Genomic DNA, 57,671 nt, shown 5'->3' on the forward strand with positions numbered 1-57,671 from the left:
CCAGTAGCACCGGTAGCGCCAGTAGCGCCAGTGTTACCTTGAGGTCCAGTAGCACCGGTAGCGCCAGTAGCACCAGTGGCACCAGTAGCACCAGTAGCGCCAGTGGCACCAGTAGCACCAGTGGCACCAGTAGCACCAGTGGCACCAGTAGCACCAGTAGCACCGGTAGCGCCAGTGGCACCAGTAGCACCGGTAGCACCAGTAGCACCAGTAGCGCCAGTGGCACCAGTAGCACCAGTAGCACCGGTAGCGCCAGTGGCACCAGTAGCACCGGTAGCACCAGTAGCACCGGTAGCACCAGTAGCACCAGTGGCACCAGTAGCACCGGTAGCGCCAGTAGCACCCGTGTTACCTCGAGGTCCAGTAGGTCCAGTAGGCCCGGTAGGACCTCTGCCGAACGAAGCCGAATTAACTAGAGTAGTTTGTAACTCTGCAATTAATTTAAGGAGTTCTTGGAGTGTACAATGATCGATTCGGAATAACTTTGTGATGTAAAGTAAATAATTAATTAAAATTTGGAGTTCAACAAATACAGCACTTGCTATGAAGGTTGGGTTTCTTAATATAGTTATTAAGTTTTTTATAATAGCTAATCCTTGCGCTTTCAGGGAGGAAGTAGCGTCTAGCGAACAAATAAATTTACTTAGTAGGTTCAATGTATCAATTAAATCTTCAATGTTTTGGGGAGATGGATTTGCGAAAAGTTTTGGGATTATTTTTGTTAAGTCGATAATGATTGCGCGAAATGTTCTAAGTTGTGCCTTAGTAATTGGGATTGATGGGGTATTTGGAATTCGCCCAGCGCTACTTGGAAAGCATGGTTTGGAGAATTTGTTTTGACTGTCGTCATAACGAGACATTAAATCTCTCCTTTCTAATGAGAATGTGAATGAAACTCATCATAGTAGATGCAAAAATTAGTTAAATGGTCATAGTAAAATCGTTTGTTTGAAGAAAAAATAGAAAAAACGCCTTATCATAAGGCGTTTTTTCTATTTTCTGCGTATTGATAATAGCGTTTTAGTGAAATTTTCGATTTGAACCCAGCTAGTTTTATAATTTCTGACTCCGGAGTTTCTTTTTTTATTAAGTTTAAAATATAGGTGTTACGAAAGTGTTGTCCTGAGATTCCTTTGCGTAAATTAGCTCTAGATACCTCAAGGCGAATCATTTTTTGGATAGCGATTTCTGTTAATCCCTTTGGTGCATCATTTTCGTATACCCATCTGTATGTTCCGCGATTAAAATCAAATGCGATAAATAATGGATCATTACTATGGTATTTTGGACGAACGGGTTCAGGGATACTTTTGTAATAAGTATATAGTTGTTTTTTGTCTTCGCTGGTTAATGTAATTGTTCTTTCTACCCCTGCGGTTGCTGGGATAGATAATGTGTTAGTTTCAAAGTGGACGTGATTCATAGTTAATGCTGTAAGTTCCTGTAAGGATAATCCATAGTCAATTAATAAGTTTAAAATAGCGATATTACGATCCATCAATAAAGGGCGCACAGGACGTTGTTTTTCTGAAAGTCCTTCTAATGAAGTGACTATATGTTTTAATCTTTTTTCTTCATCAGATGAAATGAAATCTTCATTGCGAAGTGTGCGATCTGGTTGAATAGAAATTTCCATGTTCTTTAATGGGTTAGGGATGTTTAGAAAGTGATGCATTCTATTCAATACAATAAATACACGGTGCATCGTTTTCTCTGAGTAATGTCGATTCTTTTTTAAGTCGGAAAAGTAATCTTCGTAGTCTTTTGTACAAAGTGTAGCCCATATATTACTGGAAGGGAGCTTTTTGTTTTTTTCTAACCAATGTCCGAAATCTTCAATGTCATAAACGTAACGTTTAATGGTTGAAGGTTTTCGGCCTTTATTCAATAAAAAAATAGAAAAGGCTTGTATTGTATCATGGAATTCCGTTGTCTCCATAGTCCCACCACCTTCATTATTTCTTATATTATAGCAAACTTTTCTGAAAATAGTCATTTGCAAGGGAGGCAGGAATAATAATATTTGGTGAGTGGATAAAATGAGGTGATTGTATGGAACAATCGATGCGAAAGAAAAATAATAATCAAATTAACATTGTGTTAAATCATCGAAAGAAAATTTCTTTACCGGCCGCAGAAAATAAAACAGTAATTTCAAATGAAACTACTACGAAACATGAGATGCTGCAAAGAATTGAAGAAGAGATGGGGAAGCTCGTTGGGATGGATGATATAAAAAAGATAATAAAAGAAATATATGCTTGGATTTATGTAAATAAAAAAAGACAAGAAATAGGGTTGAAGTCTGAGAAGCAAGTACTCCATATGTTGTTTAAAGGGAATCCAGGTACAGGGAAGACAACTGTTGCTAGAATGATAGGGAAGTTATTGTTTGAGATGAATATTCTATCAAAAGGGCACTTAGTTGAAGCTGAACGTGCGGATCTTGTAGGAGAGTACATCGGTCATACAGCTCAAAAAACAAGGGATTTAATAAAAAAAGCAATGGGAGGTATTTTGTTTATTGATGAGGCGTATTCATTAGCCCGAGGGGGAGAAAAAGATTTTGGGAAAGAGGCAATTGATACGCTCGTAAAACATATGGAAGATAAACAACACGGTTTTGTATTGATTTTAGCTGGATATTCAAGAGAGATGAATCACTTTCTTTCATTAAATCCAGGACTACAATCCCGTTTTCCGTTTATAATTGAATTTGCGGATTACTCAGTAAATCAGCTGTTAGAAATTGGGAAGAGGATGTATGAAGAGCGTGAATACCAGTTATCGAAAGAGGCTGAATGGAAATTTAGAGATCATTTACATGCTGTAAAGTACTCGTCGCAAATTACATCGTTTAGTAATGGACGATATGTACGGAATATAGTTGAAAAATCGATTCGTACACAGGCTATGCGGTTGTTACAAGAAGATACGTATGATAAATATGATTTAATAGGGATATCAAGTAGCGATTTGATGCTTGAAGAGGAGACGCACAGTACGTAAACTGTGCGTCTGTTTTTTCTGTATAAGTGCTTTTACTATTTTTTTGCTTTTTCTTGATAAGATTTATGGAATCGTTCCATTTTAGCACTTTTTTCGTGTGCAGAATTAGGATCGTGTCCAATTTGACCTACTGAGCTTTTTTGAGCACCTTTATTCACATGGTTTGTCATTTGTATTCACCTCGCTTTGAGAATTAGTATAAACATTATGTAAGGAAAAACTCATTAGAAAAGAAAAACCCCTTTACCATATGTAAAGAGGTTGGATTGTTATTTGTGCATTGAACGTTCGTTTGTGTCGATGCGCCTATGCGGTAAGTGCCATTTGTAATGAATAGAAACCATGCGGAAGCAAACAATTAAAATGAATAAGGTGTATAGAGCCCAATCGCTAACAATAATTTGAGCGCCAATTAAGAAACCTGCTAAAATCGTCCAAAAAGCATATACATCAGCTCGAAGAACGAGAGGTTTTCTGCGGGCTAAAAGATCGCGGATGATACCACCGCCAATGCCAGTTAAAACAGCTGCTACGATTGTAGCGCTAATTGGTAAATTTAATTTCTGAGCATATAGTGCTCCTTGTACGGCAAATGCTGATAAGCCGATAGCATCAGTGATATTTTCCCACTTTTTCCAGTGTCTAATTAATTTATTTGGAAAAAGAAAAATAATTGTCATTGATAAAAGTGCGATTTGGAATAACATGTCTTGTTGCCAAAACGCGACAATCGGATAACCGATTAATAAATTACGAAGGGCACCTCCCCCAAATGCGGTTGCCATTCCTAAAATATACACCCCGAAAATATCATAATCCTCTTCCATTGCAACAATGGCTCCGCTTAGCGCGAAAGCAATTGTGCCTATGATGCTAAAAATCTCCCATGCCATGAATTTTCTCCCCCGCTAACTAGATGAAATGTGCTTCCTCTGCTATTATATTAGAAGGTTTAAATTTCGAAAAGGATGAGTGAACATATTTGATGGAAGAAAAAGAAAAAGTCATATTAGTGGGCTGTCAATTGCCGCAAGATGATGATGAAAAATTTATGCATTCCATGAAAGAACTTGCATCACTAGCGAAGACTGCACGAGCAGAATTGTTAGTGTCTACAACACAAAAACGACCGAAGTTTCATCCGGCGACTTATATAGGTAAAGGTAAATTAGAAGAGCTTACAATGTTAACTGAAGAATTAGCACCGGATGTTATCGTATTTAATAACGAATTAACGCCGAGTCAAATTCGGAATTTATCCTCAGTATTAGATGCGAGGGTAATTGATCGAACGCAACTTATATTAGATATTTTTGCGCAACGTGCGAAGTCGAGGGAAGGTAAGCTTCAAGTAGAATTAGCTCAGTTGCAATATACAATGCCACGTCTTATGGGACAAGGATTGTCTTTATCACGTCTTGGTGGTGGTATTGGAACGAGAGGGCCGGGTGAGACGAAACTTGAGACGGATCGTCGTCATATTCGATCGCGCATTGATGAAATAAAGAAGCAACTTGCAGTTGTTGTGGAACATCGAAAAAGATATCGTGAAAGAAGAAAAGATAATAAAGTATTTCAAGTTTCATTAATAGGGTATACGAATGCGGGGAAATCTACACTGTTTAATAGATTAACGGAAGCTGATACGTTTGAAGAAAACTTGTTGTTTGCAACGTTAGATCCGACAACAAGGAAGATGCCGTTACCTTCTGGATATACAGTATTACTAACTGATACAGTTGGTTTTATACAAGATTTACCTACGTCATTAATTGCTGCTTTTCGTTCGACATTAGAAGAAGCTGGTGAAGCAGACGTTATTTTACATGTAGTTGATTCTGCAGATCCGAATTATGTAGGGCATGAGGAAACAGTAAAACAATTATTGTCAGAACTTGGAATTAATCATATTCCTATTATTACGTTATATAATAAAAAAGATGAATTACATCAAAACTTTATTCCGTTTCCGAAAAGTGATTTCTTAATGACTAGTGCTTTTGAAGAAATAGATCTATTACATATAAAAGAAGCAATAGAAACGAAAATGAAGGAAGAAATGAATCGTTATCAAGTGGAAATTCCTCCGAGTGAAGGTAAGTTGTTAACGCTATTAAAGACGGAGACACTATTAACAAAGATGGAGTTTTTGGAAGATAAATTTGTATATGATTGCGCAGGGTATATTTTTGCTCATTCATCGCTTAATGTGCAATTAAAGAGATTTTTAGTAGAAGAAGGAGAAAATAAAAATGTTTGATCGTTTGAAAAATGGAGAAAAAATTGCTCCAATCGTAAAAGAAGTAGAAAGCCAAATTACAGAAGTACATAAACGTGCGGATGAAGTGATTGAAAGTAATCAGTTTCGTGTATTAGAAAGTTTTCGTAAACATAAAATTAGTGATTCGCACTTTATTCCAACGACAGGTTACGGTTATGATGATATTGGTCGTGATACGTTAGAAAAAGTGTATGCGGATGTATTTGGAGCGGAAGCAGGTCTTGTTCGTCCGCAAATTATTTCAGGTACGCACGCTATTTCTACAGCGTTATTCGGTATTTTACGTCCAGGAGATGAGTTATTGTACATCACTGGCAAGCCGTATGATACGTTAGAAGAAATCGTTGGTGTACGCGGAAAAGGTGTAGGTTCATTTAAAGAATATAATATTGGTTATAATGCAGTTCCGCTTACTGAAGAGGGGCTTGTTGATTTTGGAGCTGTTGCGGCTGCAATTCAAAGTAATACGAAAATGATTGGTATTCAGCGCTCAAAAGGTTATGCTACTCGTCCGTCGTTTACTATTTCTCAAATTAAAGAGATGATAGCGTTTGTTAAAGAAATTAAACCGGATGTTGTTGTGTTTGTAGATAACTGTTATGGCGAGTTTATTGAAGAGCAAGAGCCATGTCATGTTGGTGCAGATTTAATGGCAGGTTCGCTTATTAAAAACCCAGGTGGTGGAATTGTTAAAACTGGTGGTTATATTGTTGGTAAAGAACAGTATGTTGAAGCGTGTGCATATCGTTTGACATCTCCAGGAATCGGTGCGGAAGCAGGTGCATCTTTATACAGTCTGCAAGAAATGTATCAAGGTTTCTTCTTAGCGCCGCATGTAGCGGGACAAGCGCTAAAAGGTGCGATTTTTACAGCTGCATTTTTAGAAAAATTAGGAATGAATACATCACCAGCATGGAATGCACCAAGAACAGATTTAATTCAGTCTGTTCAATTTGATGATAAAGATCGTATGATTGCGTTTTGCCAAGCGATTCAATATGCATCTCCAATTAATTCTCACTTCACTCCATATGCCAACTATATGCCGGGTTATGAAGATGATGTCATTATGGCTGCGGGAACGTTTATTCAAGGTGCGAGTATTGAATTGTCGGCCGATGGTCCAATTCGTCCGCCTTATGTTGCTTACGTGCAAGGTGGGTTAACTTATTCACATGTGAAGATTGCGATTTGTTCTGCAATTGATGCATTAATTGAAAAGGAATTATTAACAATTTCTTAAAGGGAAGCTGTCGATTTCGACAGCTTTTTTCGCGTGAAAGTAATGATTTGTTTCATTAGAAAAAAGAATGAAAAAATTTATAAAAAAATCATGTAAGAAAAGCTAACATCTATTGACACTAAACATAACATGGTATAGAATGAGAAGCAGTTAAGGCGAAGGAGGAACTGAAACAATGAAAGAAGATAGACGTTCTGCTCCGCTGTTTCCTATTGGTATTGTTATGGATTTAACACAATTATCTGCACGTCAAATTCGCTACTATGAAGAGCATAATCTTGTTTCTCCAACCCGTACAAAGGGGAATCGTAGATTATTTTCATTTAACGATGTAGATAAGTTGTTAGAGATTAAAGATTTATTAGATCAAGGCTTGAATATGGCTGGTATTAAACAAGTGTTACTAATGAAAGAAAATCAAACAGAAGCAGTGAAAGTAAAAGAAGAAACGAAAGAAATTTCAAAAACTGAGCTTCGCAAAATACTTCGAGACGAACTACAACATACAGGTAGATTTAATCGAACTTCATTGCGACAAGGTGATATTTCAAGGTTTTTTCACTAAAGAGAACTGATTCTGAAGGTGTTTAGAGGGACTAAGGAGGAATTTATAATGGCTAGGTACACAAAAGAAGATATTTTCCGTTTGGCGGAAGAAGAGAATGTAAAGTATGTCCGTTTACAATTTACAGACCTTTTAGGAGTAATTAAAAACGTAGAGATTCCAGTGAGACAATTAACGAAAGCTCTTGACAACAAAATGATGTTTGATGGATCTTCGATTGAAGGTTTCGTACGTATTGAAGAATCTGATATGTATTTATATCCTGACTTAGATACTTGGGTAATTTTCCCATGGACTGCCGAAAAAGGTAAAGTTGCTCGTCTAATTTGTGACATTTACAATGCGGATGGCACTCCATTTGATGGAGACCCACGTAACAATTTAAAACGTGTGTTAAAAGAAATGGAAGCTTTAGGATTCTCAGATTTCAATCTTGGACCAGAGCCGGAATTCTTCCTATTTAAAGTAGATGAAAAAGGAAATCCAACATTAGAATTAAACGATAACGGTGGATACTTCGACCTTGCGCCGATGGATCTAGGGGAAAACTGTCGTCGTGATATCGTTCTTGAACTAGAAGAGATGGGCTTTGAAATTGAAGCGTCTCACCATGAAGTTGCACCAGGTCAACACGAAATTGACTTTAAATATGCAAGTGCAATTCGCTCATGTGATGACATTCAAACATTCAAACTTGTTGTAAAAACAATTGCTCGTAAACACGGTTTACACGCAACATTTATGCCGAAACCATTATACGGTGTGAACGGTTCAGGTATGCACTGTAACTTATCACTATTTAAAAATGGTGAGAACGTATTCTTCGATCAAAATGGTGACTTACAATTAAGTGATGATGCTCGTCACTTCATCGCAGGTATTTTAAAACACGCACCAGCATTTACAGCGGTAGCAAATCCAACTGTAAACTCTTACAAGCGTTTAGTACCTGGATACGAAGCTCCTTGTTACGTAGCATGGTCTGCACAAAACCGTAGCCCATTAGTACGTATCCCTGCATCTCGTGGTATTAGTACACGCGTAGAAGTACGTAGTGTTGACCCAGCTGCAAACCCATATTTAGTAATGGCTACATTATTAGCAGCAGGTCTTGACGGAATTAAAAACAAATTAACTCCACCAGCTGCAGTAGACCGTAACATCTATGTAATGACAAAAGAAGAGCGTGAAGAAGCAGGTATCGTTGACTTACCAGCAACATTAGCGCAAGCATTAGTTACATTACAATCTAACGAAGTAGTATGTGGTGCACTAGGTGAGCATTTACTTGAGCACTTCATCGAAGCGAAAGAGATTGAGTGGGATATCTTTAGAACGCAAGTTCACCAATGGGAACGCGATCAATATATGTCTCTATACTAAGAGCTAAAAGGCCTTGATACTACGGTATCAGGGCTTTTTTTATTTGTAGAAAACATAGAGGTTAGTGAAATGCCTGAAAAAAGTGCTCGCAAAATGCCTGGAAAAATCAGGGGGATTATTTAAAAAGCGCGCTAGCTATGAATATAAATGTGAAAATTGTAATAGTATGCTGTGCTCAGTGTGTCATGATGCGGATGTATGTAATGCTAAAATTAAGTATTGGAACATACAGTACCTTGCAATAAATAGTACTAAGTGGTATATTATGGATAAGAAAGGTACCGTGTATTGAACAGTACTGAAATGAGAAAGGGGGACTATCCTTGAACGTTCAGTTTAAAAAAGGTGTGTTAGAACTGTGTGTTTTGGCACTTGTGAAACGTAAGGATTGCTACGGTTATGAACTTGTTCAGCAAATCTCAAATGAATTTTTAATATCGGAAGGGTCAGTGTACCCTTTATTACGTCGTTTAACGAAAGAAGGATATTTTCAAACATATTTAAAAGAATCTACGGAGGGGCCGCCTCGTAAATATTATCAACTAACTGAGCAAGGGGAAACGCAACTGAATTTGTTAGTAACAGAGTGGCGTGATTTTGCAAAAGGCGTACAAGAAATTATTGAAGGGGTGGAATGGGATGAGTAAAGAACAGTTTCTTAAAGAATTATCAAGTCATCTTAGAAATTTACCGGACGAAGAGCGGAAAGATATTTTATTTGATTATGAAGAGCATTTTCAGTTTGGGATAGAAGAGGGGAAAACTGAATCGGAAATAATAAAGGGGCTTGGCTCTCCGAAAGTAATTGCAAAAGAATTACTTGCGATGTATCGCTTCGATGAAATGAAAAAAGACCCATCAACTTCAAATGTGACAAGAGCTGTCATGGCAGCGATTGGACTTAGTTTATTTAATTTTATTATTGTGTTAGGCCCGTTAGTTGCAATTATCGCTTTTATATTTTCCTTTTGGGTCGGTGGAATTGCTAGTGTAGTAACACCATTTTCCGTTATTGGAAAAGTATTTATGGGTACTTTTATATGGTTGGATTTATTCGTTAGTATAACGTTTGTTGGCGTAGGTTTGTTGTTATGTATTATCGCTTATTATAGTACGAAGTGGTTTAAAAGGCTATGCGTACGTTATGTAATATGGAACTTCAAAATGATAAAAGGGGAGTAGATGATGAAAAAAATATTGTTAGTAGCAATCGCTTGTATCATTATTGGAGTAATTGGGATTTCACAAACATATAAAAAAGCAGTACAAACTGCAGAAAAAGGAAACAAAGAAGATATAATCAAAAACGAAACACTAAAAAATATAGAAGTTAAATTAGATGCTGGGGATATTGTTGTCCAAAAATCGCCTGACTCTTCTTTTTATGTAAAGCAATCAGGAGATACACGTAAACAAGAGGTTCGTATTGCTGAAGATGGTGACACATTAAAAATCATTGGGGAAAGAGAAAAAGGTGCTTCATTTGATTTTTCCTTTTACGATTTTAGGTTTCAAACGTCTACATTGACTCTCCTTGTGCCTGAACGCTCTTACCGAGATGTAAAAGTAAATTCATCTGCTGGACAAATCGAAATAAGTGATGTGAAAAGTGACCGTGTAAGTGTTGAGACACTTGCTGGTGAAGTGGATTTGAAACGTGTAACGGCTAAGAATGTGGAGGGATCTACAAAAGCTGGTGAGCTGAACTTTAAAAAAGTAATAGGGAAAGTGACTGCAAAAACGACCAGTGGGGAAATAAATATTCTAGATCATGATTCTAAGTATAATCTAGAAGCGAGTTCAACTGCGGGAGATGTAGATATTGTTTTATCGGAAAAACCACAAGATGCGGTAATCACCGGGCAAAGTGCTGCGGGAGATGTAACAATTTTTAATGAAGAAAATAAAAACGTAACAATTGGTAATGGGAGTACAAAGATTAGCGGTAAAACTGCTGCGGGAGATGTGACGATTGAAACGCGTTCATAAGAAATAGAATGTATGAAAATCTATCAAAATACAAAAAGAAGATAATTACCGTATATAAATAAGGTAATTATCTTCTTTTATATTCTTAATGTAAATCACGATATACGCCAATTACTTTACCAATAACTGACACTTGTTTTAAAATGATAGGTTCTAATGAAGAGTTTTCCGGTTGTAGACGGAAATGGTCTTTTTCTTTATAGAAACGTTTAACAGTTGCCTCGTTATCTTCTGTTAAAGCGACTACAATTTCACCATTATATGCAGACTGTTGTTGGCGAACAACAACTAGATCTCCATCGAAAATACCAGCTTCAATCATACTATCTCCAGAAATACGTAACATAAACACTTGATCTGCTCCAGCAACAATGCTAGCTGGAAGTGGGAAGTGATCTTCTACACTTTCAACTGCTGTAATTGGTAATCCAGCAGTAACTTTTCCGATGATTGGAACTTGAATAACAGATTGTGTTTCTGTATCCATTCGGTCATCACCTAAAATTTCGATTGCTCGTGGTTTTGTTGGATCGCGTCGAATGTATCCTTTTTCTTCTAATCTTGATAAATGTCCGTGCACTGTAGAACTAGAAGCGAGGCCGACTGCTTGACCGATTTCACGTACGGAAGGTGGATATCCTTTTTCTTGTACTTTTAGCTTAATAAAGTCGAGAATGTCTTGCTGGCGTTTCGTTAACTTTTCCATGTTTTCTAACACCTCGTTTTCTTTCATTTTTCTTATTAATAAGTATAACATGTGAAAAAACATTCTACAAACATAAGTTCGAACAAAAGGCGAATTTATGTTACACTGAAGGGAAATAATAGTGAGAAAGAGGGGTTCATAATGAATGCAATTATTTATGCACGTGTGAGTACAACAAAAGAAGCGCAAGAAACATCATTATTACGTCAAAAAGATGAATTATTGCATTTAGCGGAGCGCTATCAAATGAATGTTACTAAGGTGATTGAAGAGCAGGCTAGTGGTTATACAATTGAACGTGATGGAATATTAGAAGTGCTAGATACAATTCGAGACGAACAAATTGATGTGCTACTCATACAAGATGAAACGCGCCTTGGTAGGGGAAATGCAAAGATTGCATTAATGCACTGTTTACATAAAGAGGGAATAAAAGTATACACGCATACGCATAATGGAGAATTACAATTGTCGGATTCGGATTCGATGGTATTAGATATTATTGGTATTGTTGAAGAGTATCAAAGAAAGATTCATAATTTGAAAATTAAACGTGGTATGCAACGCGCGGTAGAAAAGGGCTATCGCCCAGAAAATAATTTAAAGAATCGTCATTTAAGCGTAGGACGAGAGAAGAAAGAAGTGCCAATTGAGGAAATTGTGCGTTTGCGCAAGAATGAACTTACTTTCGAAGAAATTGCAGCAACGCTTCGCGGCTTTGGTCATAATGTTTCAAAAGCGACGGTACATCGTAGATATGTAGAGTATACAAAGCAATTGCTTGATAAAGAAGAGTAACTATTGTATGATAATAATCAGTTTTGATTAGAAGGGGGATTCGAGATGCTTAGTCACGAACTCGTTGAACGCATTAACTTCTTAGCGAAAAAAGCAAAAGCTGAAGGTTTAACTGAAGAAGAACAACGTGAGCGTCAATCGCTACGTGAACAATATTTAAAAGGATTTCGTCAAAATATGTTAAACGAACTTAAAGGAATTAAAGTCGTTAACGAACAAGGTACTGATGTTACACCGGCGAAATTAAAAGCTTTAAAAAAGCAAGATAATGCAAAATTAAACTAAAAGATGGGCAAAGCCCATCTTTTTTTATTTATTATATTCGCTAGTTAATAACTTTCCAGTTGTTATTGATTGTTGCTTCTATTTTTTTGTGCTTCAATATATAGTCAGCAATAAGTTCAGACATATCTGTTGGTATGTCTTTTATTACAGGCTTATTTTGAAACATAAAGAAGTTCCCTCCGCCGCTTGCACGATAACTATTCATAACGACGTCATATTCTTCATCCATATTAAGAGGAGTGCCTTTATACTGTAAAGATTCTACTCTCTCGCCAATTGGTTTGGAAATGTTTAATACGTACGAAATTCCTTCCCACATATCGTAATTATAGTGTTGCGGTTTTGGTTCTATGTAGCTAGGGTTTACGATGATGGTTCCATCTGCTTTTAATATGAAATAAGAAGCAGAGAGTTCGAGAGCATCTTTTATATCCGCTCCAGTTATTCTAAGTACTTTTAATGTATTTGGATAAATATAATTAGAAACGATGTCACGCATTGTTACACGATTAGGGAAACCTGGAGATGTATTATGGAATAAGCTTGTACAAGAAATGGAAACATTAGCTATATCCATCTGTATTTTATTTATGAATTCAATAAAAGGATGGTCTTGCAAACGAGTTTGCATAGCATCTGAAATTCGCATGTCCCCATAGATTAGTCCAATAGGTTGATCGAGCCAATTTTGTGTTTTTTCTTCATAATCGGTAACCAAGGAAAGAATATCCTGGTCCGTCGCAATTCCTCGCACGGGCAATAATTGTGAACAACTCTCTTTTTTTACCCATTTTTGTTTTGTTTTTTCTAATGTTATTGTTACTTTTCCAATGAAGTGTCCATTGCATCCGGTTTGTAAAACTGTTACACCATTTATTGCGGCTTGAGCAATTTCACGGTGTTGGTGGCCTGTTAGTAAAATATCTATGCCTTCAATTTCATGGCACATTGCATATCCTTGGTTTTCACCTGTTAAAACTTCAGTCGGTACCCCGGTTTGTAAATCGCGTTCAAATCCCCCATGATACGCTACGACTAGTAAATCTGGTTTCTCATGTTCGCGAATGTAAGAAACCCAATTTTTTGTAGTTTCTAATGCATCTTCAAATTGTAAGTCTTTAATGTGATGGGGTTGTTCCCAATTGGGAATGTAATGCGTTGTCACCCCTAAAATAGCAATTTTTATATTTGATTCAATGTGTTTTATTATATATGGTTTCCCGAAATAAGGTTCTTTACTGTTTTTGTTTAAAATATTTGCTGATAGATACGGGAAGTTTGCAGTAGAAATAGCATTGTTTAATACATCCATTCCATAATTAAATTCATGATTCCCGATAACTGCAGCATCATAACGTAAATAGTTCGCTAATAAAGACATTGGATTTTCCTTATCTTTTTCGTATGTAGCGTAATGGTAAGTAAATGGTGTTCCTTGTATGAAGTCACCGTTATCAATTAAAAGAACGTTTGTATTTTCGGAACGTTCTTTTTTTATAAGAGTAGAAACTTTAGCTAAACCAATTTCCGATTGAGAATTATCTTGGTAGTGAATTGGATAAACAGTACCATGTATATCACTTGTTAATAGGATGTTTAAAGTTACAATTTGATTTGGATTCAATATTATTCACCTTTTCTATTGTTATCTACAAATTAAGCATATCAAATATATGAAGAGAATTTTAATGTGAGTGTATAGAATGTGTAAAGATTCTGTAAATAATCAATTATTTGTAAAAATGTGTGATATATTTCTTCATGTTTATGAAAGGTTATTTTATAACAATGAAAAATGGAGGCATTAACATGTTGAAAAAAGTTTTTGCAATGAGCACAACAGTTGTACTAGCAGCGGGATTATTAAGTGGGTGTGGAACGAAGGAATCAAGCGCAAGTAAAAATGCAGATACGAAAAAAGGGTATGTACCGAAGACTTTAAATGTTCAATTTGTTCCTTCTCAAAATGCAGATACGTTAGAGGCGAAGGCAAAACCATTGGAAAAGCTATTAAGTGATAAATTAAATATTCCAGTAAAAGTTAGTATTTCAACGAATTACAATACAATTGTAGAAGCGATGGCATCTAAGCAAGTAGATGTAGGATTTTTACCCCCAACAGCTTATGTGCTAGCTCATGAGAAAAAGGCTGCAAACGTAATTTTACAAGCACAACGTTTTGGAGTGGACGATGAAACGGGAGCTCCTACAAAGGATTTAGTAGACTTTTATAAATCTGAGTTTGTTGTTAAGAAAGATTCAAATATTAATAGTGTAAAAGATTTAAAAGGTAAAAAAATTGGTTATCAAGATGTAACGTCATCAGCGGGATATGTATGGCCTGCGGCTGTACTATTAAAAGAGGGTGTTGATCCGTTAAAAGATGTGAAACCTGTTACATTAAAAGGTCACGATCAGTCGCTTATTGCTCTTTTAAATGGTGATGTAGATGCAGCTGTTGTATTCCAAGATGCTCGTAATATTGTAAAAAAAGATTATCCGAATATATTCGATCAAACGAAAATAGTGAAATTTACGGAGAAAATTCCAAACGATACGATTTCGGTACGCTCTGATTTAGATGAAGAGTGGAGCAAGAAATTACAGGATGCTTTCATTGAAATAGGAAAGAATGAGGAAGGTCACAAAATCATAAAAGAAGTATATTCACATGAAGGATATGTTAAATCTGATGATAGTAAATTTGATATCGTTCGTGAATATGGGAAGAAAGTAAAAACGCAATAATACATATGGAAATGGTAGCTAACTGGAAAGGTATGTTTTCAGTTAGTTTGCCGTTTTGAATTCATAGAAGGTAGGTAAGATGTGTGATAGAGTTTCGAAATGTTTCCAAAGTATATCCGAATGGTACAAAAGGATTGAATAATATAAACTTGAAAATTGAAAAAGGTGAATTTGTTGTAATGGTGGGGCTGTCCGGGGCTGGAAAGTCCACACTTCTCAGATCGGTAAATCGTCTTCATGAGATTACAGAAGGCGAAATCATGATTGAAGGTGAGTCTATTACTGCTGCGAATGGAAAAGGATTACGCCGCATGCGCCGGGATATTGGTATGATTTTTCAAAGTTTTAACCTGGTAAAGAGATCAACGGTATTGAAGAACGTATTAGCTGGCCGTGTTGGGTATCATTCGACATTGCGTACAACGTTAGGTCTATTTCCAAAGGAGGATTTGGAGCTTGCCTTTCAATCGTTAAAAAGGGTAAATATTTTAGAAAAAGCATATGCGCGAGCTGATGAATTATCAGGAGGACAACAGCAACGTGTATCGATTGCTAGAGCGTTGGCGCAAGAAGCGAAAATTATATTGGCAGATGAACCTGTTGCGTCGTTAGATCCGCTAACAACAAAGCAAGTATTAGATGATTTGAAAAAAATTAATGAAGATTTTGGAATTACAACAATTGTAAACTTACATTCTATTGATTTAGCTAGGCAATATGCGACACGCATTATTGGATTACATGCAGGCGAAATTGTTTTTGATGGTCTAGTAGAAGAGGCAACGGACGAAAAATTTGCTGAAATTTATGGTGACGTAGCGCAGCAAAGTGAATTGTTAGAGGTGGCAGTTAAATGAATGACGTGATGATACATTCGAAATCGATACCGAAGCCGTCGAGTAAGTTAAAACATATGTTAACGTTAATTCTAGTCATTTTACTGTTGTGGGGAAGTAGTGTACAGGTCGATGCATCATTTTCAAAACTAGTAGTTGGTTTTCCTAATATGCTGGATTTGTTGAAAGAGATGGTACCGCCAGATTGGAGTTATTTTCAAGTTATTACAACAGCGATGTTAGATACAATACGTATGGCGATTATTGGGACGACTTTAGGAGCGATTTTAGCCATTCCACTTGCATTATTTGCAGCAAGTAATGTGTTTACTAACACATTTTTATACAGTCTAGCTCGAATGATTTTAAATTTTATCCGAACGATACCAGATTTATTATTGGCGGCTATTTTCGTAGCGATTTTTGGAATAGGACCACTTCCAGGTATTTTGGCTCTTACTTTTTTCTCAATTGGGCTCGTGGCGAAATTGTTGTATGAGTCAATTGAATCGATTGACCCAGGTCCATTAGAGGCGATGACAGCAGTAGGAGCAAATAAAGTGCAATGGATTGTTTATGGGGTAATTCCGCAAGTGAAAGCACATTTTGTCTCCTATGTTCTTTATACATTTGAGGTGAACGTACGTGCAGCAGCTGTTTTAGGTTTAGTAGGAGCAGGTGGTATTGGATTATATTATGACCGTACACTTGGTTTTTTACAATATCAACAAACTGCATCTATTATTATCTATACCCTTGTTGTTGTATTGTTAATTGATTATGTAAGTACATTGTTGCGGGAGAAATTATAATGAGTAAAACGACGATAATCGTACCAAAACCGAAGAAATCGAGTGTATATCGCTGGTTTATTTTTATAGCACTTACATTTGTTTATGTATGGGCTTTTTCAGGAGTACCACTAGAGGGAATCAAGGATACAGCAGGAGAAATTACAAAAGCAATTATGACAGGTGTATTGAATCCAGATTGGGCGTATGTATCTTTGCCAGATGGTGAAGATTTATTACATGGTTTAATTGATACGTTGGCAATTGCAATATTAGGTACATTTATTTCTGCTTTTTTATCTGTTCCATTCGCTTTTTGGGCGGCAACGAATATGAGCAGTGGAAGATTAACTTCAGGAACTGGGAAATTTGTGCTTAGTTTTGTTCGTACATTTCCTGAATTAGTTATGGCCCTTTTATTTATAAAAGCTGTTGGACCAGGCTCTTTTGCCGGAGTTCTAGCTTTAGGATTACACTCTATTGGGATGTTAGGAAAACTATATTCAGAAGGAATCGAAAATATAGATAAGGGACCGACAGAAGCGTTAATAGCAACAGGGGCAAATCGATTTCAAACACTTTGGTATGCAGTGTTACCACAAGTGTTACCGGATTTTCTATCGTATACGTTATACAGATTTGAAATTAATGTACGATCCGCTGCGATATTAGGTGTTATTGGAGCAGGAGGGATTGGTACACCGTTAATTTTTGCGCTGAGTTCACGGAATTGGTCTCGTGTTGGAATTATTTTGTTAGGTATCATTTTAATGGTAATTATAATTGATTTGATTTCAAGTTCGATTCGGAAACGGATTGTTTAACTTATTTGAAAAGCATCGAAGTTAGATGCTTTTTTGTGTTTTGTAAAATGTATTGAAAAAAGTAAGTATAGAAGAATTTTGTATATATGTATAAATATACAGATAATTCCCTTTCTTTTTAAAATAAAAATAATGAAAAAGTATGTCATATTGGATACCCATACATTCCCGAAATCATTGATTTTTTTATAAAAAATCAAAAAAACATCAACATATTTGTCGATACATGTTGTATAATCTTGCGTGGGAAGCTATCATATAAATGTATAAAACGTTTACTAATATAAGCGAAGGGAAGAATAGCATGTCACATTCAATCGAACAACTTTCTATCAACACGATTCGCACATTATCCATCGATGCGATTGAAAAAGCAAACTCTGGTCACCCAGGAATGCCAATGGGTGCAGCACCAATGGCTTATACATTATGGACTCAATTTATGAAACACAATCCAAATAACCCAACGTGGTTTAACCGTGATCGTTTCGTATTATCTGCAGGTCATGGTTCAATGTTATTATACAGCCTACTTCACCTATCTGGTTATGATGTAACAATGGATGACTTAAAGAACTTCCGTCAATGGGGAAGCAAAACTCCAGGACATCCTGAGTACGGTCATACAGCTGGTGTAGATGCAACTACTGGTCCACTTGGACAAGGTATTGCAACTGCGGTAGGTATGGCGATGGCTGAAAGACATTTAGCTGCTAAATATAACCGTGATGCGTATAATGTAGTAGATCATCATACATACGCTATTTGTGGTGATGGAGATTTAATGGAAGGCGTTTCAGCTGAAGCATCTTCATTAGCTGCTCATTTACAATTAGGTCGTCTTGTTGTGTTATACGATTCAAACGATATTTCATTAGATGGCGATTTAAATCGTTCATTCTCTGAAAGTGTAGAAGATCGTTACAAAGCATACGGATGGCAAGTAATCCGTGTTGAGGATGGAAACGATATTGAAGCAATCGCGAAAGCAATTGAAGAAGCGAAAGCTGACGAAAAACGCCCAACGCTAATTGAAGTAAGAACGACAATTGGTTTCGGTTCTCCAAACAAATCAGGAAAATCAGCTTCACATGGTTCTCCACTTGGTGTAGACGAAACGAAATTAACAAAAGAAGCATATGCTTGGACTGCTGAGCAAGACTTCCATGTTGCAGAAGAAGTATATGACAACTTCCGCAAAACAGTACAAGATGTTGGTGAAACTGCGCAAGCAGCTTGGAATACAATGTTAGGCGAATATGCGCAAGCATATCCAGAATTAGCAAACGAATTGCAAGCAGCAATGAACGGTCAACTTCCAGAAGGTTGGGAGCAAAACTTACCAACTTATGAATTAGGATCTAAAGCAGCAACTCGTAATTCTTCAGGTGCTGTAATTAATGCAATTGCAGAGTCTGTACCATCATTCTTCGGTGGATCTGCTGACCTTGCTGGTTCTAACAAAACATACATGAATAACGAAAAAGACTTTACAAGAGATGATTACAGCGGTAAAAACATTTGGTACGGTGTACGTGAGTTCGCAATGGGTGCAGCAATGAACGGTATTGCACTACATGGTGGTTTAAAAACTTACGGTGGTACGTTCTTCGTATTCTCTGACTACTTACGTCCAGCAATTCGTCTTGCAGCATTAATGCAATTGCCAGTAACGTATGTATTCACACACGACAGTATCGCTGTTGGTGAAGACGGTCCAACGCATGAACCAGTTGAGCAATTAGCAGCGCTTCGTGCAATGCCAAATGTATCTGTTATTCGTCCGGCTGATGGTAACGAATCTGTTGCGGCTTGGAGATTAGCTTTAGAATCTACAAAAACACCAACTGCTTTAGTATTAACTCGTCAAGACCTTCCAACATTAGAAGGTGCAAAAGACGATACGTATGAAAAAGTAGCAAAAGGTGCATATGTAGTTTCTGCAAGCAAGAAAGAAACAGCTGATGTAATTTTACTTGCATCTGGATCTGAAGTAAGTCTAGCTGTTGAAGCACAAAAAGCTCTAGCAGTAGACGGCGTTGACGCAGCTGTTGTCAGCATGCCATCTATGGATCGCTTTGAAGCTCAAACAGCTGAGTACAAAGAATCTGTATTACCAAAAGCAGTAACAAAACGTTTCGCGATTGAAATGGGTGCTACATTCGGATGGCACCGTTACGTAGGTCTTGAAGGAGATGTGTTAGGTATCGATACATTCGGTGCTTCTGCTCCTGGTGAGAAGATTATGGAAGAGTATGGATTTACTGTAGAGAACGTTGTTCGTAAAGTAAAAGAAATGCTTTAATGATTTTAGAAAAATCTCTCCGGCATGGAGAGGTTTTTCTATGTAAATGAGTTTTTTCGACAGAAAAAGTTTTTTATCTCTCCGCAGTCAGACAATCATTGCAAATTTTCTTCTATATAATGAAGAGAAAAGGTTGTCCAGATTGGGAGGCGAAAGATGAAAACGTATGAATTGTATTTAATTCAAGAGGATATTGCGAAAGCTTACTTTGGTCGTGAATATTTGTTTTTTGATTTATTTGCTCGATTTTCAGAATCTGGGTCCCTTTCGGAGAAAAAAGTGTTATATAAACAAATGATGTATATAACGATGCCATTACAAGTAATGAAAATTCATCATAAATTAGAACAAGCTTTGCGCGTTCTTGGTAAATATGATCGAACACATCATACACATACACTTTATACAGGGGCGGAATATGGCGAAATAATGGTGAAACCACACTATATTCGTATGAATACCTCTGGAAATGTTTCTATGGAAACGACTTTCTTTGAGGTGTTGAGAAAGTGTGAATTAACATTTTTAGCTATGGATTATGAAAATACAAAGTACGGATGGCTGAATCCTCTAAAACAAGTACGAACATATGTGTAAAAAATGTCGAATTGTATCTTGTCTTATTGAAAAGGTTTTAGTACACTGTAAGGTAGACAACATGAAGGAGGAAAATATATGCCAATTTGGTTAGGTATTCTAGTGGGCGTAGTAGCACTAGTAGCAGGCGTGGCGTTAGGATTTTTCATTGCCCGCAAATACATGATGAATTACTTACAAAAAAATCCACCAATTAACGAACAAATGTTAAAAATGATGATGATGCAAATGGGACAAAAACCTTCCCAAAAGAAAATCAATCAAATGATGAGCGCGATGAACAAGCAACAAATGAAATAAGCGCTAAAAGACACTCGCTAAGGGTGTCTTTTCTTTTTGTTAGTTACAGTGTTTAAAACTTTTAAAAATTCTGTATTTTTGATAAACTGAAAACATCGCTCATTTTAAGGGAGGAGGAAAAAAATGAAAGTGTTTATGAATTTAGCGTGGTTTTTTAAACAAGAAAAACGAGCGTACATAATCGGAATTATTTTATTATTTGGCGTTGCACTTTTAGAACTTGTAGCACCAAAAGTGATTGGGATTGTTGTAGATGAAATTAATAATGGAACATTAACGACTGATAATTTACTAAAATGGGTTGTACTCTTAGTAATTGTAGGTATTACGATGTACATATTACGTTACGTATGGCGTATTATGATTTTTGGGTCTTCGTTAAAGTTGGCTCGCCAATTACGGAAAAATTTGTATGAACATTTTACAAAGATGAGTCCATCGTTTTATCAGTCAAATCGCACAGGTGATTTAATGGCACATGCGACCAATGATATTCAAGCGATTCAGCAAACTGCTGGAGCAGGTGTTTTAACACTGGTTGACTCTTTAGCTGTTGGGGGATGTGTACTCGTAGCGATGGGTTTTACAATTAGTTGGAAGTTAACATTGTTAAGCTTAATTCCGATGCCGATTGTAGCAATATCGACAAATTATTACGGCACTTTATTACATAAAAGGTTTCATAAAGCGCAGCAATCGTTTTCGGAAATCAATGATAAAGTGCAAGAGAGTATGAGTGGGATGAAGGTAATTCGATCGCTTGGACAGGAGAAAGAAGATTTACAAGCGTTTCGAAAAAAATCAGAAGATGTCGTACATAAAAATATGTTAGTCGCACGTATTGATGCATTATTTGATCCAACAATCGCTCTTATCGTAGGATTTTCATTTTTAATCGCAGTATGTTATGGGTCAGTATTAGTTGTGAGAGGTGAATTAACAGTAGGTGATCTCGTTACATTTACGACGTATTTAGGTACCCTCGTTTGGCCAATGTTAGCGTTTGGATGGTTGTTTAATATTATGGAGCGTGGGCGTGCTTCATATGACCGTGTAGAAAAAATCCTCTCGCAAAAATCAGATGTAGTAAATAGAGAAAATGCTGTGCACACAATAGCGAGCGGTGATGTTTCATTTGCGGTCGATTCGTTTTCGTATAAGAAAAATGAACTGTTACATTTAACAGATATTCACTTTGATTTGAAGAAGGGAGAAACGCTTGGGGTTGTAGGACGTACAGGTGCAGGGAAAACGACTTTATTAAAATGTTTAATCCGTGAGTATGATCATTTTAATGGTGAATTAAAAGTTGGAGAGCGGGATATTCGAGATGTAACACTCTACAGTGTTCGTTCTGCCATTTCATATGTGCCGCAAGACCATTTTTTATTTTCAGCGAGTATTGGGGAGAATATTGCCTTTGGAAAGGCGGATGCTACATATAATGAAATTACCCGTGCTGCAGAGATTGCTTGTATTCACAATGACATCCTTCAATTTTCAGAAGGGTATGAAACAGTAGTTGGGGAAAGAGGTGTTTCTTTATCTGGAGGTCAAAAACAGAGAATTTCTATTGCACGTGCTTTATTAACGAATGCTGAAATTTTAATTTTAGATGATTGTTTATCAGCAGTTGATGCAAAAACAGAAGAAACAATTTTAAATGCTTTGAAGAGGGAAAGAGCAGGGAAAACAACGATTATTACTGCTCATCGTTTAAGTGCAATTCAGCATGCCAACCTCATTCTTGTTGTGGATGAAGGCAGAATTGTGCAACGAGGTACACATGAACAATTAATGGAAGAACGTGGTTGGTATAAAGAAATGTATGAGAGCCAGCAATTAGAAGCATTAGTCGAGAAAGGAGGCGTATGATGGCTGAGAAAAAACGGAGTGATTTAAGTAGATTGCTTTCTTATATGAAACCATATAAAGGGTTGTTATCTTTAGCATTTATCTTTTTAGTTGGTGCAACTGTAACTGAAATGATGGGGCCTTTTTTAATTAAACAATTTCTTGATGAACATTTAGTACCACGTAACTTTGATCAATCAGCACTTGTTACTCTATTTGTAGTGTATATTGTTGCTCACTTATTAAAAGTATTATTTACTTATTTAGACTTATTATATTTTCAAAATATCGCTTTTAAAATTGTTCAAGATATGCGTGTTGAAGTATATGAGCATGTTCAAAAGTTGTCATTAAGTTTCTTTGATCGTACGCCGATTGGTACACTCGTATCGCGCATAACGAATGATACGGAAGCAATTAAAGATTTTTATGTTAGTGTATTATCAACATTTGTTAAAAATATCGTGTTTTTAGTAGGTATTTTAGTAGCGATGTTTTTATTAAATGTAAAATTAGCGCTATTTTCTCTCGTATTAATTCCGATAATGTTTGCGATTATGGTGCTATATCGCCGGAAAAGTGCAGCTTTTTATTTAGAAGTGCGTAATCAATTAAGCGTGTTAAATGCAAAGTTAAATGAGTCCATTCAAGGGATGAATATTGTTCAAGTGTTTAGACAAGAAAAGCGTATGAGAAGAGAGTTTGAAGAAGTGAACAATAAACATTATAGTGCAGGGCGACGTACGTTAAAGTTAGATGCATTGCTTTTACGTCCAGCTACGGATTTAGTACATATTGTAGCGATTGCGTTAGTACTTGGTTTATTTGGAATTGATGCTTTGAAAAGTCCTGTTGAAGTAGGCGTTTTATATGCGTTTGTTAACTATATACATCGTTTCTTCCAGCCGGTAAATGAGATGATGATGAAGTTGTCATTTTTCCAACAAGCACTTGTTTCATCATCACGTGTATTTCATTTAATGGATGAGAAAGATTTAGCACCAGTTCAACAAGGGGGTGGAAATCCTCAAGTCGTTAATGGAGATATTGAATTTAAAAATGTTACTTTTTCTTATGATGGAAAACGTGATGTTTTAAAAAATGTATCTTTTCACGTGAAACAAGGGCAAACGGTTGCTTTCGTTGGGCATACTGGTAGCGGAAAAAGTACCATTATGAATTTGTTAATGCGATTTTATAATATTAAGTCCGGAAATATTGTAATAGACGGTGTAGATTTAGAGAAATTTGAAGAACAAGAAATTAGAAAGAAAATAGGACTCGTATTGCAAGATGCATTTTTATTTGCAGGAAATGTAAAACAAAATATTCGTATGTACAATGAAGAAATTACGGATGAAGAAGTAAAAGAAGCGGCACAATTTGTGCAAGCCAATACGTTTATTGAAAAATTACCAGAGCAGTATGAAACGGAAGTAGTAGAAAGAGGAGCTGCATTTTCTAGTGGTCAACGACAATTAATTGCTTTTGCTAGAACGATAGCAACGAATCCGAAAATATTAGTATTGGATGAAGCAACAGCTAATATTGATACAGAAACTGAAGATGCGATCCAAACAGCGTTACAGCAAATGCGAAAAGGAAGAACGACTATAGCCATTGCGCACAGATTATCTACAATTCAAGATGCAGATCAAATTTTCGTTATGCATAATGGAGAGATAGTAGAAAGAGGAACACACCAAGAATTACTGAGTGAACAAGGATTATATTATAATATGTATTTACTACAAAATAAAGGAAGTTTGCAAAAGGCCTTGTAGAATTACAAGGTCTTTTGACTGCGTGTGAAATTTTTACAAAAAATATAGGAATAACATAGTATAATGTAGTAGAAATGTGAATGGAAAATAGTAGGGAATGAAATAAAGGAGAAAAAATATGGATTATGTGCTAATAGGTGTGATTTTATTATTATTAGCTGCAGTATTCATGCTGTTTTATAAAAATAAACAGTTAGAATCAGAGAGTCAGCAAGTAGAATTTGAAAAGAAACAAGTAATTGAAACGTATGAAAATGAAATTGCAGCCACGGTTACAGAGCATAAAGAACAACAAAATACATTGAAAAATATGGAACAGAAGAAATACAGTGATTTACAAATAAGTGCAGCTCGAGAACTTGAAAATATGCGTATGATGAAAAATCAATTAGCTGTACAGCATAGTAAAGAACGTAGTGAAATGCAAGAAAAACATAGTAATGAAATACATATGTTTCAAAATTTAATTGCAAATTTGCGAGAGTATACAAAAAATAGAGCTGAAGTGAATACACACGAAACATTACATTATATGAAGCGTAGCTTCGTAGAGCAAGGCGTAATACTAGATAATGAATTTCATATTATGCCGAATGTTTTTATGAGAAATCAGCATAGAGGAAATGATTTTCGAATTCATCATCTTGTCTTAAGTAAAACGGGTATGTATCTACTTGAGACGAAAGAATGGACCGGGAAATTAATTCATGGCTTAACGAAAGAAAATGCTAGTATATATGCATTTATGATTGATGAAATTGGCAAGTATCAACAAGAGATAGAGAAAGAAGAGACGTTTGAATATATTACAGGTGAAGATTCATTAACGATACAAGTGAAAAATGAAGGGAATCCAGTATATAGAGCGAAGAAACTATCTCATATTCTATACAATTGTTTGAAAGAAATGCAAGTTGATATTGTAAAGGAAAACGTAAAACCGATTGTATATTTTTCTAATGAGAGTGGGAAAGAAGTGCTAGATCTTTCTGAAGAAAAAACGCCGAGATTAAAGGATAGAGAGCAAATTGTAACGTTTTTCAGAAATGAAATCTTAACGGGGAAAGTAATATATACAGGTCAAGAATTAGAAAAACTTCGAGAAATCATTAGTCGGATGAATTATAGAATGAATTAAAAAAGGGGTGGGCATTCTGAGTGCAATATTAAGGGGTATTTTGTATGTTTATATTTGTTTGTATATACTAATGTATTTTGCGTTTATTTTTGTGATTGATGCAATTCACATGTTATTAAGTGTAAAAGGTATGTTTGTAGTAATCATGCCATTTGTTTTATTAGTCGTGATTCAAAAGTTCGTCTTACGTACTTCTGTAAATCGTAATACAGAAAAGAAGATGCTAGGTGTAATGATAGTAGGTGGCATTCTATTGTTAGTGTGTACTGCACAATTAAGTATGAATACATACACTTCCAAGTTTAATCAAGATCGGTGGTTAAATGTTGAAGAAAAACGGGTACATATGGTAGATGATCTACTACAAAAATATAAATTAACAGGGAAATCAAATGAGGAAATTATAAAATTATTAGGAGAGCCTACTCAAACAAGAAATGGAGAAGACGGGGTTATCACTTTGTACTATCTTGGAAATGAACGTGGTTTTATTTCGATAGATAGTGAACAGCTTGTTTTACAATTTGATAGAGATGGTAAAGTTGCAGAATATAAGGTGCAAAGGGACTAAAGAAACGTAGAGAGAAGCTATATATTATAGCTTCTTTTTTATATTCCAATATAGTAAATATAGGCAAATAGTAGTCATTCCTATCTATACGAACCGGAATGAGTCTGTTATATTGTAAATAGTTATGTTGCTTAATAGTTTAGTAGATAACCTATATTTTGGTTGAGGAGGGGAAATTTAACACGAATTTAATTATATGCGTGTTAAGTATTATGATGAAAAAAGGATTTTATAATGTTTTAGCTGCATCAATTGTATTTAGTATGGTAACGATTCCAAATTATTCCTATGCTAATGAGTTTGAAAAAACTGTTACAGTTTCACCTGAAGAACAAGCTTTAAAAAGTATTGAAAACCATATGAAAGATGAAGATGGTAGAGGAGAAGATAAAGGAGTAAGAAATGAAGTGCAAGGTGAGTTTCTTGTACATATAGTTAAAGAAGTATCTTTATACGATTCTAGTAATTTTCAAAAAGAGACAGGGATTCGTATTTCGAATCAAGTCGTAAAAGCTGAGAAGAGAAAAGGAAACGCTTACTATGTTCAAACTTCATCTGGAGCTGGATGGATACAAAATAGTGAGGGGAATGTAGAAGTTAAAGAAATTCATTCGTTATTAAGTGAAAAGTTAGTTGTAAATGAAGAAACCTCTACATACTCTGAACCATTTGCATCATACAAAGAAGAAAATGTACTGGAGCCACAAACTATTCAAGCAATTGGACAGGCGGGAGAATGGTTCCAAGTAAAAATAAATAATGAGATAAAATGGATTCATTCACCTTCAGCAAAATTTGAAGGAACAAAAGCGTCGCTTATTCAAGACGCAGCACCAACACGTACAAAACGTGCAGCAGTTATGTATGCCGCACCATTAGAAGAGAAAACAACAGATATTTATGGTGTACCTTTAAAAGAAATGATTGTACCGAAAGGAAATGAAAATATTCGTCCAGGTTATGCGATGAATCCGAAGTATATTACGATTCATGAGACAGATAATTACAGTGTTGGGGCAAATGCTAGAAACCATGCGCTATATTTATATAACCAAGCAACGGGAACGGAAGATCGTTCAGCGTCTTGGCATTTTACGGTAGACGATAAAGAGATTTATCAACACCTTCCATTAAACGAAAATGCTTGGCATGCAGGAGATGGAGCAGAAGGAACTGGAAATCGAGAATCAATTGCGATTGAAATTGCTGTAAACGAAGATGGTGATTATAATAAAGCTGTTGAAAATGCTCGTAAACTAGCAGCTTATTTAATGGGGGAATTAAATATCCCTTTAGAAAATGTGAAGAAGCATCAATTTTGGAGTGGTAAAAATTGTCCTGCTATTATGATTAAAAACAATGCGTGGGAACCATTCTTACAAGGAACAAAAGTTTATTATGATGCGAACCATAAAGATGATATAACGGGTGGCTGGTACGAAGCAGACATTCGTGAATTAGATAAACTTGGCATTATGGTTGGGGATGGAAAAGGTTCTTATTGGCCAGAACGTCTCGTAACACGTGGTGAATTTGCGAACTTCATTTCAAGATCATTGCAGTTGCCTGAAGGAACATCGAATTTTAATGATTTAAATACAGCACATCCATCGCTAATAGATGGTATTAATCGTGCAGCAAGTGCCGAAATAATAAGTGGTAGAGGAAATGGTATATTTGCTCCAAATGATACGATTAAACGAGATGAAGCTGTTATTATGATTGACCGTGCACTGCAATATAAAAAAATTAAAGGTAACTTAGCTCCGCTACCATTCTCGGATCAAGATTTAGCATATGATAAACAAGCTGTACAACGTGTTTATGGATTAGGTATTGTAAAAGGAAATGACAATAATGAATTTATGCCGAAAGGTTCTGCAACGCGTGGGGAATCGGCAGCATTTATTAATAGAATGTTAAAAGTAATAGAAAGTAAATAATGAAATAGCATTCGCTTTGGCGAGTGCTTTTTTATTTTTCAATATGTTACGGAAGGGAGTGAAGGTTTTGAGTGGAATAAGGAATGAAAGCGGAGGTGATGCATATATATAGATGCGTTGGGTTATTTTTAATGCGTATTAACGAACAGCCTAATTATAATCAGTGTGAAATGGACCAAATCTCTACTGATTAAAGTTTCACTTTATCATATTGTATAAATGAAAAGGAGGTAAGACGGTGAAAGCAATACCGACTGATGTCCTGAGTAAAGAATTGATGGAAAGAGAAGGCGTTATATCTATTACAGTAAAGGAATTTGAAAAGATAGAAGTAGCTGGAGTAGTAGTTGCTGGCCCCGCTGTTATTTTGATTAATCAAGATTAAGTACATATTATCAATTTTGAAAAGTACGAAAAGCATCCGTCCAGGGTGCTTTTTATTTGTATGCAAGGAAGAATATGGTGGATAATTGGATTACTGGAGGGAGAGTTTGTGGCAATTATTATAACGATGTTAGTAATGGGAGTTTTATTAGGATTTGTTGGAGCAGGGGGAGCTGGTTTTATTATCGCAATACTCACTTTAGTATTCCACATTCCTATTCACGTTGCGCTTGCAACGTCTTTAACTGCCATGGCATTTACGACATTATCTGGGGTTATAAGTCATTATCGCGAAGGAAATGTTGTATTTACTATAGGCGGGATTGTTGGTGGATGTGGAGCACTGGGTTCTTATATCGGTTCAAAAATTGGTTCACTTATACCACCGCATCTTCTTCATTGGTTTACAGCTGGGATGTTATTTTTATCTGCAATTTTTATGTGTATTAAATTAATTAAGTTTCAAAATAGGGAAGAATTACTTTTAGCAGAAATTAAAGATTTTTCGAAAGAAAACATAATGAAATGTATATGCCTTGGATTAGTCACTGGAATTATGGCTGGTTCATTTGGGATTGGTTCTGCACCATTTATTCAACTTGGATTAATGGTTCTATTAGGATTAACGATTCAGCAATCTGTAGGAACAACAATGCTTGTTATATTGCCGATTGCGATTGGAGGTGGGCTGGGATATAGTTCAGAAGGGTACCTAGATTATATATTATTATTGCAAGTATTAATTGGGACGATGTTAGGAGCGTATATCGGGGCGAAGTTTACAAATTATGCACCACGTATGCTTTTGAAGCTTTCAATGATTATGACACCAGTTTTAGCGGGATGTATGTTATTGATAGAGTGAAAATAATATAGCAAACTAATATGTTTTACGAATGAATTATGTAAGTAATTCATATTTCCCATATAAAAGGATTTGCTTTAATATAATGAGTGTAAAGTTCGAGTATTCGAAGTACTACTTGAATTATATCCCTATCCCTTTTCTAAAAATGCGAACAAGTTTTGCCCTATTCTATTCAATATTTAATTGCATAGAAATATATTGTTCGATGACCATTATGGAACGTACATAATGGGAAAATCCCGATCCTTAAAGAGGATGCCCCTAATCTTCATGTGAAAATATGATCGGATATGAAAGCTGACCAATTTATGGTCAGCTTTCTTTTTGTTCAAAAACTATTTCTTCTTTAATTTCTGTTTGTAATAATAAAGCTTTTCCGAAACGACGTTTACATTCCATACGCACTTTTTCAATGGCTAGTAGCTGAGTAGTGGCGGGAACTGTGACGATAGCTTGACGAGGTTTTCGATTTTCTTCACAAAAGACACATTCCACAACATATTTAGAAATCATATTTTCATCCTTCCATTTTTAATTTCTAAGAAGGGATTGTCTATGAAGTTCATGTAAACTTTCGTCATCGTTTGACTTTTTTCCTTTTTTTTCAAGGAGAAAATAATAAAGAAGGTGAATGTTTGTAGGGGAGGGATTTACAATGGAGAGATGGATAGGTGCAGCAGCTATATGTGGAAATGAAAGAAATGAAGTTTTAATGGTATTGCAAGGACAAAAGGGAGAAGAAAAAAGGTGGTCTATCCCAAGTGGAGGACTTGAAAAAGGAGAAACATTAGAAGAATGTTGTATCCGAGAGGTTTGGGAAGAAACAGGCTACAATGTGGAAATTATAAATAAAATATATGAAAAAGAAGGTATTACATATGGAATTCCCGTGTATGTTCATTATTACTTTGTAGAAAAAGTAGGGGGTAATATGAAAATACAAGATCCTGATGAGTTAATACATGAAATTGCTTGGAAAGGAATACATGAAGTTGAAACATTATCATTAGCGTTTCTGGAGGATTACGAGTTAATATGCCAATATATAAATAAAAAAGCAAGTATTTAAATACTTGCTTTTTAATGTATCCACGATAAGAAAAGCGGAACGATAACTAAACTAGCTCCTGCTGTTAAAAGCATGGATAAACTGGCGATTGTTCCTTCTACAGGACCGATTTCAAATGCTTTTGATGTACCGGTGCCATTTGCGCTCGTGCCTAACATAATGCCTTTTGCGAGCGCTGTTTTAATACGACATATACGTATGAGAGAAGGACCGAGCAATGCTCCTGTTAATGCAGTTAAAACAACAAATACAGCTGTTAATTGTGACATACCACCAATCATTTCTGAAATGGCCATTGCAATTGGTGTTGTTACAATATGAGGCGCTAAACTATGTTCTAACGATGAATCAATTTGAAAATAATTTGCTAGTAGTGCTGAAGTAATAACTGATAAAAACGAACCGACAATGACATTAAGTAAAATAGCCATTCCATGTTTCTTGAGTAAATCAAAGTATTTATAGATTGGCCATGCAAAAGCAACTGTTGCAGGCTTTAATAATTCTGTTAACCATTGGCCGCCAGTTTCATATGTTTCATAAGGTGTGTCTAGTCCGAGTAATAAAGCAATTAAAATAATAGGACAGACGAGAAGAGGAGAAAGTAAGCTCCAATTCCAGCGTTGATACATTTTCTTCGATATCCAATATGTGAATAGTGTTAATAATAAACAAAGAAAGCCAATCATTGTACGGATCCTTTCCGTTTTAGTAGCAATTCTGTTAAGAGTCCTGTAACGAGAGTGACGCAAAGTGTACTAATCATAATAATTAAGATGAGATCGATTCCATATTGTGATAGTGTATCTTTGTAGCGTATAACAGCGACTGCAGAAGGAATGAAAAATAAAATAAGTTCTTTTAATAAAAAGTCTGCTCCGTCCTGTATCCACTCTTTTTTCACTAGGTTAAATTTTAACGAAATTAACAATAGAAAAATACCGATTATACTTCCTGGAACTGGGAGGTGTGCCTGTTTTGCAATCCATTCACCTGTCCAAGCGAAACAAAATAATAGTAAAATTTGTCCGCTTAATTTCCACCATTTCATACAGTAACCACCTCTTTCTTTTTTTACATAAAAATTGTAAAAAAGAATTAACAATTTCTACTATACGTTCATTCAAAAAATTTGTCTAATATATAAATTATATGTTATTAATATATTAGACGTATTAATTGAAATGGAAAAGGGTGTCCAAAATGGAATTACGGCATTTGCAATATTTTGTTGTAGTGGCAGAGGAGTTACACTTTGGACGAGCAGCTGCTCGTTTACAAATGACACAACCACCGCTTAGTCAACAAATTCAGCAATTAGAAAAAGAAATGGGAGTTATGTTATTTTCAAGAACGAAGAGAAAGGTTGAATTAACAGAAGCTGGAGAAATGTTTTTGAAAGAAGTAAAAAAAGCGTTCGAACAAATTGAAAAAGCGGTAGAGATTGCACAAAGTGCCCAAAGGGGAGAAGTGGGCTCACTTTCAATTGGTTTTGTAGGTGCGGCGATATATGATATTTTACCATCTATCGTAAGGGAGTATAGAAAGAAATTTCCGAGGGTATCTGTTGCATTACATGAATTATCTACTCCAGATCAAGTGCATGCACTTCATGATAATCGTATTGATATTGGATTTTTGCGTCCACCAATCCCAACACAATTATTAGAATTAGAGCCAATTCAAAAACTATCTTGTACTTTATGTTTACCGAAGGCTCATCCACTTGCAGAGAAAGATGAAATACATATAGAAGATTTACGGGATGAACCGTTTGTATTTATTACGAGACCAGTATGGCCAGCTTTGTATGATACAATTTTATCCCTTTGTAGAGAAGTCGGATTTAGCCCGCGTATTGTGCAAGAAGCAACGGAATATCAAACAGTTATGGGACTTGTAGCAGCAGGGATTGGAATTACAGTAATACCCGTATCGGCAAATAAATTATATAAAACAGAAGTTGTATATAAAGAGCTATATGATTCTAATTTTGTTGCAGAAATGTCAGTAGCTTACAAAAAAATGAACAGCAATCCCGAGCTTTTGGAGTTTTTAAAAATTGCAAGAGAGAAGAAAAGAATAGAAGTTGAGGATGAGAATAATTAATTAATTTAAAAGTACACCTCATTAAACAATAAAGCGGAAATGCAATGAAGCGCATTTCCGCTTTATTGTGCTTTTTTTAGCTCTATACTAAAGAGATAAACATGTTCATTTTCTTGTAATAATTGATCAATAGCTTTTTTTCTTCAAGCATTGGCACTCTTACGGTTTCTTTATTTGTTTTTATTATAGCGGCTAAAGGCGTTTTTTGATTGTATTTTAAGTTTATAGCAGATTGAATCGTGGTAGATGCAGAGCTGTTTACACTTGGAGGCAATTCTTCAGGAACGAGCATTGAACTACCTTCAATATTAACATACCAATGTTTTTGCTTTTGTACATCTTTATCGAGTTGGAAATGTGGTGGTAAAAAAGAAAGTTTTACTTTCTTTTTTGAAAAATGTGAGGAAGTTATATTAGCAATTTCGTTTGTTTTTTTACCGTTTTGATAATAATCAATCGTAGCGTTTATTTCATCTTTCTCACTTTTAAGCGTAACACAATAAAACATGCTATTTCCTTCTTTAAAAGGAGTTATTTGTAAAATAGCAGATTGTTCTTTTGTTAATTTGTAGGGCTCAACAATGGAAACTTCATTGTTTTTTAGTGGGCTACAACTTGTAAGAAATAATAAAGACAAGATTTCTAGTAATTTTATACGCATGCAATCCCCCATTTTTTACAATTATATTCTAAATATGATCTATTTACCCTTTTGTTTTCTAGGACTAAAGACTTAGAAAAAACTCCTATTGTAGTGCGATGTTAATAATGTCATATTTTTATACACTAGTAGTATAGAATGAGTTTGTTATGAAGTAAGGTAGGGGAAAGAATGTATGTCTGTATGTCGGTTAGTGAGAAAAAATATAAGAACATTTGCTGCCAAAAGGATGAAGCAATTCATGTGGATTGCTATGAGTACTATGATTTTATTTTTTATGATATCGCTACAATTTAATGAAGTAGTTGCTGTGGGATTAGGGACTACACTTTTATTTCAAATGTATTTTTACACGCTGTTTATCGTAGTCATTTTAATATGTATGTTTATTACATATAAAATGACGTATTCTTTTCTGCTAGTGAGGAGAGAGGAATTCCAAACATATGTAGCAAGGAATAGGAAGAGAAATGACGTACTATGTTTATTATGTCAGGAGCAATTATTTATTTATGGAGCAGCATTTGTTTTTGGGTTAGTTAATGGGATGTTATTTTTGAAATTATTTATGATTATCTTTATGAAAATAGCAGGAATACAAGGGATAAATAGTGCGCCGATTACAATATATGCAATAGTAGTTGTTAGTATAATTATGATCGTTATCTTCCTATTATCGATGCTGCAATGTTTTCGATTTATTCAAAGTTTACAAGATAAAAATCCATTTCATTTCAAGGAAAAGGCATGAGAAATCATGCCTTTTTCGATTTTACACATAAAAATAATCATGTTACAGTGTAAAGACCTGACAAAGAATGGGAAGGAAAGGTTGTATAGAATGACAAAAGAACAATCAATTGTAAAAGTTGAGCGGTTAACGAAACGAATCGGTTCAAAGACACTTGTAGAAAATATTAGTTTCGAAGTTAAAAAAGGTGAAGTAGTTGGTTTGCTCGGACCAAATGGTGCTGGAAAAACGACTTTAATGAGAATGATGGTCGGCATGATTCGCATGACAGAGGGCGAAGTTTGGATTGACGGTCAATCTGTCAAACAGCAATTTGAAAATACTGCTGCGAAAATTGGAGCAGTAATTGAGACACCGGAATTTTATCCTTTTTTGAGCGGCTATGAAAATTTAACATATTTCGGACGAATGAATGGTAACGTGACAGAAGAACGTATCGATGAAGTAGTGAAATTGTTAGGGATGGGACAAGTAATTGATCGCAAAGTAAAAGCATATTCACTCGGCATGAGACAACGATTAGGAATTGCTCAAGCCCTTATTCACGATCCGGATGTATTGATATTAGATGAACCAACGAATGGATTAGATCCTAGTGGAATACATGAAATGAGAATGTACATAAAGAAAATTGCACATGAACAAGGGAAAGCGGTACTTGTATCTAGTCATTTACTTTCAGAAGTTGAATTAATGTGTGAAAGAGTTATCATTATTCAGCACGGAGAATATGTGGCGACGCAAAATATTCAGCATAATCAAAGCGAAGAGATGGAGACAATTCGTATACGAGTAGATGATGCGAATAAAGCGGTAGAAATATTAGAACAAGATGTTTTAATAAAAGGTAATGATCTACTTATTAATGTAAAAGATGAAGAAATCCCAAATGTTATTCGTACATTGCTTGAGAAAAATATTCAAGTTTATCGTGTATATGAAGAAAGAAAAACGTTAGAAGAGCAATTTTTAGAATTAACAGGGGGAAAAGATATTGTTTAATTTAGTATATAACGAACTGTATAAAATATTTAAGCGAAAGCGAACGATTATTCCATTTGCAGTTATTGCAGTATTAATAATTGGATTAGGGTGGGTTACGGTCAAGTATTTAGAGCCGGAAACAAAAGGATGGAAAGCCGATTATACAGAACGAACTGTAGAAATAGAGAAAAAGCTAGGCATGAAAAAAGAAGCTATTTTAGCAGAACGATCTGGAGACGAGCTTGTAAATGAATATCAACTTAAGATGAAGCATTTAGATACAGATACTGCACCGGCAAGTAGTTCCCCGCTTTCTTTCATGAGAGATACAGGTTTTATCGTATTTCCAATATTGCTTCCATTTATCCTTGTGTATGCAAGTACAATTTTTGCGAATGAATATAGCTGGGGAACATATAAATTTTTAACGATACGACCAGCGAGTCGATTTAAAATTTTAACAGCTAAATTTTTAGCAATCGTGATATTTGCAGCGTTATTGTTTATATTTAATATGATTTTCTCCATTTTATGTGGACTTGTTATTTATAAATTCCAGCAGCCTGCATGGAGCGAGTTTATATTCCAAGATGGAAATATTATAAAACAAAATATTTTTGTAGAAGCTAGTAAGTATTATATTTTATCGTGGTTGCCGACTATTGTGTACGCAGCGTTTGCATTTATGATTTCTGTGTTAACAAGATCTAGCGGAGGCGCAATTGGTATTTCACTATTTCTTGCTTTATCAGGAAACATTGCATTACTAGCAGCAACTAGATACGATTGGGCGAAATATTTATTGCCAGCAAATACAGATTTATATAGTATTTCAAAGAATGGAAGTTTTATTGATGGAGTAACATTCCCGTTTGCTTCATGTATGTTATTACTGTATTTATTTGTATTTTTAAGCATTTCTTATACAGTATTTTTAAAACGTGATTTAACTTAATAAAAGGAGCCGTTAAGTATGTCTTAACGGCTCCTTTTTTATGCAAATTGTTTAAGTACTTTTTCAGCTAACAAAGCGAAGTATTCTGCACTTATAGGTAAAGCTCGCTCGTCTACTGTAAAAGCTGGATGATGCCATTCATGTGTACCACTCGTTCCCATAAAGACGAATGAACCAGGTATTTCTTGTTGATAAAAAGAAAAATCTTCTCCAGCCATTGACGGGGTAGGGGAGATAATATTTAAATTCATTTTTTCGGCAACTTGAGTCGATAAGTTTGTTAGAGATGTATCGTTATGAACGGCAGGAGGACCTGGATAAAAGCGAAATTCTGTTTTTACACCTAATGCATCAGAAACTCCTTGAATAATACGTTTCATTAGAGCTGGAATCTTTTCGCGTGTTTCTCCTTGGAAAGTACGAACGGTTCCTTCCAACGTAGCTTTTTCAGGAATAACGTTCCACGTATTTCCTGAATGGATGTTTGTAACGCTAACTACGGCATTATGAGAAGAACTTATATTTCGGCTTACAATTGTTTGGAGTGCCATAACAATTTGAGAGGACGCGACAATAGGATCTACCCCAGCGTCTGGTACAGCTGCATGTGTACCAACTCCGTGAATTTCAATTTCAAATCGATCAACGCCGGCCATCAGTGGACCATCTTTAATACCGATTGTACCTACTGGTAAATCAGGTTTATTATGCATACCGAAAATAGCTTGCACGCCATGTAAATGTCCGGCTTCAATTACTTTGCAAGCACCATTGCTACTTTCTTCAGCTGGCTGGAATATAAAGCGTACAGTTCCGTTAAGAGAAGATTCTTTTTCCTTCAATAAATAAGCGGCCCCTATAATAGAAGCTGTATGAAAATCATGCCCACAAGCATGCATTTTACCGTGAATTTTTGAAGCGTACGGCAAATTTGTTTCCTCTTGAATAGGAAGGGCATCAATATCAGCACGGATTGCTATAAGCGGTCCACTATTATTCCCCGAAATCTCAGCAATAACGCCTGTTTTTAAACTAGAATTTATAATCGTGATGTTTTTTTCTTCTAACCAATTTTTTATAGCTTTCGTCGTTTCAAATTCTTCGTATGATAATTCTGGATGCTCATGTAAATTTCGACGAATAGAAATCAGCGTCTCAGTTAATTGCTCTAGATTGGCTGCCACTTAGAATGACCTCTTTCTTAAATAAAGTATTTACATTAAGTATACAATAATAAAAGAGAGGATTCTCAAATGAAAATCCTCTCTCGTTTATGCTGCCAGTTTTTTGTGTGTATGATGTTTACGATAACGTCCACGCATTGCATAGGCAATTTGCGGGATTGCAATACCAATTAAAATAAGTGATACACCGAACCATTGTGAAGATAGTACAGCTTCTTTTAAAACGAATACAGACATAATTGTTGTAACTGGTAGTTCGGCTGCGCCAAGAATAGTCGCTAAGCCAGAACCAATCTTTGGAATACCAATTGTAAAGGCGATAGAAGGAATAACGATACTAAATGTTCCTAAACCTAAACCGTATTTCCAAAGTCCTTCAGAAATTGCACCGTTAAAAATAAATGTGGGTGGGAATACAATCATTACTAAAGTTAAAGCTCCAGCCATTAAGAGAACACCACGTGGTAATGAAGGTACTTCAACAGCAACTTTTCCGCTCACAAAAATGTATGTTGCAAATGTAACAGCAGATAATAAACCTAGTATGATTCCAGTCGTATCGAAATCACCTGCTGATTTTTCTAGTAAACCACTTGATAAAAATGTACCTGCAAGTAAGAAAATAACGGAAATAACTTTTTCTCTTGAAGGTAATGTTTTTGTTGAGACTGCTTCAATAATAATTCCGACCCAAACGAATTGGAATAAAAGTATAATTGCAATAGATGCTGGTACAGTTTTTAATGATGCATAATAAAAAATTCCAGTGAAGCTTGCAGATGTTCCTGCAACGAATAAAATTAACGCTTGTTTTAATGGGACACGGTGTCTAGAAAATAGAAGTGTAATAGCAAGCAAAATAATCCAACCGAACATATATTGGCTGCCAATTACCTCTCCAAGTGAAAATCCTTCTGCATATGCAAGTTTAACGAAAATAGCTAAAATCCCATAACTACACGCTCCTAATAAAACTAAAAGAGAATAACGAAGCATGAAAAATTCCTCCCATCTATATGAAATTGTTCCGTAACGGACATATATAACTAGAGGGAAGTATACAAAATTAAAAATAAAGGGTCAAATAAAAGAAAAGTGTGACATTTTATAGAATAATAATAAAAGTATGATATTTATGCATAATCTTGAAATTAATAATAATAGAAGTATTGTAAAATCAGGTTTGTATTGTATAAAGACAGCATTTGAAAAAAATATTTTTTAATCAATATGTATATAGACGTACTAGTAACATGCTAATCATTTGAGAAACTAGGGTACCTTTGTTATGTTAATAACATTAGAGAGGTTTTGTAGTTTAATTGAGATTTTTCTACATAATAGAAGGAAATGAAAACGTTTTTTTAGAAACTGTGTGAAAGGTTAGTTTTTCTTATTATCATGTTGGAAAAGTGATTTCACGAATTGTTCATAGTATTTTTACGTGTTTTTGCTACAATATGTAAGGAGAGGAGTGGAATAATGCAAGATATTAGTATTTTTTTAGCGTTTGGCGCCGGGTTTTTATCATTTATTTCCCCATGTTGCTTACCGCTTTATCCGGCATTTTTATCGTACATAACAGGTATGTCGGTTTCTGAGCTGAAAGAAGAAAATGCAATGCTTCGCAAAAGAAGTATGATACATACAGCGTTTTTCTTACTTGGATTTTCAATTATATTTATTGCAATTGGATTTGGTACAAGTTTTATTGGAGGTATCTTTACAAATTATAAAGATTTAATTAGACAGTTAGGTGGTATATTTATCATCGTGTTCGGTCTTATTATTGTCGGTGTGTTTAAGCCGAAGTTTTTAATGCAAGACCGTAAATTTACGTTTAAAAATCGTCCGAGTGGTTATTTTGGATCTGTTTTAATTGGTTTAGCATTTGCTGCAGGATGGACGCCTTGTACAGGACCTATTTTAGTGTCTGTAATCGGATTAGCGGCAACAAATCCAGAATCAGCAATGATTTATATGATCGCATACATACTTGGATTCGCTATCCCGTTCTTTGTGCTATCATTCTTTATTACGAAAATGTCTTGGATTAAAAGAAATAGTATGAAGTTCATGAAAATCGGGGGATACGTTATGATTGTTATGGGTATCTTCCTATATTTTAACTGGATGACGAAAATTATCGTATATTTCTCAAGTTTATTTGGTGGTTTTACCGGTTTTTAGTATTATTCTGTGAAAATGTTGGAAATACTAACGGAAAAGCATATAATGAAAGTATATTTTGCATATAGCCACAAAAAAGGATGAGAAAATATGAACATAGTTGTTTTATCCAGTATCGTTGCTGTTTGTATGGCTGTTGGTGCGATGTTTATTCGTTTAAAAGCAGCTAAGAAACCTGCAACATTGAAAAAAATTATACTTCCGCCATTTTTTATGAGCACGGGAGCATTGATGTATGTTTTTCCTGAATTTCGATTAACTCCAGCAGAAATGTTAGAAGCAATTGGAGTTGGTTTGTTTTTCTCTATTTTTCTTATTAAAACGTCTAAATTTGAAATTAGAGGACAAGAGATTTATTTGAAGCGTTCAAAAGCATTTGTCTTTATTTTAATTGGATTACTTGTCGTGCGTATTGTATTTAAAACATACTTAAGCCAATCTCTTGATTTAGGACAACTTAGTGGCATGTTCTTCTTACTGGCATTTGCGATGATTGTGTCATGGAGAATTGCGATGTACCGTTCCTTTACGAAATTACAGAAGGAAATGGAAAAAGAAGATGGCTTTTATAATGAAAAAGATATGAAACTAACGTGAAGTATATATCTGTACAGAAAAAACAGCGTCAAAGACGCTGTTTTTTTTATTGATATTATTAATAATTTTTTGTTCCAATTTCAACTTATAAATTGTTTAGTCTTGCGGTTAACTTGTTTGAAAAATGAAGATTATTTTGCTAATAAAGTTTTATAATTTGAATAATCAATTTCTTTTTCTTGTAGTTTTTTTACTAAAAATTTATGATCACGCTTTGGTGTAGCAATAATATACCCTTTAATAATTAAGTCTTGTGTAATTTGAGAGGCTTTTTCTTGTAATGCAAGTTCTCCGATTTTACCAGCAATTTTTGATTTAGCAACATCGCGAAATAGTTCAGGAACAGGACTTACGAGCTCTTCTAACAATTGTTTTTGTTCGTCATCCCATAAATGCCTCGTTTTATTAATATAGTGCTCTTCCCAATCTAAAATAGACATACCATCTTCTTTTGGTAATCGTTTTAAAAATTTTCTGAACATAAAGTATCCACCAATAGACATAAGTCCCAGTAAAATAACAGTCCATAGCACAATAAACCAACTGAACCATCCTTCGAGCAAGTGTATCCCCCCTTAATGATTGCGGTTTTCTTTTATTCATATTATAAACAGTGAGATTCATAGAAAGCAAGAACGCTTGGTCATTTTGACCAAGCGTTATCATTTAAACGAAGTATAGTTGTTCAACACATAAATTATTATTATCATCTTCTATATACTCAATAATTAATGTGCCAACTTTACGATCTTTATCTTCAGTTGTGAAAATAGAGTAAGAAGTAAAACGTGCTGTTGATAGGCCGCTTATATGTGTAGGTAAAGAAATGTAGTCGTTATCGCTGAAGAATTCCAATAGTTCAATATCCTCAAATTCTTTTCGGTCAACTTGTTTGTTTGTATAGCGGCGTTGAAGTTGTTTTAAAGACTCATTCCAAGAAATTGCTTTTGTGTCGTATACCATTGTTCTATCTCCTTACTGTATGTAATTATTAAGAACATACGTTCTAACCTAGTATACTCTTTTTAATAGAAAAGGGAAAGCAAAAAATAATGTAAGCTTGGATTTCCAAGCTTACATTATTGATGCGTCCGTCATAATCTCTATTTTTTATTATAAGTTAGATAAGAATAAGAAACAAGATGATATATATTTCGTTGATAGTTTTTAGAATTCTGTATATTATCGATGTATTATAGGAAAAGGGAATGAGAGAGATGGTATACGTAATTTCACTCCAAGGGCCGATGGCAAGCGGAAAAACCACCTTAGCTAAAAGGATAGAGCTACATGGGTTATCGGTTATATATGAAAATCCTTATCCAATTGTAGAAAAACGAAAAGAATTAAATTTGGATATGAATTCAAAAGAAGGGTTTATAGCAAATCAAAAAATGTTTATAGAAGCTAAAATAAAGGAGTTTCAAAATGTGAAAGATTCAGTCGTAATTTTTGACCGTGGACCAGAAGACATTGAGTTTTATACACTTTTTTACCCAACGATTATAGGAGAAGCGTGGGATATAGAAACTGAACTGAAAGATGAATTATATAAATTAAGAGAGAACCGTTCGGATGCGATTTTTTACTTAGATGTTACGAAAAAGAATGTATATAATAGAAAAAACAGTGATAGAACAAAAAACAGAAGTACATTTGAGGAGCAATTTAAATTAGTAGAAACTGAAAAAGGCTGGTATAAACGATTTCCTGTAACTTATGTGGACACGAATAGATTAACAGTGGACGATTTAGAGGTATATTTTATGGACTGGTTAAAGGAGAGAGGGCTATGAAAAAATACTTTTATTTGTATACCCAACATTTGCGGAGTTTGAAATAACAGTAGCAACGGCATTGCTGAAAAACAAATATGAAATCATTACAGCAGGTTTAACAAAAGAAATGATTATAAGTGAAACAGGTTTGCAAGTGCAACCACATATAGAATTAAGGGAAGTGCATGTAGAAGAATATGAGGGAATTATTATTCCAGGCGGAGATGCAATACATATGGAGGATGCAGAAGGACTCTTTTCAGTCATTCGTCAATTTCACGAAAAAGAGAAATTAGTAGCAGCTATTTGTGCAGGACCGTATGCGCTAGCAAAAGCATGCTTACTCAAAGGAATATCGTATACAGTGACTATGGATTATAAACAATTAGATTGTTTTCCAGTAGAAAATTTTGTGTATGAACAAGTTGTGCAACATTCAAATATTATTACAGCACAGGGGCATGCATTTGTACCATTTGGAATAGCGATTGCCTCTTATTTTGGGATAGCGAACGAACATAATATAAATTTTTACAGCGGTAAGGGGAATGTGATGATGGAGGAGCTTTTGCCTGAGAATGTATAAAAGCTAGCAAATGCTAGCTTTTTTCTTTTTGACATCGATAAATGGCTAACGTTTTCGGATCGCGCCATATACCGTTATGAAGTGATAATTCATTTTCTACTTCTTCTTTTAGCCATTCCTTCATTTCCGCGTGAAGATATGTATTATCAGGTATATTTAGCGACGGAAACATGCTAGAAATATAGTTTAAAATCGGAGTAGCATGATGAAAAATGAGAGCATTATGAATAACTTCTTCTTCAACTGCTGGAAAAACAGACTGTAATATCTCTTTACCATTTTCTAAACAAAATGGAGTGACTGATGATGTTGTTTTCGGTAAATCAAATGCGTCTAACATGCGGTTACACATTTCAACTATACGAGGTAATGTAACGCTAGAATTTGTTGTAGCTAAAAGTGAGCCACCGGGACGAATTACTTTATGGAATCCTTGAATTGTTTTTTCGACATCTTTCATGTGATATAACATATGTCTTGCGACGATCCAGTCATAGCAATTAACTTCGAAAGGGAGTTTAGCAGCATCACCTAGTCTCCATTCAATTATGTTATTCTTTATTGTAGCTTCAGAAAGCATAGCTTTCGATTGATCAAAACCGGTTAGTTGTCCTTTATGACCGCTAGTTTGTAAAACGGAAAGAAAATTCCCATTAGCGCACCCAACCTCTAATATTTTTTCGTCTCCTTGAAGTTGTAAATGTTCCATGACGACTTTATCTAAATTCACTTGTTTTTCTTCGTAATGTTTATGTGTATCGATACGTGTTTGTAAATGGTTACTTACGTTGTATTGGCGTTTTACATCATTCATTTTTTCACATTCCACCTTCGTGCAAAATTGCTGAATTGCATGTGTTAATACGTCGGTTTTCTTTAACCCTTCGTAATGGAGTGCAGATTCAAACCTTTCAAGTAATTTTTCTTCAATTCGAAAATGAATATCTTTTCGCTTTGTCATTGAAATCTCGCCCCTTTGTATCTGTTAGTGAGACTATAGCATGCCTGGAAAATTTGTGTAAATAATTTGTGTACACAAATGGAGGAGATGAAAAAATTGTTTGAATGTGAGTTTAAACTATTGACGATTTAACCGTTTTCATATATTCTTAAATTAAGAAATATTCAAATAATTAAAAGAAATGAGAGAGTCACATGCTTCTTCAAGGAACACATCGAATTGGTCGTATGGCCATGCTGTTGGCACTTGCGGATGAGAATGAAAGCCCTGTATTATCTATCCCAAAAGGTTGGAAGTATTGTACGGGGAAAGTGGGTTCGATGAATTCGCAAAAGGTTGTCGCAGCAATGGAAACAGCGGCTAAGAGCAACCAAGTTATTGAAACAGACGTTTACAGAGAAACACATGCACTTTATCATGCAATTATGGAAGCTTTGTACGGAGTGACGAGAGGTCAAATTCAGTTAGCAGACGTTCTTCGTACAGTAGGACTTCGTTTTGCGATTGTGCGCGGTACACCATACGATGGAAAAAAAGAAGGCGAATGGGTTGCTGTAGCATTATATGGAACGATTGGTGCACCTGTAAAAGGATCTGAGCATGAGGCGATTGGTTTAGGAATTAATCACATATGATTTGCCCATAGTCTATTAGTTAGAAGGGGGCCTTACTTTTTTTAGGACAGAAGTCTGTCTTAAAAAGATAAGGTCCCCTTTTGCCTTTTTAAGGAGGAAAAAAGAATGATTACGTTAACAGGACACACATTGACAATTGAAGAAATGAAGAGGTTGTTACTTGAAGGAGAAGGTGTAACAGCTTGTCCAACTAGTATGCAAAAGGTAGCAGAGTGCCGTGAAGTAGTAGAGAAAATTGTAGAAGACGGAAAAGTCGTTTACGGTATTACAACTGGATTTGGAAAGTTCAGTGACGTGCTTATTCAAAAAGATGATGTAAAGGCACTTCAACACAATTTAATTCAGTCACATGCATGCGGGATAGGCGATCCATTCCCTGAAGAAGTATCACGTGGTATGTTAATTTTACGAGCGAACACGATGCTGAAAGGAGTATCTGGCGTTAGACCGCTTGTTGTAAATATGCTTCTTGAGTTTGTAAATCGTAAAATTCACCCAGTCGTTCCGCAACAAGGTTCACTTGGTGCGAGTGGAGACTTAGCACCTTTATCTCATCTTGCGCTTGTATTATTAGGCGAAGGTGAAGTGTTCTATAAGGGGAAACGCGTTCATGCGATGGTTGCTCTTACTGAAGAAGGTCTTGAGCCGATTGAACTTGAAGCGAAAGAAGGGCTTGCATTAATCAATGGTACGCAGGCGATGACAGCGCAAGGAGTTCTTTCTTATATAGAAGCAGAAGCAACGGCTTATCAAGCTGAATTAATTGCTTCGATGACAATTGAGGGCTTACAAGGCATTATTGATGCATTTGATGAAAATGTTCATAAAGCACGCGGTTATAAAGAGCAAGTAGAAGTAGCAAGCAGAATGCGTGACATTCTTCATGATAGTAAGTTAACAACAAAGCAAGGAGAACTACGTGTACAGGATGCATATTCACTTCGTTGTATCCCGCAAGTACACGGTGCTTCTTGGCAAGTTTTAAATTATGTAAAAGAAAAATTAGAAATTGAAATGAATGCAGCAACAGATAATCCACTTATCTTTGATGGCGGAGAAAAAGTAATTTCGGGTGGTAATTTCCATGGTCAACCGATTGCGTTTGCGATGGACTTCTTAAAAGTAGGAATGGCGGAACTTGCAAATATTTCAGAGCGTCGTATTGAGCGTTTAGTAAATCCGCAGTTAAATGATTTGCCACCATTTTTAAGTCCAGAACCAGGACTGCAGTCTGGTGCAATGATTATGCAATACGCAGCTGCGTCACTTGTTTCTGAAAATAAAACGTTAGCACATCCGGCGAGTGTTGATTCAATCCCGTCATCAGCTAACCAAGAAGATCACGTAAGTATGGGAACAATCGCTTCACGCCATGCGCATCAAATTATTCAAAATGTAAGACGTGTTCTTTCAATTGAGATGATTTGTGCGATGCAAGCAGCAGAATATCGTGGTATTGAAAACATGAGTACAGTGACGAAGAGCTTCTACCATCAAGGTCGTCAGCAAGTGCCTTCTATTACAAATGACCGAATATTCTCAACGGATATTGAAAATATTACGCATTGGTTAAAAACGAATTATTCGATAAAAGAAAGATTGGATGTAAACGCAGCACTATAAAATGAGAAAAGGGAGAGATCGAAATGGAAAAAGTACAACAAACAATTCGCGCGGCAAGAGGTACTGAGTTACAAACGAAAGGATGGGTTCAAGAAGCAGCACTTCGTATGTTAATGAACAATTTAGATCCTGAAGTTGCTGAAAAACCAGAAGAACTAGTTGTATATGGTGGGATTGGCCGTGCAGCTCGTAACTGGGAAAGCTACCATGCAATTGTTGATTCATTAAAAACGTTAGAAAGCGATGAAACGTTACTTGTTCAATCAGGAAAACCGGTAGCAATTTTTAAATCACATGAAGATGCGCCTCGCGTTCTTTTGGCGAACTCAAACTTAGTGCCGAAATGGGCGAATTGGGATCACTTCCGTGAATTAGAGAAAAAAGGCCTTATGATGTATGGTCAAATGACAGCTGGTAGCTGGATTTATATTGGAACACAAGGGATTTTACAAGGAACATATGAAACATTTGGTGAAGCGGCACGCCAACATTTCGGTGGTTCATTAAAAGGTACAATAACACTTACTGCTGGTTTAGGCGGTATGGGTGGTGCACAACCTCTTGCTGTAACGATGAACGGCGGTGTTGTAATCGCTATTGATGTAGATAAGCGTAGTATCGATCGTCGTATTGAAAAGAGATACTGTGATATGTATACAGAATCATTAGAAGAAGCATTAACGGTTGCGAACGAGTATAAAGAGAAGAAAGAAGCGATTTCTATTGGCTTATTAGGAAATGCAGCAGAGATTGTACCAGAACTAGTGAAGCGCAATATTACGCCAGATTTAGTTACGGATCAAACATCAGCTCATGATCCATTAAACGGTTATATTCCAGTAGGTTACACATTAGAAGAAGCGGCGAAACTTCGTGAAGAAGATCCAGAACGTTACGTACAATTATCAAAAGAAAGCATGACAAAACATGTGGAAGCAATGCTTGCTATGCAAGAAAAAGGCGCAATTACATTTGATTATGGAAATAACATTCGCCAAGTTGCTTTCGATGAAGGTTTGAAAAATGCATTCGATTTCCCAGGATTCGTACCTGCATTTATCCGTCCGTTATTCTGCGAAGGAAAAGGGCCATTCCGCTGGGTAGCACTTTCGGGTGATCCAGAAGATATTTATAAAACAGACGAAGTAATTTTACGTGAATTTGCGGATAATGAGCATTTATGTAACTGGATTCGTATGGCTCGTCAGCAAGTTGAATTCCAAGGTCTTCCATCACGTATTTGTTGGTTAGGTTACGGTGAACGCGCGAAATTTGGTCGCATCATTAATGAAATGGTTGCAAATGGTGAATTATCAGCACCAATCGTTATCGGTCGTGACCATTTAGATTGTGGATCAGTAGCATCTCCAAACCGTGAAACAGAATCGATGAAAGACGGTAGTGATGCAGTAGCAGACTGGCCAATTTTGAATGCATTAATTAACAGTGTAAACGGTGCAAGCTGGGTATCTGTTCACCACGGTGGCGGTGTTGGTATGGGTTATTCACTTCACGCTGGAATGGTTATCGTTGCAGATGGAACAGAAGCGGCTGCAAAACGTATTGAACGCGTATTAACTTCTGACCCTGGTATGGGTGTTGTTCGTCACGTTGATGCAGGATATGACTTAGCTGTAGAAACTGCGAAAGAAAAAGGCGTTAACATTCCAATGATGAAATAAGGAGGAGAAAACATGCTGGACACTTTACTAATAAATATCGGTCAATTACTAACAATGGATCAGGAAGATGGCTTGTTAAGACGGGAAGCGATGAACACGCTTCCTGTTATCGAAAACGGTGCAGTTGGAATTGAAAACGGCGTAGTTACTTTCGTTGGAACAGCAGAAGAAGCGAAAGGATTACAAGCGAAAGAAGTTATTGATTGCGGCGGCAAAATGGTTTCTCCTGGTCTTGTTGATCCGCATACGCATCTTGTATTTGGTGGATCTCGTGAAAATGAAATCGCACTAAAATTACAAGGAGTTCCGTACTTAGAAATTTTAGAACAAGGAGGGGGTATTCTTTCAACTGTAAATGCAACGAAACAGGCGTCGAAAGAAGAACTTGTTCAAAAAGCGAAATTCCATTTAGACCGTATGCTATCTTTCGGAGTTACAACTGTAGAAGCGAAGAGTGGTTACGGATTAGATGATGAGACGGAATGGAAACAATTAGAGGCAACTGCACAATTACAAAAAGAGCATCCAATCGATTTAGTTTCAACATTTTTAGGTGCTCATGCAGTTCCGAAAGAGTATAAAGGAAGATCAAAAGAATTTTTACAGTGGATGTTAGATCTATTACCAGAAATGAAAGAGAAGCAATTAGCTGAGTTCGTTGATATTTTCTGCGAAACAGGTGTGTTCTCTGTCGAAGAATCGAAAGAGTTTTTATTAAGAGCGAAAGAGCTTGGCTTTGATGTGAAAATTCATGCAGATGAAATCGACCCTCTTGGTGGTGCGGAAGCAGCGGCTGAAATTGGTGCAGCATCAGCGGATCATTTAGTTGGCGCTTCTGATAAAGGAATTGAAATGCTTGCAAACTCTAATACAGTAGCCACTTTATTACCAGGGACAACTTTCTATTTAAATAAAGAAAGCTTTGCTCGTGGTCGTAAAATGATTGATGAAGGTGTTGCAGTTGCGTTAGCTACAGACTTTAACCCAGGTAGCTGTCCAACTGAAAACATTCAGCTTATTATGAGCATCGCAATGTTGAAATTGAAAATGACACCAGAAGAAGTTTGGAATGCCGTAACAGTTAACTCTTCTTACGCAATTAATCGTGGTGATGTAGCTGGGAAAATTAGAGTTGGTCGCAAGGCAGATTTAGTGTTATGGGATGCTTACAATTATGCTTACGTACCGTATCATTACGGCGTAAGTCATGTGAATACAGTATGGAAGAATGGTAATATCGCATATACAAGAGGTGAACAATCGTGGAGCACGGCCACTATTTAAAGAAAAATGCAAAGTTTATTGATCGTGAAGTGACGAAATGGAGTGAGATGATTAAAGATTGGGAGGAAGGCGTGGAAATATTCGGTGCAGCCTTAATTGGAGCACCCCTTTCTAAACCATCTATTAGTCATTCAGGAGCAAGTTTTGCTCCAAAAACAATTCGTGCGATGTTAGATGCATATAGCACGTATGCAATTACAGAAGAACATGATATGAAAGAAAGTGTCTTATATGATTGCGGCGATATTACGATGCATGTGACGGATATAAAAGAAAGTCATAAACGAATTGTGAAATCAGTTGGTCACTTAACGAAAGTAAATCCAAATATGATACCAATCGTTCTTGGTGGTGATCACTCGATTAGTTTTCCGAGTATAACAGGATTTGCAAATAGTAAAGGGAAGGTCGGTATTATTCAATTTGATGCCCATCATGATTTGCGAAATTTAGATGATGGTGGTCCATCAAATGGTACACCGTTCCGTAGCTTACTAGAAAATGGTGTTATTACAGGAAAACAACTCATTCAAATCGGTATTCGTAATTTTTCAAATGCACGAGCGTACCATGAATATGCAAAAGAACATGGCGTGACAGTATACACAATGAAAGATGTACGAGAGCGAGAAATAAAGGATATTATCATAGAAAGTATTGAAGTATTAAGAAAGCAAGGCGTGACTTCTATTTACATTTCTCTTGACATGGATGTACTAGACCAAGCATTTGCACCAGGTTGTCCAGCAATTGGTCCTGGTGGAATGGACAGTACGACTTTATTTGATGCGATTGAATTTCTTGGTAAAGAACCACTCGTTCAAGGGATGGACATTGTAGAAATTGATCCAACACTTGATTTTAGGGATATGACGAGTAGAGTGGCTGCGCAAGTGATTATGAGTTTCCTTTTGGCAAGAGAAACGATTAGTAAACAGGTTAGTATATAGGTGTGGAATTAATAGGGGATGTTTATCGATTCTGTATAAAAAACACATTACTACTCATATGTAGTAATGTGTTTTTATGTTAAAAGAGAAGATGAAATTAAAATGTATATATGTGTGGAAAAGTTAATAAGATTGCGGGTTTTTAGTGATATTTTACGAATTTATTTTCTTGGTTCGAAAGGATTGACATGAAAAATATTTTTGTGATAAAATAAAAATTTTGCTAAAAAAGTGATTATGTGTTAAGATTGAGAAGGTTACCATATATGGAGGTGGATTATTTGTTTCAAATTGGCGATAACATTGTTTATCCAATGCACGGAGCAGGTATAATTAAAGCCGTAGAAGAGAAGGAAATCGCAGGAGAAAAACAACAGTATTATGTTATAAAAATGTCGGGTAGTAATATGGAAGTAATGATTCCGGCAGGGAGAATATTGAACTCAAATATACGACCAGTCACGGATATAACGGCAATAGCACACATATTGGATATTTTTCAACATGGAGAATCTGATAGATTACTTACGTGGAAACAAAGGTATAAATTGAACACTGATAAAATAAAGACGGGTAAAATACAAGAAGGTGCTGAAGTTGTACGTGATTTATTACGTATGCAGAAAGAAAAAGCACTTAATGCAAGCGAAAAGAAAATGTTAGATAACGCACATGAATTTTTGATTAGTGAACTGGGATTAATTGAGGGTATCACAGAAAGTCAAATAAAAAGCTTTTGTTAAGATTCATTACAAATAATGTATTACATCCCAAAAAAGATTTTGAATTTTTTGGGAACATAATTATAGAAAATTAATCATTTCAAAGACATTCAACTCTTTCAAACCACTTTTAGAGCATTAACCTCTTTTGTTATTACTACAATAAAATCCATTTTTATTTTTTAACTCTTTACGAATGTTCGAAGTTTAATTAAACACTTCGATAGAATAGTTACTTGATTTTTGCAATCCTGATTCACACTGGCACGGACGAGGAGCCGTAAGGATGAAAGAGAGGTAGGGCTTTCATTGTATTAGGTTTATAAGTTATTATTTTTAGAAGAATACTGAACCACTCTCACTTCTATTGTTAAAGTTTTTTTATATGTGAAGAGATAATAATTGTTTATTTTCTTTATATAAAAGAGATAAACGAGTTGTCATCCATATACGGTAAACAAAAAAAGGTTTCCTTCCTAGGAAACCTTTTTTTGTTGTATCATTCTATTTTTTGATATTCGAATGTTTGATGGTAAAGGCGTATAAATTGACGTTACTATCTAAAAGTAAGTATGATGCGATTATAGTAAGAATTTTTTTAGGGGGAAGAGAAATGACAAGTTCAAATAAAAAAGCGGCAAGTATTTATGAAAGGACAAATATAAACGCTTGGGGATCTTTTGAAAATATTGAAGGAACGAAATTGTTTGATCCAATTCAAGTTGGATCTTGGTCTCTTCGTAATCGCATAGCAATGGCACCGATGACGAGATGTTTCGCGAATCATGAAACAGGAGTCGTTGGTACTGATGTAGTCGAGTACTACAGAAAACGTGCAGCTGATGGAGTTGGATTAATTATTACAGAGGGAATCGTCATTAGCCCAAGAGCAAAAGGGAACCCAGGGGTACCAGGAATTTATACACAAGAACAAATCGATTCGTGGAAGCCTGTTACAGAGGCAGTACATAAAGAAGGCGGAACGATTATCGCTCAAATATGGCATGTCGGCCGTATGAGTCATCACGAAATAATTGGTGGGCAATTGCCACAAGCACCGTCTGCTATTGCGGCAGAGGGAAATGTTCCGCGTTTTCGTAAACCATTCGATACGCCAGAAGCAATGACCTTAGAAGAAATACAAGAAGTGATCGGTCAATACGCACAAGCTGCGAAGAATGCGATCGAAGCTGGATTTGATGGAGTAGAAATTCACGGTGCACACGGATATTTAATCGATCAATTTACTTATGAGTTTGCAAATAAGCGTACTGATAAATACGGCGGTGACTTAAAGCAACGGTTAACGTTTATGAAAGAAGTAACGGCGGCTGTAATAGAAGCTGTTGGGGCTGATAAAACACTTCTTCGTTTCTCTGCCTTTAAAGGTGATAATCCTACTTATATGTGGGAAAATCCTGAGCTTGCAATTGAAACGTTTGTAAATATGTTCAAAGAAGTTGGTTTAACGATGATTCACCCTTCAACGATGAATTATACGGCAGTGATTGCTGACGGAAAGAATTTTCATCAATTAGTAAGAAAATATTGGGATGGTACGATCGTTGGGGTTGGTAATTTGAATCCGAAAGAGGCTGAAGAAGCGTTGCAAGAAGGAACAATTGACGTAGCTGCATTCGGAAGACCTTTAATTGCTAATCCAGATTTTGTTCATCGAATTAAACATGCTGAAAGTTTAGTTGAATATGATGCGAAAGAGCATCTTGCTACATTAATTTGAATAAAGATAAAAGGAGAACACATGAAGTGTTCTCCTTTTATTATGGAATTTCATAGGAGGAAGCGGGATGAGTGAAACGCTACTCGTTATTATTAGTATATTGCTCTTATTGATGCTACTATTGATTATCTTTTTTATTATTACATTTTTCATTAAAAAACGGACGTATCATTCTATTTTAAAACTCCATCCATATCTAGGAAGAATGCGCTACTTACTGGAAAAAATAGGGCCGGAATTCCGGCAATATTGGTTTGATCACGATACGGATGGAAAACCTTTTTCGCGTTACGACTTTCAAAGTGTTATGTTTTTAGCGAAGTATCGCTCTGAAATACTTGGTTTTGGGTCGAAACGAGATTTTGAAGCATCTGGTTATTATATTGCTAATACGCTGTTTCCGGTATTAACAGAGGAATTAAGTGTGAATGTAACGCAAGAACGTGAAGGGAAAAAGTATGTGATTCATAAAGAAGGGTTATTTTCACGGAGAGAAAAATTGACAGCGGATACAACGAATCTTTGGTTATACGAAGAGGACGATGCGATTATCGTTGGTGAAAATCGTAAATATCCATGGAAACTATATGGCATGTTTGGAGCATCAGCAACTTCTTACGGTTCGATTGGAGAAAATTATATTTTAGCGAGTGGGTTTGGAGCGAAAATGGCTGGTGGTTCATGGATTAATACTGGTGAAGGTGGTGTTATTCCAGAACATTTACATACGGGTGCGAATATCATTGCACAAATTGGTCCGGGTTTATTTGGATATCGTGATGAGGAAGGTAATTTTTCAATAGAGAAATTTATGGGGAAAGCGAAAGAAAGTAATATTAAAGCATTCGAATTGAAATTTGGGCAAGGTGCGAAAATACGTGGTGGTCATTTAGAGGGGCAAAAAGTAAATGAGAAAATTGCTTCTGTTCGAAATGTACGAGAGGGAGAGACAATTAATTCACCGAATCGATTTTCATTTTTAAATAATGCAGCAGATACACTTTATTTTATTCAACAGTTGCAAGAAAGTGGTGGTAAACCAGTTGGAATGAAAATCGTAATTGGACAGCAGGAGCCGTTGGAAGGTTTATTCAAAACGATGAAAGAGTTAAATATTTATCCAGATTTCATTACAATTGATGGTTCAGAAGGTGGATCAGGAGCAACGTATAAATCGATGGCAGATAGTATGGGAATGCCGCTTATTCCAGCATTACTGACATGTATTGATACAGCGAATCATTATGGTGTTCGGGACAAATTTAAAGTGTTTGCCTCGGGGAAATTAATTACACCAGATAAAGCGGCAATTGCTTTAGCTATTGGTGCAGATGCTGTAAATTCAGCGCGTGGTTTTATGATGGCAAGTGGCTGTATTATGGCGCTTCAATGTAATTCCGGACAATGTCCATCTGGAGTTGCCACGACGAATCCGCACTATCAAAAAGCGCTAGATCCGTATGAGAAGAAATGGCGGGTAATGAATTATGTTGTTAGTATGAGATATAGTTTGTTTTCACTTGCAGCAGCAGCGGGAGTAAAGAGTCCGCGTCATTTAACTAGAGAACATATTGTGTTTAAGGATGAGATGGGGCGGGTAGTTTCTCTTTCGGAATTGTTTCCTACTAGTAAATAGAAGGTAAGCTATGTTTAATAGATTAAAAGTCATATATTTGTATGGCTTTTTTGTTTAATAAAATAGGTGTATAGATTTCTGAATATTTTTACTTTAATTATTTTTGAAAGCGGGGTAATCCACTGGGATAAAGGCGTTTATAAAGGTTTTTACATGTAGTAAAAAGTGCTTGTTCACTTGAAAGAACAAAAAATGTTTGTTAAGGTAGGGAACCATAAGCGAAAACAAGAAAATAGAAAAAGTCATTTTTCGAAATTTTGAATGGCTTATGTAACTAAGGGAGAGATTTGGTGAAGATTGAGATTATGGTTTCGCTTGCTATTTATATGGTAGGTATGTTGTATATCGGTTATTGGTCTTATAAGAAGACATCCGATTTATCAGATTATATGTTAGGCGGAAGGGGACTCGGTCCAGCAGTTACAGCTTTATCAGCTGGTGCTTCTGACATGAGTGGTTGGATGCTAATGGGATTACCTGGTGCGATGTATGCAACAGGATTATCAAGTGTATGGATTGCGATAGGTTTATTAATAGGTGCTTATGCAAACTATTTAATTTTGGCCCCGCGTTTGCGAACGTATACAGAAGTGGCAAATGATTCAATTACGATTCCGGATTTTTTAGAGAATCGTTTTAAAGATCGTACGAAAATACTTCGTTTTGTCTCCGCTATCGTCATTTTAGTATTTTTCACATTTTATGCGTCGGCTGGTTTAGTTTCAGGTGGACGTTTGTTTGAAAATTCTTTTAACCTTGATTATAAAATTGGTTTATTTGTAACTGTGGGTGTCGTTGTTGCTTATACACTATTCGGTGGCTTTTTAGCAGTAAGTTGGACCGACTTTGTGCAAGGTTGTATTATGTTTATTGCTCTTGTATTAGTTCCAATTGTAGCTTTTACAGATGTCGGTGGTGTAACAGAAACATTCAATACAATTAAGCAAGTTGATGCATCGCATTTAGATATGTTTAAAGGGACTACAATACTTGGTATTATTTCATTTTTAGCATGGGGTCTTGGGTATTTCGGTCAACCACATATTATTGTCCGCTTTATGGCAATTACCTCTATTAAAGATTTGAAAACTTCTCGTAGAATCGGTATCGGTTGGATGACGATTTCAATCATAGGTGCAATGCTTACTGGTCTAGTTGGTATTGCTTATTACGCTAAAAATAATGCGACATTACAAGATCCGGAAATGGTCTTTGTAACATTTTCAAATATTCTATTCCATCCGTACATTACTGGGTTTTTACTATCAGCTATTTTAGCTTCGATTATGAGTAGTATTTCCTCACAATTACTTGTTATTTCAAGTGCTGTAACGGAAGATTTCTATAAAACATTTTTCCGTCGTAACGCAAGTGATAAAGAACTTGTATTTATCGGTAGGCTGTCAGTATTAGTAGTAGCGATGATTGCAGTTGTTTTAGCGTATCATCCAAGTGATACAATTTTAACGCTTGTTGGATATGCTTGGGCAGGATTTGGATCAGCATTCGGACCAGCAATTTTATTAAGTTTATATTGGAAGAGAACGAATAAATGGGGCGTTCTTGCCGGAATGATTATCGGTGCAGTAGTTGTTATTACTTGGGTACAAATTCCAAGTTTAAAAGCGACTATGTATGAAATGGTACCTGGATTCTTCTGTAGTTTATTAGCTGTTATTATTGTAAGTTTATTAACGAAAGAACCAGTTAAAGAAATTCATCGTGAATTTAATGAGATGGAAGCAGTACTGGAAGAAGAAACGAAATGATTTGAAAAGAGAGTAATCGGTGAATAGCGTTTACTCTCTTTTCATTTTAAATGAAATAAGTAGCTTATTGACAAAGAAAGGTAAGTAACTTATAATAAGTGTTGAGTTCGAGAAAAATGACATTCTAAATCAAGGTTTGTTATGATTATAGAGTGAGTAAATATTTTTTTAGTAAATTATCTCGAAATCGAGATAATTTCGATAAGTTAGATGATAATGTTTGTTTTTATAATCAATATCTCAATTTCGAGATAAAATCATCATGATGGATTTTACTTTGCGGTATGGACAAAATGAATAATGAATTTTAATGTAAAGCAATTTTTATAATGAAATGAAAAAGGAGCGGAGAAAATGGAAAAGAAGACGATGGGAATTCATCACATTACAGCAATTGTAGGACATCCACAAGAAAATGTAGATTTTTATGCTGGTGTATTAGGTTTACGTTTAGTGAAACAAACAGTGAATTTTGATGATCCAGGTACGTACCATCTTTATTTTGGTAATGAAGATGGAAAGCCCGGAACAATTATTACGTTTTTCCCATGGGCAGGTGCTCGTCAAGGAGTTATTGGTGACGGTCAAGTAGGGATCACTTCTTATGTTGTACCAAAAGGGGCAATGGAATTTTGGGAAAATAGATTAGAAAAATTCGATGTTTCGTATACGAAAATGACTCGATTTGGAGAGCAGTATTTAGAATTTGATGATCCACATGGTTTGCATATAGAATTAGTAGAAAGAGAAGAGAGCGAATTAAATAATTGGACTTTTGGAGAAGTTACGCCAGAAGTAGCAATTAAAGGGTTTGGCGGTGCGGTTCTTTTATCGGCACAGCCTCAAAAAACGGCTGAACTGTTAGAGCATGTTATGGGTCTTGAGAAAGTTGGAGAAGAGGGGGAATTCGTTCGATTCCGTTCTTCTGCTGATATTGGAAATATAATTGATTTAAAATTATCAACAATCGGTCGTGGCCAAATGGGCGTTGGTACAGTGCATCATATTGCTTGGAGAGCGAGTGACGATGCTGATCAGCTAGACTGGAAAGAGCGTGTGTCCCGTTTTGGATACCACGTAACTCCTGTACAAGATCGAAATTATTTTAACGCAATTTATTTTAGAGAACACGGCGAAATCTTATTTGAAATTGCGACAGATCCCCCTGGTTTTGCTCATGACGAATCGTTAGAGACGATGGGTGAGGAATTAAAGTTACCAGAGCAATATGAACAACATAGAAAACAGATTGAACAAACACTTTTACCATTTGAAGTGAGAAATTTAGATTAAAGTGATTGAAAGGGGAAAAGGATTATGATGAAACATGTTTTTCAAAAAGGGAAAGATACTTCAAAACCAGTGTTGTTATTACTTCATGGTACAGGTGGTAATGAATTAGATTTATTACCACTTGCAGAAATAATTGACCCGGAAGCTTCGGTATTAAGTGTCCGTGGAAATGTGTTAGAGAATGGGATGCCGCGTTTCTTCCGCCGATTAGCAGAAGGTATTTTTGATGAAGAGGATCTTATTTTCCGTACGAAGGAATTAAATGAATTTTTAAATGAAGCTGCAAAAACATATGAATTTGATAGAAATAACATTGTTGCTATCGGTTATTCAAATGGAGCAAACATTGCGGCAAGCTTATTATTCCATTATGAAAATGCGTTAAAAGGTGCTGTGCTTCATCACCCAATGGTGCCTAGAAGAGGAACACAATTACCTAATTTAGCTGAGAAATCCGTGTTTATTGCGGCGGGGACAAATGACCCGATTTGTTCACCTGCTGAGTCAGAGGAACTGAAGACGTTATTAGAAAGTGCAAATGCAAACGTAACAATGCACTGGGAAAATAGAGGACATCAATTAACGATGGGTGAAGTAGAAAAAGCAAAAGAGTGGTATGAGAAAACAGTTCTATAAGTACAAAAAATAAAAGAAGCATCTGCTATTCGTTAGCAGATGCTTCTTTTATTTTTTAAGACTAGATTGTAAGGTGAGATGAAGAAAGTGGTAGCTGAATATCAACGATCGTACCTTTATTTAATTCACTTGAAATGTGTAATTTACCATGATGTTCTTCAATTATTTTGTAACACATCATTAATCCTAGCCCTGTACCTTTTTCTTTTAAACTATAAAAAGGTTCGCCTAGACGGGAGATACGATCTTCTGGAATGCCGCAACCTTCATCGATAATCCGTATTAAGATGAAAGTATCCTCTAATGGTTTTGTTTGGATGAAAATATTTCCGCCATTTGGCATCGCTTCTATCGCATTTTTTAATATGTTTATAAAAACTTGTTTTAATTGGTTACCATCACATTGAATATCATATACGTAATCGAAATGGTCCATAATGATATGAACGCTATGCATAATAGCAGTTGGTAAAATAAATGTAACTACTTCTTCAATTAAAGTTTGTATGTTGCACGTTTGAATAGATAATACTTGTGGTTTGGACATCGCCATAAATTGACTTGTGATAGATTCCATTTGTGAAATTTCACTTAACATAACATCGATATACCATTTCTGCTCCTCATTTATTTCAGGGAGTAGCAATGTAAGAAAACCTTTTAGAGAAGTAAG

59 protein-coding genes and 2 pseudogenes (1 of these 61 running past the window's edge) are annotated in these 57,671 nt (G+C 35.7%); 45 read left to right on the forward strand and 16 right to left on the reverse strand.

Annotation, left to right across the window (positions count from 1 at the left end; all coding sequences use genetic code 11):
• The coding region (locus ACQVV1_RS06575) for a collagen-like repeat preface domain-containing protein (protein WP_431168696.1) at positions 1 to 860 on the reverse strand (860 nt) is incomplete at its 3' end.
• 116 nt (positions 861 to 976) lie between these two features.
• Positions 977 to 1,939, reverse strand: coding sequence for a tyrosine-type recombinase/integrase (locus ACQVV1_RS06580; protein WP_242255038.1), 963 nt, complete (start codon positions 1,937 to 1,939; stop codon positions 977 to 979).
• A 113-nt stretch (positions 1,940 to 2,052) separates the two neighbouring features.
• Between ACQVV1_RS06580 and spoVK the strand changes: the two genes are divergently transcribed.
• The gene (gene spoVK / locus ACQVV1_RS06585) at positions 2,053 to 3,009 is read left to right on the forward strand and encodes a stage V sporulation protein K (protein WP_048525539.1); all 957 of its coding nucleotides are present in this window, start codon (positions 2,053 to 2,055) and stop codon (positions 3,007 to 3,009) included.
• Between the two features lie 35 nt (positions 3,010 to 3,044).
• On the opposite strand, the gene ACQVV1_RS06590 is transcribed toward spoVK, so the two are convergent.
• Both ACQVV1_RS06590 and ACQVV1_RS06595 read right to left on the reverse strand, forming a co-directional pair.
• Positions 3,045 to 3,179, reverse strand: a complete 135-nt coding sequence (locus tag ACQVV1_RS06590) for a hypothetical protein (protein WP_000181496.1) — start codon at positions 3,177 to 3,179, stop codon at positions 3,045 to 3,047.
• Between the two features lie 99 nt (positions 3,180 to 3,278).
• Positions 3,279 to 3,902, reverse strand: a complete 624-nt coding sequence (locus ACQVV1_RS06595; RefSeq protein WP_000312265.1) for a trimeric intracellular cation channel family protein — start codon at positions 3,900 to 3,902, stop codon at positions 3,279 to 3,281.
• Positions 3,903 to 3,994: 92 nt separating this feature from the next.
• Here ACQVV1_RS06595 and hflX point away from each other — a divergent pair, with 92 nt between their 5' ends.
• From hflX to ACQVV1_RS06630, 7 genes are all read left to right on the forward strand, one after another.
• Positions 3,995 to 5,269 (forward strand): GTPase HflX, encoded by a 1,275-nt coding sequence (hflX, locus tag ACQVV1_RS06600; RefSeq protein ID WP_242255050.1) that lies wholly within the window; start codon positions 3,995 to 3,997, stop codon positions 5,267 to 5,269.
• A complete protein-coding gene (locus ACQVV1_RS06605; protein ID WP_048525536.1) occupies positions 5,262 to 6,533 on the forward strand; it encodes a methionine gamma-lyase family protein in 1,272 nt (423 codons plus the stop codon). The genes hflX and ACQVV1_RS06605 overlap by 8 nt, the downstream gene beginning before the upstream one ends.
• A 175-nt stretch (positions 6,534 to 6,708) precedes the next feature.
• Entirely contained in the window at positions 6,709 to 7,098 is a 390-nt protein-coding gene (gene glnR, locus ACQVV1_RS06610) for a transcriptional repressor GlnR (protein ID WP_000656783.1), read from the forward strand.
• 48 nt (positions 7,099 to 7,146) lie between these two features.
• Positions 7,147 to 8,481: a type I glutamate--ammonia ligase gene (glnA, locus tag ACQVV1_RS06615; RefSeq protein ID WP_063221349.1), complete on the forward strand. Its 1,335-nt coding sequence runs from the start codon at positions 7,147 to 7,149 to the stop codon at positions 8,479 to 8,481.
• A gap of 323 nt (positions 8,482 to 8,804) precedes the next feature.
• Positions 8,805 to 9,128, forward strand: coding sequence for a PadR family transcriptional regulator (locus ACQVV1_RS06620; RefSeq protein WP_242255053.1), 324 nt, complete (start codon positions 8,805 to 8,807; stop codon positions 9,126 to 9,128).
• The gene (locus tag ACQVV1_RS06625; RefSeq protein ID WP_431168697.1) at positions 9,121 to 9,663 is read left to right on the forward strand and encodes a DUF1700 domain-containing protein; all 543 of its coding nucleotides are present in this window, start codon (positions 9,121 to 9,123) and stop codon (positions 9,661 to 9,663) included. The genes ACQVV1_RS06620 and ACQVV1_RS06625 overlap by 8 nt, the downstream gene beginning before the upstream one ends.
• Positions 9,664 to 10,470, forward strand: a complete 807-nt coding sequence (locus ACQVV1_RS06630; protein ID WP_242255058.1) for a DUF4097 family beta strand repeat-containing protein — start codon at positions 9,664 to 9,666, stop codon at positions 10,468 to 10,470.
• Positions 10,471 to 10,555: 85 nt separating this feature from the next.
• On the opposite strand, the gene lexA is transcribed toward ACQVV1_RS06630, so the two are convergent.
• The gene (lexA, locus tag ACQVV1_RS06635) at positions 10,556 to 11,176 is read right to left on the reverse strand and encodes a transcriptional repressor LexA (protein ID WP_060631883.1); all 621 of its coding nucleotides are present in this window, start codon (positions 11,174 to 11,176) and stop codon (positions 10,556 to 10,558) included.
• A 141-nt stretch (positions 11,177 to 11,317) separates the two neighbouring features.
• Here lexA and ACQVV1_RS06640 point away from each other — a divergent pair, with 141 nt between their 5' ends.
• Complete coding sequence (locus ACQVV1_RS06640) at positions 11,318 to 11,974, forward strand: YneB family resolvase-like protein (RefSeq protein ID WP_060631882.1); 657 nt, start codon at positions 11,318 to 11,320, stop codon at positions 11,972 to 11,974.
• A 45-nt stretch (positions 11,975 to 12,019) separates the two neighbouring features.
• Positions 12,020 to 12,259 carry a DUF896 domain-containing protein gene (locus ACQVV1_RS06645; protein WP_000948565.1) on the forward strand — a complete coding sequence of 80 codons (240 nt, stop codon included), beginning with the start codon at positions 12,020 to 12,022 and terminating at the stop codon, positions 12,257 to 12,259.
• Positions 12,260 to 12,299: 40 nt separating this feature from the next.
• Here the strand turns inward: ACQVV1_RS06645 and ACQVV1_RS06650 are convergent, their stop codons facing one another.
• Entirely contained in the window at positions 12,300 to 13,883 is a 1,584-nt protein-coding gene (locus ACQVV1_RS06650) for a bifunctional metallophosphatase/5'-nucleotidase (protein WP_309259221.1), read from the reverse strand.
• Between the two features lie 185 nt (positions 13,884 to 14,068).
• Here ACQVV1_RS06650 and ACQVV1_RS06655 point away from each other — a divergent pair, with 185 nt between their 5' ends.
• The 14 genes from ACQVV1_RS06655 to ACQVV1_RS06720 all read left to right on the forward strand — a co-directional run bounded on the left by ACQVV1_RS06655 (position 14,069) and on the right by ACQVV1_RS06720 (position 29,199).
• Positions 14,069 to 15,007: a phosphate/phosphite/phosphonate ABC transporter substrate-binding protein gene (locus ACQVV1_RS06655; protein ID WP_000915049.1), complete on the forward strand. Its 939-nt coding sequence runs from the start codon at positions 14,069 to 14,071 to the stop codon at positions 15,005 to 15,007.
• Positions 15,008 to 15,090: 83 nt separating this feature from the next.
• A complete protein-coding gene (gene phnC, locus ACQVV1_RS06660) occupies positions 15,091 to 15,864 on the forward strand; it encodes a phosphonate ABC transporter ATP-binding protein (RefSeq protein ID WP_063221328.1) in 774 nt (257 codons plus the stop codon).
• Entirely contained in the window at positions 15,861 to 16,655 is a 795-nt protein-coding gene (gene phnE, locus ACQVV1_RS06665) for a phosphonate ABC transporter, permease protein PhnE (protein ID WP_242255062.1), read from the forward strand. Before phnC ends, phnE (ACQVV1_RS06665) begins: the two co-directional genes overlap by 4 nt.
• A complete protein-coding gene (gene phnE, locus ACQVV1_RS06670; RefSeq protein ID WP_431168698.1) occupies positions 16,655 to 17,458 on the forward strand; it encodes a phosphonate ABC transporter, permease protein PhnE in 804 nt (267 codons plus the stop codon). The genes phnE (ACQVV1_RS06665) and phnE (ACQVV1_RS06670) overlap by 1 nt, the downstream gene beginning before the upstream one ends.
• Before the next feature lie 304 nt (positions 17,459 to 17,762).
• A complete protein-coding gene (tkt, locus tag ACQVV1_RS06675) occupies positions 17,763 to 19,763 on the forward strand; it encodes a transketolase (RefSeq protein ID WP_063221325.1) in 2,001 nt (666 codons plus the stop codon).
• A gap of 156 nt (positions 19,764 to 19,919) precedes the next feature.
• Positions 19,920 to 20,360, forward strand: coding sequence for a sporulation inhibitor of replication protein SirA (gene sirA, locus ACQVV1_RS06680; RefSeq protein WP_000860645.1), 441 nt, complete (start codon positions 19,920 to 19,922; stop codon positions 20,358 to 20,360).
• A gap of 78 nt (positions 20,361 to 20,438) precedes the next feature.
• Positions 20,439 to 20,660: a YneF family protein gene (locus tag ACQVV1_RS06685; RefSeq protein WP_001123317.1), complete on the forward strand. Its 222-nt coding sequence runs from the start codon at positions 20,439 to 20,441 to the stop codon at positions 20,658 to 20,660.
• A 123-nt stretch (positions 20,661 to 20,783) separates the two neighbouring features.
• Positions 20,784 to 22,535, forward strand: coding sequence for an ABC transporter ATP-binding protein (locus ACQVV1_RS06690; RefSeq protein WP_431168699.1), 1,752 nt, complete (start codon positions 20,784 to 20,786; stop codon positions 22,533 to 22,535).
• Entirely contained in the window at positions 22,535 to 24,298 is a 1,764-nt protein-coding gene (locus ACQVV1_RS06695; protein ID WP_063221323.1) for an ABC transporter ATP-binding protein, read from the forward strand. The genes ACQVV1_RS06690 and ACQVV1_RS06695 overlap by 1 nt, the downstream gene beginning before the upstream one ends.
• A 118-nt stretch (positions 24,299 to 24,416) precedes the next feature.
• On the forward strand, positions 24,417 to 25,436 hold the full coding sequence (locus tag ACQVV1_RS06700; protein WP_431168700.1) for a nuclease-related domain-containing protein: 1,020 nt from the start codon (positions 24,417 to 24,419) through the stop codon (positions 25,434 to 25,436).
• A gap of 7 nt (positions 25,437 to 25,443) precedes the next feature.
• Positions 25,444 to 26,007, forward strand: coding sequence for a hypothetical protein (locus tag ACQVV1_RS06705; RefSeq protein ID WP_431168701.1), 564 nt, complete (start codon positions 25,444 to 25,446; stop codon positions 26,005 to 26,007).
• Between the two features lie 215 nt (positions 26,008 to 26,222).
• Positions 26,223 to 27,950, forward strand: coding sequence for an S-layer homology domain-containing protein (locus tag ACQVV1_RS06710; RefSeq protein ID WP_242255293.1), 1,728 nt, complete (start codon positions 26,223 to 26,225; stop codon positions 27,948 to 27,950).
• 238 nt (positions 27,951 to 28,188) lie between these two features.
• Positions 28,189 to 28,335 carry a BC1881 family protein gene (locus tag ACQVV1_RS06715; protein WP_000644411.1) on the forward strand — a complete coding sequence of 49 codons (147 nt, stop codon included), beginning with the start codon at positions 28,189 to 28,191 and terminating at the stop codon, positions 28,333 to 28,335.
• Between the two features lie 60 nt (positions 28,336 to 28,395).
• Entirely contained in the window at positions 28,396 to 29,199 is an 804-nt protein-coding gene (locus ACQVV1_RS06720) for a sulfite exporter TauE/SafE family protein (RefSeq protein WP_142332739.1), read from the forward strand.
• Positions 29,200 to 29,514: 315 nt separating this feature from the next.
• On the opposite strand, the gene ACQVV1_RS06725 is transcribed toward ACQVV1_RS06720, so the two are convergent.
• Entirely contained in the window at positions 29,515 to 29,715 is a 201-nt protein-coding gene (locus tag ACQVV1_RS06725) for a DUF3903 domain-containing protein (RefSeq protein ID WP_063221320.1), read from the reverse strand.
• Between the two features lie 142 nt (positions 29,716 to 29,857).
• On the opposite strand from ACQVV1_RS06725, the gene ACQVV1_RS06730 reads away from it, so the two are divergent.
• A complete protein-coding gene (locus ACQVV1_RS06730) occupies positions 29,858 to 30,271 on the forward strand; it encodes an NUDIX hydrolase (protein WP_431168702.1) in 414 nt (137 codons plus the stop codon).
• 11 nt (positions 30,272 to 30,282) lie between these two features.
• Here the strand turns inward: ACQVV1_RS06730 and ACQVV1_RS06735 are convergent, their stop codons facing one another.
• The gene (locus ACQVV1_RS06735; RefSeq protein WP_063221318.1) at positions 30,283 to 30,960 is read right to left on the reverse strand and encodes an LrgB family protein; all 678 of its coding nucleotides are present in this window, start codon (positions 30,958 to 30,960) and stop codon (positions 30,283 to 30,285) included.
• Entirely contained in the window at positions 30,957 to 31,322 is a 366-nt protein-coding gene (locus ACQVV1_RS06740) for a CidA/LrgA family holin-like protein (protein WP_000872364.1), read from the reverse strand. Before ACQVV1_RS06740 ends, ACQVV1_RS06735 begins: the two co-directional genes overlap by 4 nt.
• 152 nt (positions 31,323 to 31,474) lie before the next feature.
• Here ACQVV1_RS06740 and alsR point away from each other — a divergent pair, with 152 nt between their 5' ends.
• Positions 31,475 to 32,380 carry an acetoin biosynthesis transcriptional regulator AlsR gene (gene alsR / locus ACQVV1_RS06745; protein ID WP_063221317.1) on the forward strand — a complete coding sequence of 302 codons (906 nt, stop codon included), beginning with the start codon at positions 31,475 to 31,477 and terminating at the stop codon, positions 32,378 to 32,380.
• 62 nt (positions 32,381 to 32,442) lie between these two features.
• Here the strand turns inward: alsR and ACQVV1_RS06750 are convergent.
• Positions 32,443 to 33,041, reverse strand: a pseudogene (locus ACQVV1_RS06750) (histidine kinase).
• A gap of 175 nt (positions 33,042 to 33,216) precedes the next feature.
• Here ACQVV1_RS06750 and ACQVV1_RS06755 point away from each other — a divergent pair.
• The 3 genes from ACQVV1_RS06755 to ACQVV1_RS06765 all read left to right on the forward strand — a co-directional run bounded on the left by ACQVV1_RS06755 (position 33,217) and on the right by ACQVV1_RS06765 (position 35,731).
• The gene (locus tag ACQVV1_RS06755; protein WP_242255078.1) at positions 33,217 to 33,792 is read left to right on the forward strand and encodes an FtsX-like permease family protein; all 576 of its coding nucleotides are present in this window, start codon (positions 33,217 to 33,219) and stop codon (positions 33,790 to 33,792) included.
• A gap of 90 nt (positions 33,793 to 33,882) precedes the next feature.
• Entirely contained in the window at positions 33,883 to 34,794 is a 912-nt protein-coding gene (locus ACQVV1_RS06760) for an ABC transporter ATP-binding protein (protein ID WP_242255080.1), read from the forward strand.
• A complete protein-coding gene (locus ACQVV1_RS06765; RefSeq protein ID WP_063221314.1) occupies positions 34,787 to 35,731 on the forward strand; it encodes an ABC transporter permease in 945 nt (314 codons plus the stop codon). The genes ACQVV1_RS06760 and ACQVV1_RS06765 overlap by 8 nt, the downstream gene beginning before the upstream one ends.
• Before the next feature lie 38 nt (positions 35,732 to 35,769).
• Here ACQVV1_RS06765 and ACQVV1_RS06770 read toward each other — a convergent pair whose 3' ends face one another.
• The gene (locus tag ACQVV1_RS06770) at positions 35,770 to 36,915 is read right to left on the reverse strand and encodes a M20 peptidase aminoacylase family protein (RefSeq protein ID WP_242255082.1); all 1,146 of its coding nucleotides are present in this window, start codon (positions 36,913 to 36,915) and stop codon (positions 35,770 to 35,772) included.
• A gap of 87 nt (positions 36,916 to 37,002) precedes the next feature.
• The gene (locus tag ACQVV1_RS06775; RefSeq protein WP_060631865.1) at positions 37,003 to 37,911 is read right to left on the reverse strand and encodes an EamA family transporter; all 909 of its coding nucleotides are present in this window, start codon (positions 37,909 to 37,911) and stop codon (positions 37,003 to 37,005) included.
• A 326-nt stretch (positions 37,912 to 38,237) separates the two neighbouring features.
• Between ACQVV1_RS06775 and ACQVV1_RS06780 the strand changes: the two are divergent.
• The 3 genes and pseudogenes from ACQVV1_RS06780 (at position 38,238) to ACQVV1_RS06790 (ending at position 39,702) form a co-directional block, all read left to right on the forward strand.
• Positions 38,238 to 38,381: pseudogene (locus ACQVV1_RS06780) on the forward strand (peptidase T).
• A gap of 16 nt (positions 38,382 to 38,397) precedes the next feature.
• Positions 38,398 to 39,105 carry a cytochrome c-type biogenesis protein CcdA gene (ccdA, locus tag ACQVV1_RS06785; protein ID WP_001152684.1) on the forward strand — a complete coding sequence of 236 codons (708 nt, stop codon included), beginning with the start codon at positions 38,398 to 38,400 and terminating at the stop codon, positions 39,103 to 39,105.
• 90 nt (positions 39,106 to 39,195) lie between these two features.
• On the forward strand, positions 39,196 to 39,702 hold the full coding sequence (locus ACQVV1_RS06790) for a CcdC family protein (protein ID WP_001028639.1): 507 nt from the start codon (positions 39,196 to 39,198) through the stop codon (positions 39,700 to 39,702).
• Positions 39,703 to 39,833: 131 nt separating this feature from the next.
• On the opposite strand, the gene ACQVV1_RS06795 is transcribed toward ACQVV1_RS06790, so the two are convergent.
• The gene (locus ACQVV1_RS06795) at positions 39,834 to 40,265 is read right to left on the reverse strand and encodes a DUF2621 domain-containing protein (RefSeq protein ID WP_000889382.1); all 432 of its coding nucleotides are present in this window, start codon (positions 40,263 to 40,265) and stop codon (positions 39,834 to 39,836) included.
• A gap of 103 nt (positions 40,266 to 40,368) precedes the next feature.
• Positions 40,369 to 40,665 (reverse strand): hypothetical protein, encoded by a 297-nt coding sequence (locus tag ACQVV1_RS06800; RefSeq protein ID WP_242255083.1) that lies wholly within the window; start codon positions 40,663 to 40,665, stop codon positions 40,369 to 40,371.
• Between the two features lie 245 nt (positions 40,666 to 40,910).
• Here ACQVV1_RS06800 and ACQVV1_RS06805 point away from each other — a divergent pair, with 245 nt between their 5' ends.
• Both ACQVV1_RS06805 and ACQVV1_RS06810 read left to right on the forward strand, forming a co-directional pair.
• Complete coding sequence (locus ACQVV1_RS06805) at positions 40,911 to 41,498, forward strand: AAA family ATPase (RefSeq protein ID WP_242255085.1); 588 nt, start codon at positions 40,911 to 40,913, stop codon at positions 41,496 to 41,498.
• A 4-nt stretch (positions 41,499 to 41,502) separates the two neighbouring features.
• Entirely contained in the window at positions 41,503 to 42,066 is a 564-nt protein-coding gene (locus tag ACQVV1_RS06810) for a DJ-1/PfpI family protein (RefSeq protein ID WP_431168787.1), read from the forward strand.
• A gap of 13 nt (positions 42,067 to 42,079) precedes the next feature.
• On the opposite strand, the gene ACQVV1_RS06815 is transcribed toward ACQVV1_RS06810, so the two are convergent.
• Entirely contained in the window at positions 42,080 to 43,027 is a 948-nt protein-coding gene (locus tag ACQVV1_RS06815; RefSeq protein WP_242255087.1) for a class I SAM-dependent methyltransferase, read from the reverse strand.
• Positions 43,028 to 43,221: 194 nt separating this feature from the next.
• Between ACQVV1_RS06815 and hutP the strand changes: the two genes are divergently transcribed.
• The 11 genes from hutP (at position 43,222) to ACQVV1_RS06870 (ending at position 56,998) form a co-directional block, all read left to right on the forward strand.
• Entirely contained in the window at positions 43,222 to 43,662 is a 441-nt protein-coding gene (gene hutP / locus ACQVV1_RS06820; protein ID WP_000926516.1) for a histidine utilization transcription antiterminator HutP, read from the forward strand.
• A gap of 105 nt (positions 43,663 to 43,767) precedes the next feature.
• A complete protein-coding gene (gene hutH / locus ACQVV1_RS06825; RefSeq protein ID WP_431168703.1) occupies positions 43,768 to 45,285 on the forward strand; it encodes a histidine ammonia-lyase in 1,518 nt (505 codons plus the stop codon).
• A gap of 23 nt (positions 45,286 to 45,308) precedes the next feature.
• The gene (gene hutU, locus ACQVV1_RS06830) at positions 45,309 to 46,967 is read left to right on the forward strand and encodes a urocanate hydratase (protein ID WP_431168704.1); all 1,659 of its coding nucleotides are present in this window, start codon (positions 45,309 to 45,311) and stop codon (positions 46,965 to 46,967) included.
• A 12-nt stretch (positions 46,968 to 46,979) separates the two neighbouring features.
• Positions 46,980 to 48,251: an imidazolonepropionase gene (gene hutI / locus ACQVV1_RS06835; protein ID WP_242255092.1), complete on the forward strand. Its 1,272-nt coding sequence runs from the start codon at positions 46,980 to 46,982 to the stop codon at positions 48,249 to 48,251.
• Positions 48,230 to 49,201: a formimidoylglutamase gene (gene hutG / locus ACQVV1_RS06840; RefSeq protein WP_242255094.1), complete on the forward strand. Its 972-nt coding sequence runs from the start codon at positions 48,230 to 48,232 to the stop codon at positions 49,199 to 49,201. Before hutI ends, hutG begins: the two co-directional genes overlap by 22 nt.
• Positions 49,202 to 49,482: 281 nt before the next feature.
• On the forward strand, positions 49,483 to 49,944 hold the full coding sequence (locus tag ACQVV1_RS06845) for a CarD family transcriptional regulator (RefSeq protein WP_242255296.1): 462 nt from the start codon (positions 49,483 to 49,485) through the stop codon (positions 49,942 to 49,944).
• Positions 49,945 to 50,536: 592 nt separating this feature from the next.
• Positions 50,537 to 51,664, forward strand: a complete 1,128-nt coding sequence (locus tag ACQVV1_RS06850; RefSeq protein WP_431168705.1) for an alkene reductase — start codon at positions 50,537 to 50,539, stop codon at positions 51,662 to 51,664.
• 67 nt (positions 51,665 to 51,731) lie between these two features.
• Positions 51,732 to 53,300 carry a glutamate synthase-related protein gene (locus ACQVV1_RS06855; RefSeq protein WP_431168706.1) on the forward strand — a complete coding sequence of 523 codons (1,569 nt, stop codon included), beginning with the start codon at positions 51,732 to 51,734 and terminating at the stop codon, positions 53,298 to 53,300.
• A gap of 290 nt (positions 53,301 to 53,590) precedes the next feature.
• Positions 53,591 to 55,069, forward strand: a complete 1,479-nt coding sequence (putP, locus tag ACQVV1_RS06860) for a sodium/proline symporter PutP (RefSeq protein ID WP_431168707.1) — start codon at positions 53,591 to 53,593, stop codon at positions 55,067 to 55,069.
• Positions 55,070 to 55,423: 354 nt separating this feature from the next.
• Positions 55,424 to 56,362 carry a ring-cleaving dioxygenase gene (locus tag ACQVV1_RS06865; RefSeq protein ID WP_309259217.1) on the forward strand — a complete coding sequence of 313 codons (939 nt, stop codon included), beginning with the start codon at positions 55,424 to 55,426 and terminating at the stop codon, positions 56,360 to 56,362.
• 24 nt (positions 56,363 to 56,386) lie between these two features.
• Positions 56,387 to 56,998, forward strand: a complete 612-nt coding sequence (locus ACQVV1_RS06870) for an alpha/beta hydrolase (protein ID WP_063221300.1) — start codon at positions 56,387 to 56,389, stop codon at positions 56,996 to 56,998.
• Between the two features lie 61 nt (positions 56,999 to 57,059).
• Here the strand turns inward: ACQVV1_RS06870 and ACQVV1_RS06875 are convergent, their stop codons facing one another.
• Positions 57,060 to 57,671: the final stretch of a BA3702 family sensor histidine kinase gene (locus tag ACQVV1_RS06875; protein ID WP_242255102.1), read on the reverse strand. Its footprint extends 915 nt past the window's final position; only the last 612 of its 1,527 coding nucleotides appear in the window; its start codon lies beyond the right edge, outside the window — the gene reads right to left on this strand; the stop codon is at positions 57,060 to 57,062.

Source organism: Bacillus basilensis (assembly GCF_050630465.1).
Lineage (GTDB): Bacteria > Bacillota > Bacilli > Bacillales > Bacillaceae_G > Bacillus_A > Bacillus_A basilensis.

Coding starts and splice junctions, on each gene's coding strand:
- ACQVV1_RS06735 (WP_063221318.1), bottom strand. CDS start 30,960: ATGATTGGCTTTCTTTGTTTATTATTAACACTATTCACATATTGGATA.
- ACQVV1_RS06725 (WP_063221320.1), bottom strand. CDS start 29,715: ATGATTTCTAAATATGTTGTGGAATGTGTCTTTTGTGAAGAAAATCGA.
- ccdA (WP_001152684.1), top strand. CDS start 38,398: ATGCAAGATATTAGTATTTTTTTAGCGTTTGGCGCCGGGTTTTTATCA.
- ACQVV1_RS06700 (WP_431168700.1), top strand. CDS start 24,417: ATGGATTATGTGCTAATAGGTGTGATTTTATTATTATTAGCTGCAGTA.
- ACQVV1_RS06640 (WP_060631882.1), top strand. CDS start 11,318: ATGAATGCAATTATTTATGCACGTGTGAGTACAACAAAAGAAGCGCAA.
- ACQVV1_RS06740 (WP_000872364.1), bottom strand. CDS start 31,322: ATGAAATGGTGGAAATTAAGCGGACAAATTTTACTATTATTTTGTTTC.
- ACQVV1_RS06775 (WP_060631865.1), bottom strand. CDS start 37,911: ATGCTTCGTTATTCTCTTTTAGTTTTATTAGGAGCGTGTAGTTATGGG.
- ACQVV1_RS06850 (WP_431168705.1), top strand. CDS start 50,537: ATGACAAGTTCAAATAAAAAAGCGGCAAGTATTTATGAAAGGACAAAT.
- ACQVV1_RS06645 (WP_000948565.1), top strand. CDS start 12,020: ATGCTTAGTCACGAACTCGTTGAACGCATTAACTTCTTAGCGAAAAAA.
- ACQVV1_RS06655 (WP_000915049.1), top strand. CDS start 14,069: ATGTTGAAAAAAGTTTTTGCAATGAGCACAACAGTTGTACTAGCAGCG.
- ACQVV1_RS06855 (WP_431168706.1), top strand. CDS start 51,732: ATGAGTGAAACGCTACTCGTTATTATTAGTATATTGCTCTTATTGATG.
- ACQVV1_RS06870 (WP_063221300.1), top strand. CDS start 56,387: ATGATGAAACATGTTTTTCAAAAAGGGAAAGATACTTCAAAACCAGTG.
- tkt (WP_063221325.1), top strand. CDS start 17,763: ATGTCACATTCAATCGAACAACTTTCTATCAACACGATTCGCACATTA.
- hutP (WP_000926516.1), top strand. CDS start 43,222: ATGCTTCTTCAAGGAACACATCGAATTGGTCGTATGGCCATGCTGTTG.
- ACQVV1_RS06815 (WP_242255087.1), bottom strand. CDS start 43,027: ATGACAAAGCGAAAAGATATTCATTTTCGAATTGAAGAAAAATTACTT.
- ACQVV1_RS06625 (WP_431168697.1), top strand. CDS start 9,121: ATGAGTAAAGAACAGTTTCTTAAAGAATTATCAAGTCATCTTAGAAAT.
- phnE (WP_242255062.1), top strand. CDS start 15,861: ATGAATGACGTGATGATACATTCGAAATCGATACCGAAGCCGTCGAGT.
- ACQVV1_RS06580 (WP_242255038.1), bottom strand. CDS start 1,939: ATGGAGACAACGGAATTCCATGATACAATACAAGCCTTTTCTATTTTT.
- ACQVV1_RS06805 (WP_242255085.1), top strand. CDS start 40,911: ATGAGAGAGATGGTATACGTAATTTCACTCCAAGGGCCGATGGCAAGC.
- ACQVV1_RS06590 (WP_000181496.1), bottom strand. CDS start 3,179: ATGACAAACCATGTGAATAAAGGTGCTCAAAAAAGCTCAGTAGGTCAA.
- ACQVV1_RS06730 (WP_431168702.1), top strand. CDS start 29,858: ATGGAGAGATGGATAGGTGCAGCAGCTATATGTGGAAATGAAAGAAAT.
- ACQVV1_RS06630 (WP_242255058.1), top strand. CDS start 9,664: ATGATGAAAAAAATATTGTTAGTAGCAATCGCTTGTATCATTATTGGA.
- ACQVV1_RS06695 (WP_063221323.1), top strand. CDS start 22,535: ATGGCTGAGAAAAAACGGAGTGATTTAAGTAGATTGCTTTCTTATATG.
- ACQVV1_RS06865 (WP_309259217.1), top strand. CDS start 55,424: ATGGAAAAGAAGACGATGGGAATTCATCACATTACAGCAATTGTAGGA.
- ACQVV1_RS06760 (WP_242255080.1), top strand. CDS start 33,883: ATGACAAAAGAACAATCAATTGTAAAAGTTGAGCGGTTAACGAAACGA.
- sirA (WP_000860645.1), top strand. CDS start 19,920: ATGAAAACGTATGAATTGTATTTAATTCAAGAGGATATTGCGAAAGCT.
- glnA (WP_063221349.1), top strand. CDS start 7,147: ATGGCTAGGTACACAAAAGAAGATATTTTCCGTTTGGCGGAAGAAGAG.
- ACQVV1_RS06790 (WP_001028639.1), top strand. CDS start 39,196: ATGAACATAGTTGTTTTATCCAGTATCGTTGCTGTTTGTATGGCTGTT.
- ACQVV1_RS06690 (WP_431168699.1), top strand. CDS start 20,784: ATGAAAGTGTTTATGAATTTAGCGTGGTTTTTTAAACAAGAAAAACGA.
- ACQVV1_RS06685 (WP_001123317.1), top strand. CDS start 20,439: ATGCCAATTTGGTTAGGTATTCTAGTGGGCGTAGTAGCACTAGTAGCA.
- hutU (WP_431168704.1), top strand. CDS start 45,309: ATGGAAAAAGTACAACAAACAATTCGCGCGGCAAGAGGTACTGAGTTA.
- phnE (WP_431168698.1), top strand. CDS start 16,655: ATGAGTAAAACGACGATAATCGTACCAAAACCGAAGAAATCGAGTGTA.
- ACQVV1_RS06720 (WP_142332739.1), top strand. CDS start 28,396: ATGCAAGGAAGAATATGGTGGATAATTGGATTACTGGAGGGAGAGTTT.
- alsR (WP_063221317.1), top strand. CDS start 31,475: ATGGAATTACGGCATTTGCAATATTTTGTTGTAGTGGCAGAGGAGTTA.
- spoVK (WP_048525539.1), top strand. CDS start 2,053: ATGGAACAATCGATGCGAAAGAAAAATAATAATCAAATTAACATTGTG.
- hutH (WP_431168703.1), top strand. CDS start 43,768: ATGATTACGTTAACAGGACACACATTGACAATTGAAGAAATGAAGAGG.
- ACQVV1_RS06710 (WP_242255293.1), top strand. CDS start 26,223: ATGAAAAAAGGATTTTATAATGTTTTAGCTGCATCAATTGTATTTAGT.
- hutI (WP_242255092.1), top strand. CDS start 46,980: ATGCTGGACACTTTACTAATAAATATCGGTCAATTACTAACAATGGAT.
- ACQVV1_RS06755 (WP_242255078.1), top strand. CDS start 33,217: ATGTCTGTATGTCGGTTAGTGAGAAAAAATATAAGAACATTTGCTGCC.
- ACQVV1_RS06800 (WP_242255083.1), bottom strand. CDS start 40,665: ATGGTATACGACACAAAAGCAATTTCTTGGAATGAGTCTTTAAAACAA.
- ACQVV1_RS06605 (WP_048525536.1), top strand. CDS start 5,262: ATGTTTGATCGTTTGAAAAATGGAGAAAAAATTGCTCCAATCGTAAAA.
- hflX (WP_242255050.1), top strand. CDS start 3,995: ATGGAAGAAAAAGAAAAAGTCATATTAGTGGGCTGTCAATTGCCGCAA.
- ACQVV1_RS06595 (WP_000312265.1), bottom strand. CDS start 3,902: ATGGCATGGGAGATTTTTAGCATCATAGGCACAATTGCTTTCGCGCTA.
- lexA (WP_060631883.1), bottom strand. CDS start 11,176: ATGGAAAAGTTAACGAAACGCCAGCAAGACATTCTCGACTTTATTAAG.
- glnR (WP_000656783.1), top strand. CDS start 6,709: ATGAAAGAAGATAGACGTTCTGCTCCGCTGTTTCCTATTGGTATTGTT.